General features: G+C 45.4%; 34 protein-coding genes, 1 tRNA gene and 2 riboswitches (1 of these 37 only partly in view). Of the genes, 17 read left to right on the top strand and 18 right to left on the bottom strand.

Annotation, left to right across the window (positions count from 1 at the left end):
- Positions 1–137 precede the first annotated feature (137 nt).
- From JHD45_RS17280 to tkt, 14 genes are all read right to left on the bottom strand, one after another.
- On the bottom strand, positions 138–935 hold the full coding sequence (locus tag JHD45_RS17280; protein ID WP_199477746.1) for an ABC transporter permease: 798 nt from the start codon (positions 933–935) through the stop codon (positions 138–140).
- Positions 932–1,819, bottom strand: a complete 888-nt coding sequence (locus JHD45_RS17275) for an ABC transporter permease (protein WP_199477745.1) — start codon at positions 1,817–1,819, stop codon at positions 932–934. Before JHD45_RS17275 ends, JHD45_RS17280 begins: the two co-directional genes overlap by 4 nt.
- On the bottom strand, positions 1,812–2,891 hold the full coding sequence (locus JHD45_RS17270) for an ABC transporter ATP-binding protein (RefSeq protein WP_199477744.1): 1,080 nt from the start codon (positions 2,889–2,891) through the stop codon (positions 1,812–1,814). Before JHD45_RS17270 ends, JHD45_RS17275 begins: the two co-directional genes overlap by 8 nt.
- A gap of 86 nt (positions 2,892–2,977) precedes the next feature.
- A complete protein-coding gene (locus tag JHD45_RS17265; RefSeq protein WP_199477743.1) occupies positions 2,978–4,087 on the bottom strand; it encodes an extracellular solute-binding protein in 1,110 nt (369 codons plus the stop codon).
- A gap of 265 nt (positions 4,088–4,352) precedes the next feature.
- Entirely contained in the window at positions 4,353–5,582 is a 1,230-nt protein-coding gene (serA, locus tag JHD45_RS17260; RefSeq protein ID WP_199477742.1) for a phosphoglycerate dehydrogenase, read from the bottom strand.
- Between the two features lie 216 nt (positions 5,583–5,798).
- Positions 5,799–6,896, bottom strand: coding sequence for a tRNA (uridine(54)-C5)-methyltransferase TrmA (gene trmA, locus JHD45_RS17255; protein ID WP_199477741.1), 1,098 nt, complete (start codon positions 6,894–6,896; stop codon positions 5,799–5,801).
- Between the two features lie 125 nt (positions 6,897–7,021).
- Complete coding sequence (gene mtnN, locus JHD45_RS17250) at positions 7,022–7,717, bottom strand: 5'-methylthioadenosine/S-adenosylhomocysteine nucleosidase (RefSeq protein WP_199477740.1); 696 nt, start codon at positions 7,715–7,717, stop codon at positions 7,022–7,024.
- On the bottom strand, positions 7,710–10,298 hold the full coding sequence (locus tag JHD45_RS17245; RefSeq protein ID WP_199477739.1) for a hypothetical protein: 2,589 nt from the start codon (positions 10,296–10,298) through the stop codon (positions 7,710–7,712). Before JHD45_RS17245 ends, mtnN begins: the two co-directional genes overlap by 8 nt.
- A complete protein-coding gene (locus tag JHD45_RS17240) occupies positions 10,292–11,443 on the bottom strand; it encodes a substrate-binding domain-containing protein (protein ID WP_199477738.1) in 1,152 nt (383 codons plus the stop codon). The genes JHD45_RS17245 and JHD45_RS17240 overlap by 7 nt, the downstream gene beginning before the upstream one ends.
- 225 nt (positions 11,444–11,668) lie before the next feature.
- Positions 11,669–11,753: transfer RNA gene (locus tag JHD45_RS17235), tRNA-Leu, on the bottom strand.
- A 121-nt stretch (positions 11,754–11,874) separates the two neighbouring features.
- A complete protein-coding gene (gene fba / locus JHD45_RS17230) occupies positions 11,875–12,942 on the bottom strand; it encodes a class II fructose-bisphosphate aldolase (RefSeq protein ID WP_199477737.1) in 1,068 nt (355 codons plus the stop codon).
- Between the two features lie 276 nt (positions 12,943–13,218).
- Positions 13,219–14,382: a phosphoglycerate kinase gene (locus JHD45_RS17225; protein ID WP_199477736.1), complete on the bottom strand. Its 1,164-nt coding sequence runs from the start codon at positions 14,380–14,382 to the stop codon at positions 13,219–13,221.
- 47 nt (positions 14,383–14,429) lie between these two features.
- Positions 14,430–15,449, bottom strand: a complete 1,020-nt coding sequence (locus JHD45_RS17220; protein ID WP_199477735.1) for a type I glyceraldehyde-3-phosphate dehydrogenase — start codon at positions 15,447–15,449, stop codon at positions 14,430–14,432.
- Between the two features lie 114 nt (positions 15,450–15,563).
- Positions 15,564–17,555: a transketolase gene (gene tkt, locus JHD45_RS17215; protein ID WP_199477734.1), complete on the bottom strand. Its 1,992-nt coding sequence runs from the start codon at positions 17,553–17,555 to the stop codon at positions 15,564–15,566.
- A gap of 218 nt (positions 17,556–17,773) precedes the next feature.
- A riboswitch (SAM riboswitch) is annotated at positions 17,774–17,849 on the top strand.
- A 77-nt stretch (positions 17,850–17,926) separates the two neighbouring features.
- Here tkt and metK point away from each other — a divergent pair.
- The 6 genes from metK (at position 17,927) to JHD45_RS17185 (ending at position 24,270) form a co-directional block, all read left to right on the top strand.
- Positions 17,927–19,090, top strand: coding sequence for a methionine adenosyltransferase (gene metK, locus JHD45_RS17210; protein ID WP_199477733.1), 1,164 nt, complete (start codon positions 17,927–17,929; stop codon positions 19,088–19,090).
- 98 nt (positions 19,091–19,188) lie between these two features.
- On the top strand, positions 19,189–19,920 hold the full coding sequence (locus JHD45_RS17205) for a 16S rRNA (uracil(1498)-N(3))-methyltransferase (protein ID WP_199477732.1): 732 nt from the start codon (positions 19,189–19,191) through the stop codon (positions 19,918–19,920).
- A gap of 128 nt (positions 19,921–20,048) precedes the next feature.
- Entirely contained in the window at positions 20,049–21,578 is a 1,530-nt protein-coding gene (locus JHD45_RS17200; RefSeq protein WP_199477731.1) for a TolC family outer membrane protein, read from the top strand.
- Entirely contained in the window at positions 21,569–22,183 is a 615-nt protein-coding gene (locus JHD45_RS17195) for an OmpA family protein (protein WP_233407899.1), read from the top strand. The genes JHD45_RS17200 and JHD45_RS17195 overlap by 10 nt, the downstream gene beginning before the upstream one ends.
- Positions 22,184–22,449: 266 nt before the next feature.
- Complete coding sequence (gene gshB / locus JHD45_RS17190) at positions 22,450–23,403, top strand: glutathione synthase (RefSeq protein WP_199477730.1); 954 nt, start codon at positions 22,450–22,452, stop codon at positions 23,401–23,403.
- Between the two features lie 6 nt (positions 23,404–23,409).
- Positions 23,410–24,270 (top strand): energy transducer TonB, encoded by an 861-nt coding sequence (locus tag JHD45_RS17185; RefSeq protein ID WP_199477729.1) that lies wholly within the window; start codon positions 23,410–23,412, stop codon positions 24,268–24,270.
- A gap of 105 nt (positions 24,271–24,375) precedes the next feature.
- Here the strand turns inward: JHD45_RS17185 and rpoH are convergent, their stop codons facing one another.
- The 4 genes from rpoH to ftsY form a co-directional block, all read right to left on the bottom strand.
- The gene (gene rpoH / locus JHD45_RS17180) at positions 24,376–25,242 is read right to left on the bottom strand and encodes an RNA polymerase sigma factor RpoH (RefSeq protein ID WP_199477728.1); all 867 of its coding nucleotides are present in this window, start codon (positions 25,240–25,242) and stop codon (positions 24,376–24,378) included.
- A gap of 131 nt (positions 25,243–25,373) precedes the next feature.
- Positions 25,374–26,378 carry a permease-like cell division protein FtsX gene (ftsX, locus tag JHD45_RS17175; RefSeq protein WP_199477727.1) on the bottom strand — a complete coding sequence of 335 codons (1,005 nt, stop codon included), beginning with the start codon at positions 26,376–26,378 and terminating at the stop codon, positions 25,374–25,376.
- Entirely contained in the window at positions 26,379–27,050 is a 672-nt protein-coding gene (gene ftsE / locus JHD45_RS17170) for a cell division ATP-binding protein FtsE (RefSeq protein WP_199477726.1), read from the bottom strand. It lies immediately after the preceding gene.
- A gap of 137 nt (positions 27,051–27,187) precedes the next feature.
- Entirely contained in the window at positions 27,188–28,477 is a 1,290-nt protein-coding gene (gene ftsY / locus JHD45_RS17165; RefSeq protein WP_199477725.1) for a signal recognition particle-docking protein FtsY, read from the bottom strand.
- 173 nt (positions 28,478–28,650) lie between these two features.
- Here ftsY and JHD45_RS17160 point away from each other — a divergent pair, with 173 nt between their 5' ends.
- The 11 genes from JHD45_RS17160 to JHD45_RS17110 all read left to right on the top strand — a co-directional run.
- Positions 28,651–29,967, top strand: coding sequence for an insulinase family protein (locus JHD45_RS17160; protein WP_199477724.1), 1,317 nt, complete (start codon positions 28,651–28,653; stop codon positions 29,965–29,967).
- Positions 29,964–30,569: a 16S rRNA (guanine(966)-N(2))-methyltransferase RsmD gene (gene rsmD, locus JHD45_RS17155; protein WP_199477723.1), complete on the top strand. Its 606-nt coding sequence runs from the start codon at positions 29,964–29,966 to the stop codon at positions 30,567–30,569. Before JHD45_RS17160 ends, rsmD begins: the two co-directional genes overlap by 4 nt.
- Before the next feature lie 317 nt (positions 30,570–30,886).
- Complete coding sequence (locus tag JHD45_RS17150; RefSeq protein WP_199477722.1) at positions 30,887–32,773, top strand: methyl-accepting chemotaxis protein; 1,887 nt, start codon at positions 30,887–30,889, stop codon at positions 32,771–32,773.
- 208 nt (positions 32,774–32,981) lie between these two features.
- Entirely contained in the window at positions 32,982–34,139 is a 1,158-nt protein-coding gene (gene metX, locus JHD45_RS17145; RefSeq protein WP_199477749.1) for a homoserine O-succinyltransferase MetX, read from the top strand.
- On the top strand, positions 34,140–34,730 hold the full coding sequence (gene metW, locus JHD45_RS17140; protein ID WP_199477721.1) for a methionine biosynthesis protein MetW: 591 nt from the start codon (positions 34,140–34,142) through the stop codon (positions 34,728–34,730).
- A gap of 115 nt (positions 34,731–34,845) precedes the next feature.
- On the top strand, positions 34,846–35,454 hold the full coding sequence (gene rdgB, locus JHD45_RS17135; protein ID WP_199477720.1) for an RdgB/HAM1 family non-canonical purine NTP pyrophosphatase: 609 nt from the start codon (positions 34,846–34,848) through the stop codon (positions 35,452–35,454).
- The gene (hemW, locus tag JHD45_RS17130) at positions 35,451–36,629 is read left to right on the top strand and encodes a radical SAM family heme chaperone HemW (protein WP_199477719.1); all 1,179 of its coding nucleotides are present in this window, start codon (positions 35,451–35,453) and stop codon (positions 36,627–36,629) included. The genes rdgB and hemW overlap by 4 nt, the downstream gene beginning before the upstream one ends.
- A 322-nt stretch (positions 36,630–36,951) precedes the next feature.
- Positions 36,952–38,541: a BCCT family transporter gene (locus JHD45_RS17125; protein WP_199477718.1), complete on the top strand. Its 1,590-nt coding sequence runs from the start codon at positions 36,952–36,954 to the stop codon at positions 38,539–38,541.
- A gap of 97 nt (positions 38,542–38,638) precedes the next feature.
- A riboswitch (yybP-ykoY riboswitch) is annotated at positions 38,639–38,746 on the top strand.
- Between the two features lie 81 nt (positions 38,747–38,827).
- Entirely contained in the window at positions 38,828–39,391 is a 564-nt protein-coding gene (locus JHD45_RS17120) for a TMEM165/GDT1 family protein (protein WP_199477717.1), read from the top strand.
- A 28-nt stretch (positions 39,392–39,419) separates the two neighbouring features.
- Positions 39,420–41,276, top strand: a complete 1,857-nt coding sequence (locus JHD45_RS17115; RefSeq protein ID WP_199477716.1) for a DUF294 nucleotidyltransferase-like domain-containing protein — start codon at positions 39,420–39,422, stop codon at positions 41,274–41,276.
- Positions 41,277–41,351, top strand: partial view of a 3'-5' exonuclease gene (locus tag JHD45_RS17110; protein ID WP_233407898.1) — the start only. Its footprint extends 663 nt past the window's final position; 75 of the gene's 738 nt are visible here — the first part of the coding sequence; the start codon lies at positions 41,277–41,279; its stop codon lies beyond the right edge, outside the window.

The raw sequence follows: 41,351 nt of genomic DNA, 5'->3' as shown, positions 1-41,351 counted from the left end.
GAAGTTTTTTATGATTTTGTCATATCCATATGTTTTAAACACAAAATCAGGTTGTTTTTTAGACAGACCAAATAAAAAAGCCTGTCTTTTGTACAAAAAACAGACTTTTTTATGTCACAAACTTTTTCAACGATTTCCTAAGAGCGTGCTGTTTGTTCTCGGCGGCGTTTAATTTCATACACGATGGCTAAGATCACGGTAATCGAGATCATCACCAATCCCAACGCATTCACCGCAGGCGTGAGCCCTGTACGTACTTTTGAAGCGATGTACACAGTTAAAGTCGTATCGTACCCCTTAACAAACAAGGTGGTATTGTAGTTCTCAAAGGACTGTAAGAAAGCGATACCCGCTGCCGAAATAATGGCCGGCTTCAAATAAGGTAACAATATACGATGAAACGCCTGCCACTGTGTCGCTCCCAGGCTCAAGGCCGCATTTTCCAAGGTACGGTCAAATCGCTGCAATCGAGCTAGTACCATTAACATGACATAAGCCGCAATAAAGGTCGTTTGAGCAATAACAGTCAATACAATCCCACCCGTTACATTAAAACGCTGCCAGAAAATCAACGTCGAAATACCAATAATCACCCCTGGAGTTAATAGTGGCGACATCATAATAGAATAAACGAGGGTTTTGCCTTTACCATGCACCGTAGAAAGAAATAAGGCACAACAGATACCTATAGGAACGGCAACAAGCAACACTCCCACAGCGACAATAAGACTGATCCACAAGGCATGCCACATATTATCGTCTTGTGCCAAGGCACTAAACCACTTCAAAGTGAACCCACTCCATGGGGAAACCGTTGGAAAGCGACTATTATTAAAGGTCGCTAAGCCCATGATAATCAGAGGAGTGAATAAATATAAAAAGAAGACACCTATGTAAAAACGCACCCCCAGTCGCATAATGGTTTCTGATTTCATTTTGCAATGTCCCCCAAGCCAACCTTAAAGACACGCATAACCAAAGCGATAAAACCGATGCAGATAACAAGCAACAAGAAAGCGTATGCTGCTCCCTGATTCCAGTCACCTCCTTCAAAAAACCAATTATAAATAATCTGCGTGAACCAGCGACTGCCTGGAGAGCCCAATATTGAAGGCACTGCGTAACTGCCTGCGGCCAACATAAAGGTCATAATACAGCCAGTGGCAATACCGGGTTTCGCATGAGGGATGACCACTCGCCAATGGGTACGAATCCAGCCAGCCCCCAAATTACGCGCTGCTTTAATCTGATTGGTGTCCAAACTCTCAATGGCGTTATAAATTGGAAAAATCATAAACAAAATATAAGCGTACACCATACCAATCAGCACCCCTCCATCACCGGATAAAAAGCGAATGGGGCGGTGGATAAAACCAAGCCAAAGAAGCAAGGCATTCAATGGTCCTTTGTAAGCTAAGATAATGTACCAAGCAAAAGTCCGTAGAATTTCATTGATCCAGAATGGAATGATCAACAAAACCAAGCATAATGCGGCTTTTTGGGGGGTAGCGACTTTTGCCAAATAAAACGCAATGGGATAACTGACGATTAATGTCAGTCCAGTCACCAACACACTCGACCAAATGGTCTTAAAGAAAATCTCCAAGTGGATCTTATTGGTGAACAAGGTCTGATAGTTGACCAAAGAGTACACATCTTTCGGCCCCCCAATCTCTGCAGGAAGCAAATTAGGACGAAAGGAATAATCCACCATTAACAGCTGAGGTAGCACCACCATAGCAATGATCCAAATGGCGATCATGCCAATGACACCGACCGCCAACCCACTACCAAATCGGGCTTTAAGTTGGTTAAACATACTCTGCGGCTCCTAAAATGATGGCATCCTCAACTTTATAGGACAAGGATATATCCGCTCCAGCCACCAGAGACTCGGAAAACTGATGGGCACCCAGCTGAATTGCCAATTTAGTCGCGGCTGTATTCGCGTTTAGCGTTAAATAAGCACCCTCGAAGTTCACCTCTTCGATCTTACTTGGAATAGTCAGCATATTGTCTTCCGCTTGCAGGCGAAAATGCTCTGGACGAATAAAAAGCGTTGCTTGATCTCCCGCCTTGACTGTGTTGTGTACTCGTCCTTGTAAACGCCCTAACTGACCACAGTCCATTTCCGCCATGCCGTTATTTAAACTCAGCACCTTACCTTCTATGCCATTATTCTCGCCGACAAAGGAAGCGACAAAGGAAGTATGAGGATCGCGGTATAAGGTAATAGGATCGGCCACTTGTTGCAGTCGCCCTGCTGACATAACACCAACACGATCCGACATGGTTAACGCTTCACCTTGATCATGGGTAATATATATAAAAGTGATGCCTGTCTTACGCTGAATGTCTTTCAGTTCTGCACGCATATGCTGACGTAGTTTTAAATCTAATGCTGATAGGGGCTCGTCAAGCAATAACACCCTAGGTTCAACTGCCAAAGCTCGCGCAATCGCAATACGTTGACGTTGACCACCAGACAATTCCGTCACTTTTTTAGAGCCACTGCCATCCAAAGCCACCAGCTCTAGCAGTCGGTCTGATGTTTTTTTACGCTCTGCTTTAGAAACACCGCGCACTTCTAAGCCAAACTCAATATTTTCCGCAACCGTCATCAATGGAAACAAAGCTAGGTTCTGGAAAATCATCGAGGTAGGACGTTTATTAGCTGGCACACCACGCATACTTTGGCCGCCAATCTTCACATCACCGTGGGTTGGCTCTAAAAAGCCACTAATCATGTTTAAGATGGTGGTTTTGCCACAACCAGACGGCCCAAGAAAACTGAAAAACTCCCCTGACTCAATCTGTAAATCTGTTTTTTGAATTGCAGTAAACTCACCAAACTGCATCACGACGTTATCTAGATGAACACTGCTGTCCATACTACCTCTCTCAATTTTTAATAATAATTCGTTTCATTAAAAAATCCCTCGAAGCTGAACGCCACGAGGGATTTTTTCGATAAGGATTAGGCAGATAAGTAACGGTCTTGATACTCGTTACGCAACGCCACGTACCAAGGCTCTTGAATTGGCCACCACCAAAGGTTTGCCAAATCTTCTTTGGTATAAGAGGTATTGAAGAAATCTTTCGTTGCTTGAGGCAGCAGCGCTTCGGCTCCCTTCGCAGTGGAGTTATAGCCTGTCGCTTTGACAAACATAGCTCCCGCTTCTGGTGTGTAATACCAGTTAATGAACTCATACACTGAGTCCACATTATTGGCATTTTTAGGAACAACAAAGCCTTCCATCCATGCCAGTGCTCCTTCTTTTGGTGCACGATAGACAATAGGCTCGCCTTCTGATTGCAATTTGAAGGCGGTGCTGTCCCAAGTTTGCCCAATGATGGCACCATTGGTCCGAAAGGCGCCCTGCGCCTCATTTTCAGTTGACCAGAATTGAGCAATAGAACCTTTGTATTTGACTGCGGTTTTCAAAATCACGTCAAAGTTAGCCCGCATGGCTTTCTCTGTTTTATAAGAGTCCAACAGAGGGAAAGGCAACTTACCTTGTTTTTCAAGCCACAACCCAATGCCAACCAATGCAGAATGGGCACGAACGGTAACACCACCTGCATTCTCAGGTAGCCATAAGTCGCCGTAGCTTAATTCTTTACTGACTGTTGCCTCTTTCTTATTGTAAGCAATCGCTTCTGTTCCCCAGTCAGAGGGAGCGAAATAGCGTTTGCCTTTGACGACCCCACCGACTTTGGAACCAGAAATGGCACTGTCCAAACAACCGTCCCATTTTATGCGAGTTGTATCTAACGGCTGAACAAGATCGTAAGCAACATAGCCAGGCACACGATCCACAGTCGGCATAATAATGTCGAAGCCCGTACCATCGGTTGCACGCAGTGAGTTCATCAACTCATCATTGGTACCATAGGGGGTAAAGGTCGCATTGATGCCTGTTTTTTCTTTAAAATCTTTTAGCATTTCATCCGTGATATACCCCGCCCAAGCATAGATCCGTAATTCTTTATTGGCGGCTACTGCGCGGTTGATCATGAAAGGGGAAGCGACAACGGCTCCGACAACGGAAGCGCCTTTTATAAATTGACGACGAGAGAGAGTCATTCTAAAACTCCTTTAAGATGGTTTATGTGGTCTCGTTAAACGGAGACACTTCAAACGCCTTTTTTGATCAAGAGACGCCAATAAAACACTTTTTTATTAAACGAGTGTTCAATAAACATACCATACTACAGAAAAATGACAAATTTATGTCAGTTTAAATTCACATTTCACCACCGCCTCACTTGAACCAGAGCATAACAACTGACAAAGGACGAAAAAAAACCAGCACGAGGCTGGTTTTTTTTAGATCGTTCTAACGCTCTGTTTAGAATAAAACACGCGCTTTAATGGTACCTTCAACGTCTTTCAACTTCTCAAGCGCTAATTCACCCGCCTCGGCAGACACGTCCATCACCATGTAGCCCAATGTTTCAGTGGTACGCAAGTACTGACCAGTAATGTTGATGTTATTATCAGAGAAAATAGCGTTAATCTTAGACAACACACCTGGACGGTTATGGTGAACGTGCAAAATGCGGTGATTATCCGCTTGTGATGGCAACGCCACTTCAGGGAAGTTAACGGATGCAATTGTTGTCCCGACATCAGAGTACTGGATCAACTTCTCAGCCACTTCAACGCCGATGTTTTCTTGCGCTTCCATAGTACTACCGCCAATATGAGGGGTTAGAATCACATTATCCAAGCCACGTAGAGGTGACACAAACTCTTCATCATTGCCCTTTGGCTCGACTGGGAAAACATCCACCGCCGCGCCACTTAGATCACCCGCTTTAAGCGCAGCAGCAACGGCATCCAAATCGGCTACTGTACCACGAGAGGCGTTGATGAAGATCGAGCCTTTTTTCATCTGTGATACTTCTTTAGCTCCGATCATCATCTTTGTGGAAGCGGTCTCAGGTACATGCAAACTAATAATGTCACTGGTAGACAACAACTCTTTCAGACTTTTAACTTGATGGGCATTCCCCAAAGGTAACTTGGTCACGATGTCATAAAAACACACGTCCATCCCCAAGGATTCGGCTAGCACACTCAGCTGAGTACCAATGCTTCCGTAACCAATAATCCCTAAGCGTTTGCCGCGAGTTTCGAAAGAGCCTACAGCAGATTTCATCCAGCCGCCGCGATGACAAGCCGCGTTTTTCGCAGGAATACCACGTAACAACAAAATCAACTGACCAATCACCAGTTCAGCCACACTGCGCGTATTGGAAAAGGGTGCGTTAAATACAACGATACCTTTTTCGCTTGCGGCGTCTAAGTTCACTTGGTTTGTACCAATACAAAAACAACCAATTGCCACCAGTTTATTGGCATGGGACAGTACTTTTTCTGTCAACTGAGTACGCGAACGCAAACCAATAAAGTGTGCTTCGGAAATTTTATCGATCAAGTCTTCTTCCGCCAACGCGGTTTTATGATACTCGATGTTGGTATAACCAGCGGCATGCAAGGTATCTAATGCAGATTGATGAATGCCTTCTAATAACAAGATTTTAATTTTGTCTTTGTCTAGTGAGGTGTTGCTCATGGCTCGTTCGACTTCTCTATTAGTGTGGGGGGAAAATTTCACGCCAATATGTTAACACAGAACATTATCTGTCGTATTCAAGATACTAGAATGTCTTTCATTATGTTAGGAGTGAAACTCATATAAAACTTATACGGCGTATTGAGACAGCAAAAATCACGGTCTTTATGTGTAAAAGAGACCAATAAAGGGAACCTATTGGCTCCCTTTTTACGGTTAGTCAATGCGCTCTAAAAACACACCAGTTTCCACATGATGGGTATAAGGAAACTGGTCAAACATGGCATAACGCACCACCTTATGCGTGGAGGATAGCGCTTCCAAGTTGGTTTTTAGGGTTTCTGGGTTGCAAGAAATATATAAGATGCGATCCACCTTCCGCACCAACTCTACTGTCGCATTGTCTAACCCAGCTCGAGGCGGATCCACCAGCACAACCGATGGATTTAACACCGCCATTCCAGCCTGCACTAACGCTTTTGGCAAAGCCACATCGCCATTGAGTGCGGCAGAAACATCTTCACTGGCCATTTTCACGACTTGAACGTTATTCAGCCCATTCATCGTGATGTTTAGCTGAGCGGAATGAACTGAGACTTTGGAAATTTCCGTCGCCACGACACGATCAAAGCGGCGTGCCAATGGGATCGAAAAGTTACCATTACCACAGTACATTTCAAGCAGATCGCCAGAGGCACCTTTGGTAACATCCAACGCCCAGGCAAGCATCTGTTCATTAATACCAGCATTTGGTTGAGTAAAGCTGTTTTCTACTTGCTGGTAATGGTACTTATGACCATTCACCGTCAAGGTTTCCATGACAAAATCACGGGTTAGAATATGCTTTTTCTTGCGGCTGCGACCGATAAAATGACAGGATGGAAAGGCCTCACTCATTAAGCGCGCCGCCGCATTCCACTCATCATCAATCGGTTTATGATACAAAAGACTGATCAATGCTTCACCAGTAGTGGTGGTTAGAAAATCCACTTGGAATAATTTATGACGCAAAATAGGCGCATCGCGCACTGCGTCAATCAGCTTGGGCATGAGCTCGTTGATCAAACGTGAAGCGGCAAGAAATTGATCCGTCCGAATCGGTGTTCTGGGATCGGCCGAATCAAACATGGCGTAAAACAAATCGTCTCCATCATGCCAAATACGAAACTCAGCGCGCATTCGGTAATAAGCAGGTTCACTGGAAAACACTTCTAACGCTGGCAACGATAAATCAGCCATTAAACGGGTCAATTCAGCTTGCTTGTCGCCTAGCTGTTGTTCATACAATTCTGGTTGGATTTGATCCGGTCTCATGACTCATACTCTTTAAACAAAGGAAACGCACCATATTAGGGGCGGCATTATACGAGTTCCAGTGCGACAAATCTAATCCGACGCAGACGATAACAGCTATATGCTACCCTGCGTCAGCAAACTCATTATGCTTTCAGCATTTGCTGAATCATCAAAGAGGAATTCTCCGCAGCTACTTTCAAATATTCATCAAAACTTTGTGGCGACTCCTTGCCAGCAATGTCAGATAAAGAACGTACCACCACAAACGGTGTCGAAAATTTAAAGCAAACTTGCGCCACTGCAGCCGCTTCCATCTCCGCGGCGATCATGGTCGGGAAAATCGCGCGTACAGCTTCCACTCGAATGGGATCGTTCATAAAACTATCCCCCGTACCGATTAAACCGACTTTGGCTTTGACTCGGTCAACCGCTCTCACTGCGGCACTGGCCCTTTCAATAAGAGCCGGATCAGAGGTATAGGTTGCTGGCATACTTGGCACTTGCCCCATAGCATAACCAAACGCCGTCACATCCACATCATGATGCACAACATGGTCAGAAATCACCACATCACCCACACTTAGTTCGGGATCAAATCCACCTGCAGAGCCGATATTGATCACATATTCTGGCGCGAACTTTGATAACAATAATGTCGTAGAGACCGCAGCATTGACCTTACCGATACCAGATTGAAGCAACACAACGTTCTGACCTTCAAACTGCCCAGTATAGAAATCACAACCCGCAATACTTTGCTTTTCAACTCCCGTCATCCACGCCTTAATAACGGAGACTTCTTCATCCATCGCACCAATTAGACCAATCACCTTACTCATTCTCTGCTCCTAAATCCGTTGTACTTTGCACATAGTCTCGCAACGCGCAAATTTGCTCCCCAGTATAGGGAAGATACATTTCATAACGTTGTACATTATCCATCATCTCGGGCCAGTTTTGTACGGCGTAAAAACGTATACTAGGGAAACGTTGCACAACAGACATTAACAAGTCCTTGGGCTGCGGTTCCAATAGCACCACAACTGCATCAGAATGATAGGGAAAAATCGCCTCAAACTCTTCCAGCCCTGACAACCACTGAGATGAAATAGACAAACGCTCAAGCTCAGTATACCAAATAGCTTTTGCGACACGGCTACCTCCCACCACAATCCAAGCTCGCTTGCGGCCGCTCAAGCGCATGGGAACAATACCCTCATACTGACGCGCTTTAGCAATTACCTTCTGTAAACGGTAATCAGATACACAACCAGACAACCCCAGTACCCCGTAATCAAAGTGCTCATTATGCTGTGTACTTAGCCATATAATCGGTAGTTCTTCTCGATCTTGTTGTCCCTTTAGGGCTTTAATCATATGACGGGGCGCTTGAACATCATGATCGCTCCCCATGATGACCACATCGAATTGAGATACAGCACTTGCCTGCATAAAAAAAGCATCCGTTGAGGAGTAGCTTTCTACCTGCCCACCCAGCCGTTCCAAGCTGTCTTTGATACGCTCAGCCTCAAGATAGTCATTCCACACCCAAGCCACTGTAAAACTTTCTTTTTCATTCCCAGGCTCAATGCCTTTTATCGTCAAGGGCAATTCCACTTTAAAAGCATTATTGCGTAATTGACGTTGACGACCCGTTAGCGGTTGCAGTAAAGCATTGATCATCCAATGCCAAAAGGGTCTTAACTCCGCTCCACTGATGATCGTCATTTCTAAATCAATACCGGATCGAAGCGTTAACTGACGCTGTGATACATCACTTGAAACCACCAGCATAAGCAAGACTCGCAACAAGTTTCTTAGATTAATGTCACATGTAACAATCATAGAACCAACATCCACGGGACAATCGACTTGCACATCGTAGGGCGCGACCCCCAAGCGCGAGGTCAGCCACTCACACTCACGGGCAAGCAATTCGCCAATAGGCAAGTCTTCAGTCTGAGTTTCTTCTGATTTAAGATCGTCAAGCAACGCCAACAAAATGGCTAACCAGCCACGGAAATATTGACTGGAGATATTATCGGGCCAACGAGGTAATAAACTTAACTCCTTTAACAAGACATCAATGTCTATGTGTCGATGCAATTGTAATGACGATGGTTTTAGCTGCTCAAGCTGCCAAGAAAGGCGTTTTTCATTCGTTATATCACGCCCTACAAGCAATAAACTTCGAAAGCCATTCTCATTGGTGAAGGAGTAAGCGCACCAGTGATAGATAACATTTAAATGCGACAACGTTAACTCAAAACTCACGCCCACCTCTCCTTTCAAAGCATCCTGAATCGCTTGGTGAACAGAAATGGGCGTAAAATCAAACACACTGCGAGCATGGTGATTATTGGGAAAAAGTCGCATAGCCTCTTTATTCATCGCATCGACGCATGCCACTTCATTACAAAACATCACCGCATTGTTGGTCGAGTCGAGTAATAATTGAAAGCGTCGCTCTTTCGCCTGCAAAAATTGACGATACTGATCGCCTTGTACCTGTAATGGCTGCAACTCCGAAAAAGGCAAAAACTCCTCACTCGTCCGCCCTACGACAAACGCTAGGGGAGAAAACACCAAACGCCGAATCAGCATCACCAATAAGACAAACAAAATCCCCAACCCCATAAAGAGCCAAAAAACGAACTGCCCCCAGTGATACAGAGAACCGGAAGATATGACAGACTTGCTTACCACCTCCAGTTCGAAATGGCTATCATAAACAGAAGAGGAAAACGCACTGGTGAATTGCACACTATTGCTAGAAGATTCCAACGAATTACGTTTTTCTTTGAGCAAAATAGCGCCAGTAGAGGCATCTTTTATCTGCACCATATCGACTTTCGCCGCATCCAATAGTTTGCTGGCTAACGTCAAGTTTTCATTTAATGATACAAAGCCGTACAGATAGCCGACATTAATTCCCTCTTTCCCCACCAACTTTTTCTTATAAAGCAAAAATATGGCGCCATCTTTAGAGGTCACTTTTACCCAACGATTGATTTTACCCTGACGTAACAAGGGCGCGATATCATCCTTGGTGTACAAACGTGCCCGTGGATCGATCGCCGGCGGACGATTCGCCCAATCAATATAAAAAAAATCCAACCCACCAAAGAATAATAAATCATGATGGCCAAACAGCATATCCAAAGCTTTCGAAGGCGCGTAATGTCCGAGTAACAAATCTTGGCTGATAAAGTTCATCTCGTGTTCAGCTCGATTTAAATACGCTTCAAAGGTTTCTTCCACTATCTGTTTTTTCAATACTAGACTGGACTGAAGTTCATTTTTTTCTCGTGCATCAAAAGCAATAAACGAGGCAGCCGATGCCACTGCAAACGCAAATAAAAATAGCGCCAGTATGCGATAAAAGGCACGACGCTCAAGACTCATTGTCGCGTTTACCATATTACCGCCGAGTATCGATAGGCCTGTTGAATCATCAAATGCAAACTCGTCGAGTCCTGCTCTGGCGACATGATCGTTGTTCTTCCAACATACAACATGGGTTCTGCTTTTCCTTCCATATCTCCTTTAATTCCTTCGGCAACCGCAATGGCCAGGTCATCCCACATAAACAGGCTACTCACCATCACTGGCCCATTAATCAGATGATCCACCTCATTCACCGATAACCCCCAGCTATTGGTCTGTGCCGAAGATAATCCATCCTCTTCAGTTTTACTCTCAGCCATTCCCTTCATTTGATGGGCATGGGTGTTATGGTAGGCCTTGATCGCCCTTACCACGCCATTAGAAATAGACTGCGTACAACTAAAAATAAAAGCATCTGGTGTTTTTCTCAAGATTCGCTGGGCAGCCACATAGGCGGCTTCCGCGTTATCCGCCACCGTTTGTACATCACCAATATGGCGATTACGACTTGCCATCGCATCCAAAAAGCCATTACAGCGTAAATCATTCATATAACCAGATGACAACACCAAAGCGGCAAGTTTTGTCTTCTTTGGCAACTGCCGATCCAAATAGCTCGCCAGTGTTTGCACGGCTTTCAACTGATCAAACCCTACATACATAAATGGCGGCTGGTATTTCCAGTTTTTCAGCGGCGTCGATAAATTAAAAAAAATCACCTTGGTCTTACCTTGTTGTAACACCCTTTCCACTACGTGACTTTGCATCACATCCAAATCCGTGGCGACTAGATAATTAGGCTTTTCTTTTTTAATCAAAGAAAAAGGACTCGTTGCCTGAAGGTTCTGCAGATTATCGTAGATAGTAATCTGATAGGCGATGCCAAGCTCTTGCATACGCCGCTTAAAACTTAGTAATAGGGATTTGTTTCTAATGGATGACGTCGTACCAGACAACAAAAATGCGACTCGTACCGGAGAAATCTGCATCATATTTATAGGGTCTGCGGGGGAGTTAACCACAGCGGAAAGTTGTTCACTTAATGGGCGCTGATCCGGCCAAGCACGATAAAAATCCTGGCTACTAATAACATAGGGCAGCACATTCATCGCCTGAGCGGACGAACACACACCTAAAAGAAAAAGAGCAAAAAGGTTAATACAAAACAGTCGTCGCATGATGATATCCGCTGGCACTTCGGACAGAAGCAATCTTTAGACGTCATTGCACGATTAAAAAGTCAGATAAACAAACGTGCAAACGCCTTTTTATAAAGTAAGCCAAAAAGATAAGCCGTATCACACAGCAACACAAGTAAATGGGAGAGAAAAGCGAACCACAATGGTCGAAGAACAAAATTCAGACATAAAAAAAGCTGACATGATGTCAGCTTTTTTTAAATTTGGTGCGGAAGGAGAGACTCGAACTCTCACGCCGTGAAGCACTGGAACCTAAATCCAGCGTGTCTACCAATTCCACCACTCCCGCAAGGAATGGCGAGCATTATAGGGAACTCATTTTTTTGGTCAACTGTTTTTTCGAGTTTTTCACAAAAAAATGAAAAAAAGTTTTTTCCACCCTACGCGCTCGCTCTTTCTTAGGTTTGTACTTAGAAAGTACGTCCACCTTTGTACTCACCGCGCTCATAACGAACGGCCATTTCCTCAAGGTCGATGGTATGGATACGTGATGCTTGACCAGCACTGCCAAACGCTTCATAGCGATCAATACACACCGCTTTCATCGCTTTGATACTTTCTGTTAAGTATTTACGCGGATCGAAGTTGCCTTTGTGTTCAGCAAGGCTACGGCGAATAGCCCCAGTCGCTGCCAAACGCAAATCAGTATCAATGTTCACTTTGCGAACACCATAACGAATGGCTTTGACAATCTCTTCAACAGGCACACCATACGTTTCAGGAATCTCACCACCAAATTCATTGATAATCGCTAACCAATCCTGTGGCACCGATGAAGAGCCGTGCAATACAATATGAGTGTTAGGCAGACGCTCCACAATGGTAGCGATTCGCTCGATGTCTAAGATATCACCAGTGGGTGGGCGAGTAAATTTGTATGCCCCATGACTGGTACCAATCGCAACAGCAAGGGCGTCAATGCCTGTTGCTTCCACAAATTCAAGCGCTTCATCGGGATCTGTCAGCATTTGAGAGTGGTCTAGGGTGCCTTCCGCTCCCACACCATCCTCTTCACCTGCTTGACCTGTCTCCAAAGAGCCTAAACAGCCTAGTTCCCCTTCAACCGAAACGCCACAGGCATGAGCAAATTCCACCGTACGACGCGTCACATCCACATTGTAATCGTAACTGGCGGGGGTTTTACCATCGGCCATTAAAGAGCCATCCATCATCACAGACGAAAAACCAAGTTGAATCGAGCGCTGACAAATAGCGGGGGATGTGCCGTGGTCCTGATGCATAACAACAGGAATATGTGGGTAATCTTCTATGGCGGCCGCGATTAGGTGACGTAAGAAATGGGATCCTGCATACTTACGCGCTCCCGCAGAAGCTTGCATGATAACAGGAGAATTAACTTCGTCCGCCGCTTCCATGATCGCTTTCACCTGTTCCATGTTATTCACATTAAAAGCAGGTAAGCCGTAGCTGTGCTCGGCAGCATGATCTAGCAGTTGACGCATACTAATTAAAGGCATAAAAGTTTCCTCTGACAATGGAGCCTTCTATGGTTTTCACAGAAGGCTGAGCTATGGTATTTCACTCTGGTTTATTTATTCATAGATGCTAAGCATCCATGTGGCTTACGCCTTATCATTTATTGTCATTCCTAGTGTAAAGCCTAATATAACCAACACCAATAGGTCACTCTCTAGTTTTATGTCCGCCGACTCATTATTGGTGTAGACCAACACGGTCGGCGTGATTGGCTTACGCCATTATAATATGAGGCGATCTAGTGTCGCCCTCTTATCTCAATTTTGCGCACGAGTTTCCAACATAGCAACAGCAGGAAGTACTTTTCCTTCAACAAATTCTAGAAAAGCACCGCCCCCAGTTGAAATATAAGAGACATGGTCTGTAATGTCATATTTATCGACAGCAGCCAGCGTATCACCACCACCGGCGATAGAGAACCCCTTGCTCTTAGCAATGGCCATTGCAAGCGCCTTGGTGCCACTACCGAACTGGTCAAACTCGAAAACACCGACAGGACCATTCCAAATGATGGTCTGGGAATTCTCAAGCAAAGCAGCAAACGCAGCCGAAGCTTTTGGCCCGATATCCAAAATCATATCATCAGGGCCCACCTCTTTGGCATCCTTGATGATGGCTTCCGCATTCGCAGAAAACTCCGTGGCCACTACAACGTCTTCTGGCAATGGAATATTCGTTTTTGCCATTAACGCTTTTGCTTGAGGAATCAAATCTTCTTCATATAACGACTTGCCCACAGGAAAGCCTGCAGCGGCTAGGAAGGTATTGGCAATGCCACCCCCTACAATCAATTGATCCACTTTGTCGGACAAAGACTCTAGCACGGTTAATTTCGTCGATACTTTAGAGCCACCAACAATCGCGGCCATTGGGTGTGCAGGCGTTGCCAAGGCTTTTTCTAAAGCCTCTAACTCTGCCGATAGCAAAGGACCAGCACAGGCGATAGGAGCAAATTTTGCCACGCCATGAGTCGAGGCTTGCGCGCGATGAGCGGTACCAAATGCGTCCATAACAAACACATCACATAAAGCGGCCATGCTTTGGGCTAACGTTTCGTCATCACTGCCTTCGCCTTTATTGAAACGCACATTCTCCAGCAAGACCAGCTGACCAGCTTCCACCTCAACACCACCCAACCAGTCTTTCACCAGCGGAACGTTCTGTCCTAGTAGAACGGATAAATGACTCGCCACTGGCTGCAAAGAATAATCCGCTTCGTATTCCCCCTCCGTTGGACGCCCCAAATGCGACATTACCATCACTTTTGCCCCAGCTTCCAACGCCAGCTTAAGCGTTGGCAAGGCCGCACGAATACGGGCATCGCTCGTCACTTTTCCACTCTTCACAGGCACATTGAGATCTTCACGAATCAGCACACGTTTGTTTGCCAGATCCAGCTCTTTCATCTTAATTACAGTCATGCACACTATCCTCGTCTTATAACGGTCCGATGTATCAATCCAATCGTCTAGTGACTGATTAAATCAGCCCAATGCTTAGCCACATCCAACATTCGGTTGGCATAGCCCCACTCATTATCAAACCAACAAAGTAACTTCACCATCCGGCCATCAATCACTTGGGTCTGTGTTCCATCGATAATGACAGAGCGTGGATCGTGATTAAAGTCGACAGATGCATGAGGCTCTTGAGTAAAGCCCATCAAACCTAAGTATTTTAAGGTCGCCGCCTCTTGCAAGGCTTGGTTAATTTCATTTTTTGTGACATTTCTTTGCGTACGAATGACCAAATCAATCACAGATACATTCAAAGTGGGAACCCGTACGGCGTTGCAACCAATTTTGCCTTCTAGCTCGGGCATTAAGCGAGAAATACCACGCGATAACCCTGTGTCCACAGGAATAATAGAACTCAATGCCGCACGAGTAAGGCGTAAATCTTTTGTATGATAGCTATCGATCACAGGCTGATCATTCATGGCGGAATGGATCGTTTGCGTTACACCATGTTCCACTCCAGCAAACGTCGTCAGTGTATCCAAAATGGGAATCAAGCAATTCGTTGTACAAGATGCCGCTGAGACAATCCTGTGATCGGAGCGGATGTCTCCTTGATTAAACCCATAAACAATGGTCGCATCCATGTCCGCTGCGGCGGGTTGCGACAACAACAGTCTGGGGATGCCTGCATCCAGATATGCTTGTGCCCGCTGACGCTCAGAAAAGCTGCCAGAGCATTCTAGCACCATATCCACATCCAACTCGGACCAATTCAAATCACCAGGTTCCGCACAGGAAAAGCACTGAATGCTGTCATCACCTATGAGCAAACAGTTCCCTTCAATATTGACAGGTCTAGGGAAACGGCCGTGGGTCGTATCATAACGAGTCAGATAACTCATCGTCTCAATATCAGACAATTCATTGATTGCCACGACTTGAAAATGATCACGATGACCGTTTTCATACAAAGCACGTAGCACAGAACGTCCAATTCTGCCGTAACCATTAATTGCGATTCGCAACATAGCCTTACTTCATCACCACGAAGAACGCAAAACGCATTCTTTATAAAAAAGAAGAGAAACTAAAAAGACAGGCAAATCATTTGCCTGTCTTTTTAGACGAATTACGCTAGTCAATTACAGTTTATCCGCCGTAGCAACGACATTTTCAACCGTAAAGCCAAAGTAGTTCAGGACATCCGCGCCAGGAGCCGATTCGCCAAAAGTGGTCATCGCCACCATGTCGCCCTCAAAACCAACATATTTGTACCAGAAGTCTTTGTGGGCCGCTTCAATGGCAATACGTTTCGTTACAGCACGAGGCAATACAGACTCTTTGTAAGCGGCATCTTGCTCATCAAATACCGTTGTCGATGGCATGGACACTACTCGCACTTTTTTGCCTTTTTCAGCCAACACTTTCGCCGCATCCATCGCTAAGCCCACTTCGGAACCGGTTGCGATTAGGATCAGATCTGGTGTGCCAGTGCTATCTAGCAGTACGTAACCGCCTTTCGCCACATTGGCTAATTGCTCATCGTTACGAGCTTGTGCTGGCAAACCTTGACGAGAGAAAACAAGAGAGGTTGGGCCATCACGACGTTCAATCGCCGCTTTCCAAGCAACGGCCGTTTCGGCCGCATCCGCTGGACGCCATACAGACATATTGGGTGTCGTACGCAGATTCGCTAATTGCTCAACCGCTTGGTGAGTTGGACCATCTTCCCCTTGGCCGATAGAGTCGTGGGTATAAACGAAGATATTCTGAATGCCCATTAAGGCCGACATACGCACCGCATTACGAGCGTACTCCATAAACATCAAGAAGGTCGCACCATAGTTGATAAAACCACCATGCAAAGACACGCCGTTCATGATGCCACTCATACCGAACTCACGGACACCGTAGTAAATGTAATTACCCGCAGGATCTTCTTGGATGCCCTTCGAGCCAGACCAAAGCGTTAGGTTAGACCCTGCCAAATCAGCAGACCCACCCAGCAACTCGGGCAAAATCGCACCGAAGGCGCCAATCGCATTTTGGGAAGCTTTTCGGCTCGCAATGTTTTCCGCTTTTTCTTGAGACGCTTTGATAAAAGCATCCGCTTTTTCGCTAAAGTCCGCTGGTAGTTCGCCTTTAACTACACGGCGTTCAAATTCTTCAGCCAATTCTGGGTAGGCCGCTTTGTAAGCGTTAAACTGTTTTGTCCAAGCTTCTTCACGTGCTGCACCCGCTTCTTTGGCATCCCAACCTTTATAAACATCGGCAGGGATTTCAAAAGGTGCGTATTTCCAACCCAGGAATTCTCTAGCCGCCGCAATTTCGTCATCCCCTAGAGGGGCACCATGACAATCGTGACTACCTGATTTGTTTGGTGAACCAAAGCCAATGATGGTTTTGCAGCAAATCAAAGTGGGTTTGCTGGTTTCAGCTTTGGCCGCTTCAATAGCCGCTTTGATGGCTTCAGGATTATGACCATCCACATCGGCAATAACATGCCAACCATAAGCTTCAAAGCGTTTTGGTGTATCGTCAGTAAACCAACCTTCGACTTCACCATCAATAGAAATACCATTGTTATCCCAAAACGCCACTAATTTACCCAAGCCTAAAGTACCGGCTAACGAGCACGCTTCATGAGAAATACCTTCCATCATACAACCATCGCCCATAAAGCAATAAGTATGATGATCAACGACCGTGTGGCCTTCACGGTTAAACTGAGCCGCGAGCGTTTTTTCTGCAATGGCCATACCGACAGCGTTACTAATACCAGCACCTAATGGGCCAGTTGTAGTTTCGACACCGTCTGTGTAGCCATATTCTGGGTGACCAGGGGTTTTTGAGTGGAGCTGACGGAACTGCTTCAGCTCTTCCATTGGCAGTTTATAGCCAGACAAATGGAGAAGAGAATAAATCAGCATAGAACCATGGCCATTAGAAAGCACAAAACGGTCACGATCTACCCATTTAGAATTATTTGGATTGTGCTTTAGAAAATCGTTCCATAGCACCTCCGCGATATCCGCCATACCCATTGGTGCTCCAGGATGACCTGATTTGGCTTTTTGTACAGCATCCATACTCAAAGCACGTATGGCGTTAGCAAGTTCTTTACGAGACGGCATTGTTATTCCACTCCTGATCACTGAACGAACGATAAAAATCTATTTTCCATGCTATGACTCAGCCTTGCAATCTTCTCACTGACATTGCGCACTAAGATTGAGCAAAGAAGATGAAACAGCACTAAGTTAAGACCATCCTAGCAAAAAAGAATGTCATTTACCCCTAAAACTAACCATCGTGACTTGATATTTCAACAAAGATGATCGATCATTTAACGCACTTAATAAGCGTCGATTTGTTTCGGCTTGCGGACGCTATATAAAATCAGCTAAACAGAAGCGATATGACCTGTTTAGCGACCTTACTTTGCTAAGCGGGTTTTTTTATGCCTGTTTGGCGCTTATCCATCATGATGATAGAGGCACTGAACATGTCAGAATATTCTTTATTTACTTCAGAATCCGTATCTGAAGGCCATCCAGACAAAATTGCGGATCAAGTATCCGACGCCATCCTTGATGCTATTTTAGCGGAAGATCCAGAAGCGCGCGTCGCTTGCGAAACCTTAGTCAAAACAGGCATGGTTCTCGTCGCGGGTGAAGTCCGTACCAATGCATGGGTCGACATTGAAGAAATCGCCCGTGGCGTTATTCGCGAAATCGGCTACAACAGTTCCGATATGGGATTCGATTGGGAATCGTGCGCCGTTATGAACGCCATCGGCAAACAATCGGTCGACATCGCCGTTGGTGTTGATGAAGCCAGCGAAAAAGAGCAAGGTGCGGGTGACCAAGGCTTGATGTTTGGCTTTGCCACCAACGAAACCGATGTATTAATGCCTGCCCCCATTACGTACGCTCACCGTCTGGTACAACGCCAAGCAGAGGTTCGTAAAAACGGCACATTAGACTTCTTACGCCCAGATGCCAAAAGCCAAGTTACCTTCCGTTATGATGAAAATGGCAAACCGTGTGCCATTGATGCCGTTGTCCTATCAACACAGCACAGTGCCAATGTTAAACAGGCCGACTTGCGTGAAGCGGTAATGGAAGAAATCATCAAACCAGTGCTTCCTGAAGAATGGCTCTCCAAAGATACCAAGTACTTCATCAACCCAACAGGCCAATTCATCATTGGTGGTCCAGTAGGCGATTGTGGTCTAACAGGTCGTAAAATCATTGTTGATACCTACGGCGGTATGGCACGTCATGGTGGTGGTGCCTTCTCTGGTAAAGATCCATCGAAAGTGGACCGTTCTGCGGCTTATGCGGGTCGTTATGTGGCGAAAAACATCGTCGCAGCGGGTCTTGCGGATCGCTGTGAAATTCAAATTTCTTACGCCATCGGCGTGGCGGAACCAACATCCATTAGTATCAATACCTTTGGAACAGGTAAGGTGAGCGACGATATGATTTCTCAACTCGTTCGCGAACACTTCGAGTTACGTCCAGCCGGCTTGATCAAAATGCTCGATCTAAAACGCCCTATTTATTTACCAACAGCGGCTTACGGCCACTTTGGCCGCGAAGGCGAGAACTTTACTTGGGAAAAAACCGATAAAGCAGACGCGTTACGTCGCGCAGCGGGTTTATAATCTCGGCCATTTCCTTTATAAAAGCCCTTCCGACTTCGTAGAGGTCGAGAAGGGCTTTTTTTGGCCATTTTATTAAAAACCTTAGCATAGGATAAGACATGCGTATTCCCAGAATTTTTGTCGATGTAGAACTGACCGAACACTCAACCATTAGGTTACCCGACACCTCTTTTCAACACGTTTGCAAGGTTCTACGCTTAAAGAATGGCCATCCTATGCGTCTTTTTAATGGTAAAGGCGGTCAGTACCACGGCACCTTATGCGATTTGGAGAAGCGCTCTGCCAATGTGGCCATTGGCGAATTCGAACCACTCAATAACGAATCCCCAATAAAAGTCACACTGGGGCAAACACTTTCCCGTGGTGAACGCATGGACTATGCTATTCAAAAAGCCGTCGAGAGTGGTGTGTATGAGATTCAGCCTTTGTTTAGCGAGCGCTGTGAAGTGAAACTGGATGATAGCAGAGCCGAAAAGCGACAAAATCATTGGCAACAAGTTGCCATCAGCGCAGCAGAGCAATGCGGCCGAGGCATCGTTCCAACCATCCACCCCCCTATAAAGCTCACTGACTGGATTGCGAATTGTAACGAAATGTTAAAATTAACATTACACCATTACAGTGCAAAACCCATAACCGAGTTTAAAAAGCCCAATAATAATGCCGTCGCTCTCTTAATTGGTCCCGAGGGAGGCCTCACTGAAGAGGAAGTAAAAGCATCAAAAAATCAAGGGTTTAGCGCGATATCTTTAGGCCCTCGAGTCCTACGAACCGAAACCGCTCCGATTGTTGCGCTCACTGCCATCAATCTACTTTGGGGCGATATCTAGGCTTAACGCTAAATAACAAAAAAACGCCAAATGTAATCATGCATGAATTGTTCATTACTGTACACAGTGTCAACATACTCTAGCGAAATTAATGCGTAGGATCATATAAGTCTTAAAGGAACACATTCATGTTTGTTCGTAACCTCATGCTCAAAGTCACGTACCTTAGTGCTTTTTTATTTTCAATGCAGGTATCTGCTATTACCTTGGAAGAGGCAACCTACCAAGCCATTGAAAATAGCCCCACTGTACGTCAAGCACTGGCTAAATATCGAGAAGATATACAAAACGCAGAGCAGGCTGATCGAACGGGGTTTTATCCAAGCATAGATCTAGATGCGGGCATTGGACGCCAAACATCCTATGCAGACAATACGCGCAACAGTGACATCAGTCTGACACGTCGAGAAACGGTGCTCTCATTAACACAGCCAATTTTTGATGGCTTTTCTACCACCTACGATGTGAAACGCCTAAATAGCGAGGCTCAGTCAGACCGCTGGCAGGCTTTAATCAAAGTTGAAGACACTGCTCTGAAAGTGTCAAAAGCTTATACTGACGTTCTACGCTATCGCGAGCTTTTGGAACTGGCTGATCAAAACTTAGCCTCACACGAACGTATCTACAAGCAAATCAAATTAAAAACCGATTCAGGTATAGGTCGTGAATCAGATTTAAGCCAAATCACTGCTCGTTTAGCAAAAGCTCGAGCGAATCGCTCTGCGGCGTTAAACAACCTTTCAGATGCCGAAACGAATTATCTAGAGGTGGTAGGGAAGCTGCCGCCTAAAGACATGATCTATCCAGTACCCGACCGCACGCTATTACCAAAAACCTTACAACAAGCCGTTGATCAATCATTAAAACAGAATCCAGCTATCATTGGCTCTAAGTGGGATGTCGATGCCACAGAAAACTTTATTAAGTCCGTTAACGGGGAAAATTATCCAAGCATCAATTTTACGCTAGAGCGTAAGTGGAACAACAATATCGATGGTACCCCTGGCCCTGACGCCGATTTTCAAGCTATGATACGCTTAAAATACAACCTATATAACGGTGGCAGTCATCAACGTAAAAAAGAGTCAGCGGTTCAACAAAACGTCCAAGCGTCTGAAATTCGTCGTAATACAATTCGCGAAACACAGCAAGCGGTACGTTTAGCTTGGGCGTCATATCAAGCCACTCAAGAGCAAAAGGGCTACCTCAAAGAATATGTTATTGCTACAAAAGAGTCACAAGTGGCGTACGCAAAGCAGTTCCGCTTAGGGCGCCGTACCCTGCTTGATGTGCTCGATAGTGAAAACGAATTATTTCAAGCGCGCCAAGACTATGTGAATACAGATTTTGATGAACTGTATTCTGAGTTCCGCCTCTTTAATGCAAAAGGTGAGTTATTAAAAGCCTTCAGAATTTATCGTCCTGAAGCACTGGGGTTCTCGGATAAATTTACCCAAGACAAAAAAGTACGTACTGCTGTCACGCCAATACAACAGTTACAACAGACAGAAAAGGCAGCAACGGATGCCAAACCTTCCACTAACAGCGACAACAATACACAAGTAGGTGGCCAAAATACGTTATCTACTCCAAACGAAAAGAGCTCAGACGATTCACTTTTCATAAACTCTGACGGAGACAATAGTCCTTGGCAGTAATTTTTTTAAGGTTAATATGTATTATCGTCATGGGCATGGGCATAGGCTCAGTTGCCTATGGCGATGATTTGTTTGGAAATCGCTTTAACCCTCAGACCCTCAATGATGACGACCATGATGGGGTTATCAACCAGCGCGATCTTTGCCCTAACACCCCTCCTGGGGTAAAGGTCGATAATAACGGCTGCCCTATCGTCACCACCTCCCTATTAAAGCTAGACCTAAAGGTCCTATTTGCTTCTGGCAAATACGACGTAGAGCCTCGTTTCTATAAACAGATTAAACGCCTTGCTGACTTTCTTAATAAACACCCCAAAAGTCAGGTGTTAATCAAAGGCTATACCGACAGCAACGGACTAGCACAAGACAACCTGACACTCTCTCAAAAACGAGCCTCTGCCATTGCCGATGTCTTAGTTAATGTCTTTAAAATTAATAGGAACAGAGTCACAGCTAAAGGCTATGGCGAAGCCGACCCCATTGCGCCGAATGATACCCCCGAAGGACAAGCTAAAAACCGCCGGGTCATTGCCGATGTCACCGCTGATAAAACTGAAGCTGAACTCAGGTGGACTATTTACAGTGTTGATAAAAGCATACAGTAAGAGGCTGCACCTTATAATGGCAAGTACAGGAAATGTTTGTAGAGCGCAAGCCTAGCAAAAATAGAAACAAAAGCAGACATCTGCCTCACAACCTGCCTTCGAGTGACACGGGGAACCAAGTGTTTATTAGGACGGACCCCGTATTCCGATTTATCTTCTTATTTAAGGGTGTTTTTTCTTCTCAGTACCCTTATATTTCTATAGCATCATCTTTATATTAATTCACACAAGATTTACCTTCGCGAGATCGCACTAGGAAAAACAACATGACCATCAAACTTGGCATTGTAATGGATCCGATTTCATCCATTAACTACAAAAAAGACACCTCCTTGGCTATGCTCTGGGCTGCCGCAGAGAAAGGCTGGGATCTGATTTACATGGAACAAAAAGACTTATTTATAGAAAATGGCAAAGCCTTTGCCATGATCCGCCCCTTACAAATATATAAAGATCCTCGGCATTTTTATGACCTAGGGGAAGAAACCAAAATGGCTCTTGGTGAATTGGATGTCATCTTGATGCGCAAGGATCCACCGTTCGACAGCGAGTTCGTCTATAGTACGATGATTTTAGAGCAAGCTGAACGGGATGGCGCCATGGTGGTCAATGACCCGAAAAGCCTTCGTGACTGCAACGAAAAACTGTTCGCTACGCAATTTCCACAATGCTGCCCAGAAGTCCTCGTCACACGCCGCAGCGACTTACTCAAAGCTTTCCATAAAAAACATGGTGATGTGATCTTCAAACCGCTGGATGGCATGGGCGGTTCTTCTATTTTCCGTCTCAAACCAGATGAATCAAATGTCAGTGTGATTATCGAAACACTTACTAACATGGGCACAGAGCAGATAATGGCGCAAAAATTTATCCCTGAAATCAAACAAGGTGATAAACGCATTCTTGTGGTCAATGGTGAACCTATTCCCTATGCTCTTGCTCGTATTCCCGCCTCTGGTGAAACCCGTGGCAATTTAGCCGCAGGCGGCCGCGGTGAAGGACGCCCCCTGACAGATCGTGACCGCTGGATATGCGATCAAGTCATTCCCTCCTTGAAAGAAAAGAATCTCCTGTTTGTCGGTTTGGATGTTATCGGTGATTACCTTACCGAAATCAATGTCACCAGCCCAACCTGCGTCCGCGAATTAGACACGCAGTTCGACCTTAATATCGCCATGGTATTAATGGACGCTATCGAAGCACGACTAGCCAATAACTGATTTATTGTGCGGGTTACTGATCGATTTCTAATTGCCTTATTCATCGCCATTAGCATTCATGTGCTTTTGGTGGTGGCTATTGGCTTTAATTTTTCATTGCCCAGTACCAAACCCAAAACATTAGAAGTCACCCTGGTTCGCCACACTTCAAAAGCCCCAAAAGAGGCAGACTTTATCGCCCAAGCCAACCAACAAGCTAGCGGCACTGAACTTCGCAAACATAAGTTAACCACCACGGAAACCGCTCAGTTTTTATCGGACAACATTCAAGATGTGACGCCCCCAGTGCAGCCCCAAATAGCCTCCCACGAACCGTCAAGCAAGCAGCAGCTAATCGCAACACAAGACAAAGACTCAGTCTTTAAGATCAAACCTCGCCCTGAAAAACGACAAAAAACACTCGAAGAACGCTTTCGGGGAGAAACACAAATACCCGACCATCTATCAAGCGATATTTCTACCCTAGAAGCCTTACTAGACCGACAACGCCAAGCCTATGCCAAACGCCCCCGTATTCGCCGTCTGACATCTGTCTCAGCTAAATCTGCCGTCGATGCCAAATATCTAGACGATTGGCGCCGAAAAATTGAACGTGTAGGGAATAGCCATTACCCAGTAGAAGCCAAACGTAATCACCTCTATGGACAATTACGCTTAGCGGTCATGATCAAGCCCAATGGCTATGTTGATAGCATAGAAGTACTGCATTCCTCAGGCATTCGTATCCTAGATGATGCCGCCATGCGCATTGTGCGCCTCGCCGAGCCATTTGAACCCTTTCCAAAGGCCCTTAAAAAAGAAGCCGATAAGTTAGAAATCATTCGTACTTGGCAATTTTTACCCGGTGACGAGCTACAAAGTCGCTAGCTTTCAGTATGCATCAGGCACAAAAAAACCTCCGAAGAGGTTTTAGAACACGGTTCAAGGATTAAAAAGTGATCAATCCATACCGATAGTCATTTCATTCAGCAGTCAGTCAAACTGACCATCACCCATCGCCTGACGAATCTTTTTCATTGCATTCTTTTCTAACTGACGAATACGTTCCGCTGACACGCCATATTCATCAGCTAACTCATGTAATGTCGACTTACCATCAGATAACCAACGCTGTACAAGGATATTACGGCTACGCTCATCCAAATCGGACATAGCAACCTCAAGACGGTGGTTTGAATCCGCCTCCCAATTTCCATTTTCCAGCATGGTCGCAGGATCATAGCGATGATCTTCCAGATACTGAGACGGCGCTTGGTAAGCCGCTTCATCATCGTCATCTGCAGAAGCATCAAAAGCCATATCCGATGAACTCAAGCGACCTTCCATTTGACGCACTACATCTGGCGTTACCCCTAAATCGCTGGCAACAGACTCCACTTCCGAGTTACTAAACCAAGATAAGCTCTTCTTAGCGCTGCGAAGATTAAAGAACATCTTACGCTGTGCTTTAGTGGTCGCCACTTTAACGATACGCCAGTTTTTTAAGATAAACTCATGGATCTCAGCTTTGATCCAATGTACGGCGAAAGACACCAAACGCACACCGACTTCTGGATTAAAGCGTTTCACCGCTTTCATCAAGCCAACGTTGCCTTCTTGAATTAAATCACCTTGCGCTAATCCATAGCCTGAATAACTTTTTGCGATATGAACAACAAATCGTAAATGAGACATGACCAGCGTACGGGCTGCTTCTAAGTCCTCTTTATAATAAAGACGTTCCGCCAGCGCCTTTTCTTCATCGGCTGACAAAATTGGAATTGTGCTAACTGCCTGTATGTACGACTCAAGGTTCTGACCTGGAATCATCATATCTATAGGCTGCAGAGCTTTACCCATCTCTATTTCCACCTCTGTAGATTCATGCTTAATGTAGATTGATACTAGCAAGTTAATCTTGCTTATGTGTGACAAAAATGTGGATAAATATACTTTTAAGTATAAATTTAAACCGACATTCCCTCAACTCTCTACAGCTCAATGTTGGCGATATGGCGATTCACCGCTATCCATGCGCCACTAACGCCAACGAATGCACTAATAGTTAAACACAAAACGATCTCATCTGCATTAAATGTCTGTAGTTTAAAATGCGAGCCATACAACTCAATCAAATGCTCGGCAGGTACACTGACCCACCAGCTTAATATGAGAATACACAGACTAGCAAAAAAGCCGCCCAATATACCAAACCACAATCCCATGTATAAAAAGGGTCGACGGATATAGCTGTCTGTGGCCCCAACTAACTTCATCACCAGCACTTCATCACGCCGGCTTTCTACGGCCATACGAATGGTATTACCAACAATCAGCAACACCGCCACAATCAGTAATATTGATAATGCATAGGCCAAACGCTGCCCAAAACTCAAAATATTAGCAAGACGCTCCAACCATTGAGCATCTAATACAGCATTTTGCACTTCACCTTGCGCGGCCAATTGCTCACGTAATGTTTCTAATGCTGGTAACGTTTGCTCAGACACCACCATTTTCGGGATGACTTTCAGCACAATCGGCAACGGGTTCCCCTGTAAAGAGGATAAAAGCTGCGTATAGCCACTCCATCGTTCAAAGTCCCTCAAACCTTCTTCTTTCGAAATATAGTCTACCGATGCCACATCTGGTCGCGACGACAGTCGATGCGACAAGGCTAACGCCTGTGTATCGTCAACCTGTGGAAATAAATACAGGGTAATTGCCGACTGCTTATCCCAATTATTGGTAATCGATTGCACGTTCTTGAGGAGCACATACAAACTGCCTGGGAGCGTCAACGCGATAGCAATCACCATCACCGTCATCACGCTTGCCAAAGGATAGTTCAACAAACGCATAAAGCTTTCTGTCAGTGTGCTTTGATGTTGACGTAAATAGTGCTTTAAACTAAACGATGATCGTTTCGACCAACGATGTTTCGTGGCTTTAACCGATTGACGAGTGGCACCACGGCGAGCGTTCTTCTGTGGCATTTAAGCAAACCCTCCATCGTTCACCATGCGTCCTTGGTTTAAGGTCAACACCCGATGACGCATTCGTGCCACCAAAGCCAGATCATGACTGGCCACTAACACCGTCACACCGACGTTATTAAACTCTTGGAAAAGGTTCATGATTTCCGCCGATAATTTGGGATCAAGGTTTCCTGTCGGTTCGTCTGCAAGCAGCAACTGTGGTTTATTAACGACCGCACGGGCAATGCCTATTCTTTGTTGCTCACCACCGGATAAAGCCATCGGATTGTATTTTTCTTTCCCCAACAACCCCACCTTATCCAGCGCCGCACGTACCCGCTTTGCCGTTTGTTCTGGATCTGTGCCACTTACCTGCAAAGGCAGCGCCACATTGTGAAATACGCTACGATCAAACAACAGCTGGTGATTTTGAAAGACCACACCGACACGGCGACGATGGTAAGGAATGGCCCGGCGACTCAAGGTCCGAAGATCCACGCCATCCACAAGAATCTGGCCCGATGTTTGACGCTCAATCATCATCATGAGTTTCATTAAGGTGCTTTTCCCTGCACCAGAATGACCAGTAAGAAACGCCATTTCACCCTGTCTTAAATGAAAACTCACTTGTGACAATGCTTCCTGCCCGCTGTCATACTTTTTGCCAACTCGCTGAAATTCGATTTCCACGCTGTCAATGTTTCCTTTTTCGCTGTTACACTATGACCGCATACGCTACACGATGATCACATACGCGACACCATGGCCACACAAGAGCCACCACCACATAGTAAAGAAGTTATTCATTCTTGCTATCGTTTTCTTTTTTACTCACTATCAAACAACGCATCAACAAATTCTTGGGCAACAAAAGGACGTAAATCATCCACTTGCTCCCCAACACCGATATAACGAATCGGTAAACCAAACTGTTTGGCAATAGCAAAGATAATTCCCCCTTTTGCCGTGCCGTCAAGCTTCGTCAAAGTGATACCAGAGACACCAACCGCCTCAGTAAAGAGCTTCGCTTGACTAAGCGCATTTTGCCCTGTGCCTGCATCCAATACCAACATCACTTCGTGGGGTGCCTCGACATCCAATTTTTTCATCACACGAACCACTTTTGATAATTCATTCATCAAATTGGCTTTGTTTTGCAAACGACCAGCAGTATCGGCGATGACAATATCAACCCCTTTGGCTTTCGCCGATTCAATGGCGTCATAAATAACCGACGCTGAATCCGCTCCAGTATGTTGAGCCACGACAGGCACATTATTGCGTTCGCCCCAAACTTGCAACTGTTCTACCGCCGCAGCGCGGAACGTATCACCAGCGGCCAACATCACACTTTTGCCTTCTGCTTGATATTTTTTTGTCAACTTACCGATGGTTGTGGTTTTACCAACCCCGTTCACGCCCACCATTAGAATAACAAAGGGGCCATCCTTTTTGGTTGGATCGAGCGCCTTTTGTGAACCACTCAGGATGTCGTTCATTTCGCCTTTTAAACTGTTTAATAGGGCATTCGAATCTTTGAGCTCTTTACGGCTGTGCTTTTCTGTTAGGCCATCAATCAGAGATCTCGTCGCATCAATCCCCACATCCGCGACTAATAACTGTGTTTCCAGCTCTTCTAACAGATCATCATCAACTTTTTTACTGCCTACCAAAATGGAAGATAAACCACCGCCTAACCCTTGTCGGGTACGGGATAACCCGGACTTGATCCGTTGTGACCAAGAAAGCGTGGAGGCTTTTTCCTCCTTTGGATGGGATTGCTGTTCAATCGTGTGCTCTTCTTCAACCGAAGCCACCTCACTCGTCTGTTCATTTGAAGAAGACAAGGCCGCCTCTATACTGGCTTCACTTACCTGTTCGTCACTAGCTGTTGTAGGTGTCGACGTTTCTGAGGTGGGTTCTGATACGGTTGCTGATTGCGTATCTGTACCCTGTTTTTGCTCAGATCGTTTTCTTGCTCTCATTTGTTTTAGAACACGGCGACGAATGACCACCGCAATAATCGCCAATATGGCGCCAATAGCCATCGGAGCATAACGAGCATACTCCCCAAAATACGGCGTTAAAAAAGCAATGAACTGATTAACAAATTCCATCAAATTAATCTCTTATATGTAGACTGATGCGGTTTGCACCAGTGAAGTGCTATTATTCATATAGAAGCCAGATAAGTTGGCCCTAGAAGCGGTGATTTTATCATCATTCCGATTAGCAAGCAGGTCTAGTTTTATGGAAAATTATCCAATGTCTGTCTTTCCTATGGTTCCTTATGTTTAACAGTCAAAAACCTCTTTTTAGTAAGCCTGTGCTGGCCGGCATTATGATTTTTTCCACCTTGGCCATTTGGGCACTCAACTCCACAGCTCCCAAGCCCATATCTTATCCAAAAATGACCATTGAAACGTGGCAGACGGATTCAGGCATTCCTGTTGTGTGGCTCACTCAAGACGATTGGAAAGGCAGCAACAAACTCAACATTAGTCTGTCTTTCAATGCACCTGAGCATAATCTTGCGTTAACCGATGCCACCTTATCCATGATGCTCGATGACCCTTTACCCTTAATTAGCTCGACCATCAACCAACGTTTATCCCCTCTGACTGCTAGTGTCAGCAGTGGCTACAATCATGAAGGCCAGACACTCTACATCACAGCGAATAGCACCGCGTCTTTTCTCAAACCAACCTTGGATATACTGACTCAGTGGCTAACACAACCCATATTTAAGGCCCGTTCTTTTTATCGCTGGCAAAATATTAAAGACCCCGACCTATCTGCCTTGTTCACGATGCAACAAGCACTGTTCATTCCAGTCAATCAATCTCCCGAAACACCATCCGAGAAAAACTACGCGCAATTAAAAATGCAGGTAACTCAGGAGCAGGTCGCCGATTATTATCAGCAGCTTACCCAGCATGTAAGTCGAATTACCCTTGTTGGAGATATGAGCCAAGCGACAAAGCAAGCGGTTACTGCGAGTTTGAACCACATAACAGAGCATTTTCGTCATCCCCCTTCTCTGTCGCCCCTGCCATTCAAGGTCAACCCGCATAGCCATCTATTAAGTAAAGAAGAAGCGCAGCAAGGCCTAACTCAACAAGGTATCGCCCTCAGACCACTCCGTTCAGTACAGGATTGGATTAGCTTACAATTATGGGGGGCAAATGTGATCGACACTCTAAATAAGCAGAGCACCACGCAATATGCTCAGCTCAATTTCATCTTGTCTCCACGACTCCCATGGGCTTGGTGGCGAGTACAGCACAGTCAAGAGTCGAAGCCTCTTCCCCTTGCCAGCATGAAAGACACCATTAATACGGATACGCTCCCCTCTGTCACCGAGAACAAGCATTTTAAAACCCTGTTCACATCTTTCCAGCAACAGCTTAACAAACAGTCTCACTCACCTGACTGGTGGATCAAAATGGCAACCGAAGTAACACCACCAAACAGTGCATTGACTCCTTCAGACTTTGCGAAACACTACCAAAATGCCATTGATACCTTCACGCAAAAAAACTATCAAGCAGCACTGAAATACCTATTTATCACCTCATCTTACCAAGAAAATCAGGTTACACCATGAACAAAAAGCCCGGTAAAACAACCACTAAGACCAGTCAAAAATCCACGGCAAAATTGCGCATTATTGCCGGTGAGTGGCGCTCTCGGCAGTTGCCCATTCCTGATATCGAAGGTTTACGCCCCACCCCAGATCGCGTGCGTGAAACCTTGTTTAATTGGATAAATCATTTCGTCCCTGGCGCGCAATGTGCGGACCTATTTTGTGGCTCTGGCGCCCTAGGTTTAGAAGCCCTGTCACGGGGTGCCAAAAGTGCACTGTTTGTCGACAACTCAAAAGTGGTAACGCGTCAAATGCAAATCAACCTAGATACTTTGAAAGCTCAGAATGCGACGGTCATTCAACAAAATACCAAAGACTTTTTAATGGCAGCGACTCCCATACCGATGGATTTGATCTTTCTAGACCCGCCTTTCCGAAAAGATTGGATGTCACAGATTGTGCCGCTATTGGACAGAGGTTGGCTGGCAGATCATGCGATGGTGTACATTGAAATGGAAAAAGAAGCCATGCTTCCGTCCTTACCCGAGCACTGGACGCTACTAAAAGAAAAAGCCGCTGGACAATTAGTTTACCGTTTATTCGAGATAAACAAGCACCATTAACAAGCACCATGGATCAACGATAACACACCGCATTCTTAATGGTTTTACCGAGCCTCAGGACATCATGACAGCCGATCATGAAGTACTGAGGTTATAATCAGGAAGTGTTCGCCCTTCCATTAATAGGTTTAATGGCCTTATTGTCTGTGCAATGCCCCCTATCAGTGCAATCTTACACCACCTCATCCACGATTCTTTTTATAAATAACACAACGTGCACAAAACTTGCATAAGCAAAGTATCGTTTCTTAACTAAACCGACGACACCGCTCAATCAAAGAGCGACCCGTCGATTCATTGCTATATGGAAGGGCTCTATGCTTAGCAATCTCATGTTCCGCACCAAATTAATTTTGCTGCTCATCACCGTTATTTCTGGCTTTGCCATTGTGACCTTTGTGGCCATGCAAGGGTCCGCATCCCAAAAAGCTGCCAACAACCATTTAAGAACCTTGTCAAAAATCCAAAACTCGAACGATGCTCTGAGCATCAATATGCTGGAAATCGCTGACCAACTTCGTGATTTAGACGATAAACGCTACCCAGGTTACCTCGCGACGCTGAATCAACAGATCGACAAAAATAATAAGGTCATCCAAACCAATATCGAACGCAGTCAATCTTCCGAGCTGAAAACCATTTTAAAAAGCACGCAGACAGACATCAATCACTACAGCAACGCCCTGCTCAACCTTGTTAAAAAGCGTCATATCATTGGCTTTGACGCAAACTCAGGCCTACGTGGTAAAATCGATCAAATGGGGAGTAAGATCGCGCAAGACATTCACTCCTTGAGCTTATTGCGCCGCGAGTTCACCAATGTACGTAGAGCGGAAGCCAGCTATTTATTCGGTCCTTCCCAAGAATATCTTGACCAGTTCAACACAAGTTATGATCGACTCAATACCCGTTTTAACAACTTTGGCTTTGAAGACACTTATGGAAAAGAGGCTCAGATTTATCACGATGCCGTTATTCAATACGGTAAAGAATACGTTGCTCTAGACGCCGCAGATAAAGCCTTCTCTAAGCAAAAAGCTCAATTTAATAAAAGCCAACTCGCAACCGCCAAACTCATTGAAAACATCGTTCTTAAAGCAGAAGAAAATGCCAAGCAACACTCACAGCAAGCCAACATCAGCTTATGGGTAGTCAGTATCGTGGTCACACTCATCGTGGCATTATTGATCATGAGCATAGGCCGCGACGTTCATAACACATTAAAACGTATTATGAGTGATTTAATTAAAGTAAAAGCAGGCGACATGACGGCCAAGTCGGTCGTCAACGAGCGTCGTAACGATGAGTTTGATTCACTCAGCCTCTCTTTAAATGAAATGACACAGGGCCTTGATCATGTGTTAAAAGAAGTGGTCAACACCACCGATACTGTCAACGACATGGCAACAGACATCAGTGGCACAATAGGGGAAATCGCCAACAGTAATCGAGCCATTAATAACAGAACCCAATCTCTCGCCAGCGCCACAGACGACATTTCCAAACGCATTACCCAACTTTCTACCACCACCGATACGCTACGCGCCCACTCTAGTGAGACCTATGAATCGGCAAAAATGGGCTCGCAAACCATACGAATGGTACTCGACAACTTGAAGACCACCATCAATGTGGTCAATTCCACAGGTGACCAACTGAACGAATTAGGACGTTTATCAAATAATATCGATAATGTTATCGGCATGATTAACGATCTTGCTAGCCAAACCAACTTATTAGCCCTAAATGCGGCAATCGAAGCGGCTCGTGCTGGTGAAGCAGGAAGAGGCTTTGCAGTGGTGTCGGATGAGGTTCGCTCCCTGGCGGAAAAAACCGTGGATGCGACCGCCAAGATCACCGATATTGTCAATGTGATACAGACCTCTACCCAAGGGGCCATTTCCACCATGGCAAGCGGTCAAGACAGCTTAAAAGTCATTGAGGAAAACGGCAGCAAGGCGGAAACGGCCATTCATACCATCGAATCCAAAGCTCTAACCAGCGCCCAATCTGCCGACTCAATGGCCTCAGACATTCAGGATGTCGCCAGCACAGCCGTTCAAATGAGTGCTGAGATGGATACCATCGCTCAGCAACTCAGCCATGATACAGGCTCCATTGAAACCCTCGCAGACAAAACACAAAGCATTAAAACGTCTGCTGCGGAATTATCCCAGAAAACGAAGGTCTTTACGTTGAGTTAAACAAGTACTTTAAGCAAAACCAATAGCGACCTAGAACACCACGTCTATGAGCAATAATCCCGCACCATTTGCCATAGACGTGGTTTTTCATCACTCTCTCTTGATGGGGCTGGCGGCAAACGCTAGACTGTTGCTCCATTATTCACAAGATGAATTCCCCTATTTTCACGGGACGTCGATTTATTTCACTAGGACAAATATAAAGCCTATGCCGGACACTCTTCCTACCAACTCCGTTGGTGTAGTTGTGCCACAAATCGCACAATTTGATACTCCGCTGACGCTTTCTTGCGGCCAAACCCTATCCAGCTATCAATTGGTTTATGAAACGTATGGTGAACTAAACCAACAGGCGTCTAATGCCATTTTGATCTGTCATGCATTAAGTGGCGATCATCACGCTGCAGGCTACCATGATATGTCAGACAAAAAACCTGGTTGGTGGGATTCTGCCATTGGCCCAGGCAAAGCCATTGATACCAACCTGTTTTTTGTTGTGAGCCTAAACAATCTTGGGGGCTGCTGTGGCAGTACGGGGCCCACTTCCATCAACCCTGAGACCAATCAGATATGGGGAGCGCATTTCCCCATTGTCACCGTAGAAGATTGGGTGGAAAGCCAAGCCCGTTTAGCCGATCAGCTAGGAATCCAAACCTTTGCCGCTATTGTGGGCGGCAGTTTAGGTGGGATGCAGGTATTAGAGTGGAGTATCCGTTTCCCGGATCGATTAAAAGCCGCCGCCATCATCGCGTCTGCTCCCAAACTCTCCACACAAAACATTGCTTTTAACGAAGTCGCCCGTCAATCCATTCGTCGTGATCCTGAGTTTCATGATGGCAACTACCTTGATCAAAAGACGGTTCCGACCAATGGGCTTGGATTGGCCCGCATGCTAGGTCACATTACCTATTTGTCCGATGATGCGATGGGCACCAAGTTTGGTCGGCAAATGCGTCATGATGCATACCAGTATAACTACGGCATTGAATTCGAAGTAGAAAGTTATCTACGCTACCAAGGCGAAGCCTTTACCAAGCGTTTCGATGCCAATACCTACATGTTAATGACAAAAGCCCTTGACTACTTTGACCCAGCCGCCCAAACCAATGGCGATTTAGCCGCCGTATTGAGTCGTGCCCAGTGCGAATTTTTACTCGTGTCCTTCACCACGGATTGGCGCTTTGCCCCAGAACGCAGTGAAGAAATTGTCAATGCCTTAGTCAAAGCAGGTAAACATGTTTCCTATGCCAAAATCGAAGCGGCTGAAGGACACGACGCGTTTTTATTCCCCATACCTCGATACATGAATGCGCTCAGTAGTTTTTTGACGCGAGTCGCCAAGCGCTTAACCACGGAGGTCAAATAGATGCGTTCTGATTTAGAGATGATCGATGAATGGATTCAACCCAATACCCGTGTACTGGATTTAGGTTGCGGCCCAGGTGAGTTATTACAGCATCTAATAGGCAACAAGCAGGTACACGGCTATGGTCTGGAGATTGATCCGGACAACCTGAATATCTGTATCGAAAAAGGGATTCCCGTATTGGAGCAAAATATCGACGAAGGACTGCACAACTTTGAGGATCAAAGTTTTGATCTCGTCGTCATGACCCATGCGTTGCAACAATTTCGTCGTCCTGATTTACTCTTAGACGAAATGTTACGCATTGGCAAAGAGTGTATTATTACCTTCCCAAATTTCGGCCATTGGCGCAACCGTATCCATCTTGGGCTCAAAGGGCGAATGCCAGTCTCTGATTTCTTACCCTATAATTGGTACGATACGCCCAACATCCACTTTTGTACGTTTCATGATTTTGAACGTCTCTGTCATGAAAAAAACATCAAAATTCTGCGCTGGGCAGCGGTGGATGGGCAACTAAAAGATCACTGGTGGATTCGCTCTATGCCCAATATTTTTAGCGAAACCGCCGTTTTTCATGTTAGCCGCTAAGGCACCAATGCATTAGGTTGAAGGCGGCCTTTAGGCCGCCTTTTTTATCCAAAACACCTCGACAAGCTTAGCCGTCAAGAAGCCTAAGCCGTCACTTTACCTAAGGAGAGCCAAGATGAGTCAAACCATCGTCTTAGCCAGCAATAACACGGGCAAAATCAAAGAATTTAATGATCTGCTTAGCCACGTCGGTTTCGACGTAAAACCACAAAGCGAATTTAATGTACAGGATGCTGATGAAACGGGTTTAAGCTTTATCGAAAATGCCATTTTAAAAGCACGACATGCGTGTGTTCATACTGGGCTGCCCGCCTTAGCGGACGACTCTGGTATTGAAGTAGATTATCTAAAGGGTGCACCAGGCATCTATTCTGCGCGCTTTGCAGGGGATCATGGCAACAGCGAAGCCAACAATGCGTTATTACTCAAAAAGCTTGAGGGAGTGCCCGACTTTGAGCGAACTGCACGCTTTCACTGCGTATTAGCCTACCTAAGACACAAGGATGATCCAACGCCGTTGGTGTTTCACGGTATTTGGGAAGGACGCATTGTCACCGATCCTGAAGGCCAAGAAGGTTTTGGCTACGATCCTTTATTCTATGTCCCTGAATGTGGCTGCAGTGCCGCTAGCCTTCCGAGAGACATTAAAAACCAAATCAGTCATCGAGCCAAAGCGCTGAAGCAGCTACTCTCGGCTTTTCAAGAGATGCCAACCCGCTTATGAGCCAACTCACGAACAATTTGCCACCACTTAGTCTCTACATTCACTTACCCTGGTGTGTCCTTAAATGTCCTTATTGTGATTTCAACTCACATCAGGCAGATCGTTTTACTCAAGACGGTAAGTTGCCGGAGCAAGCCTATCTAAAACAATTATTGGCCGATTTGGACGCCGATTTGCCCTACGTGGCAGGGCGCACCATTCAAACCGCCTTTATTGGTGGTGGCACCCCCAGTTTGATGAGTGCGGATTTTTACTACCACTTAATGGATGCCTTACGAGATAAGCTCTCTTGGGCAGACAATGCTGAAATAACCATGGAAGCGAACCCAGGCACTTTTGAGCAAGAAAAGTTTCGCCATTTTCGTCAAGCTGGTATTAATCGGTTATCCATTGGCATACAGAGTTTCCAACCAAACCTGTTGAAAACCCTAGGAAGAATCCACAACCGTGAAGAAGCCATTCAGGCTGTGGATAAATCCCGCCTTGCAGGATTCAATAATATTAACCTGGATTTGATGCACGGTTTACCTGATCAAAGTCTGGAAATGGCCATGGACGATCTCTCATTAGCCATACAGTTAAATCCCGAGCATCTTTCTTGGTATCAGCTCACCATCGAACCCAATACGGAATTTTATCGTCGTCCTCCCACGCTCCCCGAAGATAATACCCTTTGGGGAATTCAAGATGCAGGGCAAGCCAAATTAGACAAACATGGTTACAGCCAATATGAAGTATCAGCAAACGCCAAGGCCAACCAACAAGCTCGACACAATGTCAATTATTGGCGTTTTGGGGATTATTTGGGCATCGGCGCGGGCGCCCATGGCAAGCTCACATTAAGTAATGGTCAAATATTTCGTACACGAAAGACTCGACACCCAAATCACTACCTGAACACTTTACCAGAGGCCTTAGTCATTAAAGAGGCTATTGAACAAGAAGACCGACCTCTCGAATTTATGATGAACCGCCTACGCTTATTTGAAGCCTTTGATTTGCAGGAATATCAACGCTATTGCGATCAATCGCTACCTGAAAGCCTGATCAAAGCCTGTGAAACCGCCGTAAAAAAAGGTTTTTTACATGAAAAGGACTGGCAGCAACGCCGTATTCAGACCACCGAAAAAGGCAAACTTTTTCTCAATGAACTCCTCGAACTCTTCTTACCTTAAAGCTCCTTTTTCTTACATTGATTTGACATCTAAGTAAATTCATGTGAATCTTAATAGTGTATCTAGGTGGACAACAATTGATCCACCTAATTGTTGGGTAAAGAGCTTTCTATCGGCTCTTTATTCTTCTCTGTCGTATTAATCGAAAAACAAACTGCTATAGGCCTCTGCCGTCAAAGCAAAGGGGAAAATAGAACCGTTCTTGTCGCATAAAGAACAAATCATTCCGACTATTTGTCTAACATTAGAATGTTAAACATAAAAAAAGCTAGTGTGTTCGTTTAAGCAAGTTCGACGTGTCAATTTAATTCGGGAGAATTTTATGAGTAAGAATGTGCCGGACAATGGCCGGCTGGAATACAATACGTCCTACAAAGTGGGGCAAGACAATATTCGTTTTTTAGGGATGGATATCCTTAATCCGGTCTTTAGTACCAGTGCACTGATCATCCTCGCCTTTATCATTGGAACTATCATATTCCCTGAGGAAGCAAAGTCTGTTTTGCTGGGCGCAAAAGGTTGGTCTATTGCTAACTTTGACTGGTTTTTCATGATTGCAGGCAATGTTTTTGTTCTGTTTTGTCTTGGTTTAATCTTATCTCCTTTGGGTAAAATACGTTTAGGTGGCATAAACGCCAAACCTGAGCATTCCACCATTACCTGGTTTTCTATGCTATTCGCCGCAGGTATGGGGATTGGTTTGATGTTTTGGAGTGTGGCAGAGCCTGTTGGCTATTATACCGATTGGTATGGCACACCTCTAAACGTCGCGCCAAATACACCAGCTGCAGCTCATCTCGCCCTTGGGGCAACCATGTTCCATTGGGGTCTTCATCCATGGGCCATTTACGCTGTTGTTGCTCTATCACTTGCTTTCTTTGCCTACAATAAAGGTTTACCTCTTACCATTCGTTCAGCTTTTTACCCTCTTTTAGGTGAGCGTGTTTGGGGATCACTTGGCCACGGCATTGATGTTCTTGCGGTGATTGCCACCATATTTGGTTTGGCTACCTCCCTTGGCTTAGGTGCTCAACAAGCCTCCAGTGGTTTGAACTTTCTATTTAATATCCCTGATACACTGACTACCCAAATTGTTGTTATCTGTGGTGTCACCAGTGTTGCCATCTTCTCTGTGGCAAGGGGTCTTGAAGGCGGAGTTAAGCTACTCAGTAACATCAACATGCTGCTTGCTGCCGTCTTTGCCATATTCATTATCGTGGTAGGCAATACTGGCGCGATCTTTGGCTCCATCGGAACCATTTTCGTCAGTTACATGGAAAACATCATCCCATTAAGTAACTGGATTGATCGTACTGACCAAACTTTCTACCATGGTTGGACTGTGTTCTACTGGGCTTGGTGGATTTCTTGGTCTCCATTTGTTGGAATGTTTATCGCGCGTGTTTCCCGTGGACGCACCGTTCGCCAATTCTTAACGGCCGTACTGCTTGTTCCAACCCTTGTTTCCATGGTGTGGATGGCAACCTTCGGTGGTTCCGCTATTGCACAAATTAAAGAAGGCGTAGGTGCCTTAGCGGGCGGTTTGACAAGTGTCTCCCTAGCCATGTTTCAGATGTTACAGAACCTACCTCTGACTTCTATTACATCGTTCATTGGTATTATTCTTGTCTTGGTTTTCTTCGTAACGTCTTCCGACTCAGGATCATTGGTTATCGATGGTATTACCGCTGGCGGTAAAACCGATGCACCATTGGTACAACGTGTCTTCTGGGCAGTGTTAGAAGGTGTTATAGCGATTGCCTTACTAGTCGGTGGTGGTAAAGATGCACTCTCTGCCATTCAAGCCGCTGCGATTACCACAGGCCTTCCTTTTACCTTGCTTCTACTCATTATGTGTATTGGCTTGCTGAAGGGACTAAAAGGCGATCTTGTGTTGTACAAGCAGGCCTAGAAAAGTCACTATATCTAGTTCACTGAATCAATAGGAGTGGTATTAACCGCTCCTATTTTTTTGTGAATTGTTTTTCTCGCCTAAGTCTTTTAGAATACGAAGCCTCTTAGGGGAGTAATCGGCTTTGCCATTGTGCAAAGATTCTTTGTCAACATAATTGAGCCTCATGCTCATGGCAAAGAAGTTTGAACATCTTCGTTCGAATTGATGAGACTTAAGACAGTAACTTGGCTCAGGTGGGCACAGGTTGTTGTCTTTCGTTTGTCGCCCACCTAGGATTTGCATAATGGAAGCCATACTGACTTCAATATCAACCGTTGCTCTTGCTGAAATGGGCGACAAAACACAACTACTTGCCTTGTTTCTTGCCGCACGATTTCCGTCTAAAACCGCGATCATTCTTGGTATGTTATTCTCAACCATATTCAATCACGCCCTGTCGGCATGGTTTGGAGTGGAAGTTGCCAACTGGATCCCTGGCGAGTGGGTCAATTGGGTAATAGGGTTAAGTTTTATCGCGGTGGGTCTCTGGCTATTAGTGCCTGACAAAGACGACAGTGAAGAGGGAGGCTTGCTGAAATACGGTGCTTTTGTGGCCACCTTTGCACTCTTCTTTCTCGCAGAAATTGGTGATAAAACTCAAATCGCCACCGTCATATTGGCCGCACATTATGGCTCAGTACTTCCGGTATTAATCGGCTCAACCATTGGCATGATGCTTGCGAATGTACCAGTTGTATTTGCTGGCAATTGGATTATGGAGCGTATCAACCCCGTTCTAACCCGTCGATTGGCCTGCTTATTATTTATTATAATGGGCTTGCTGACCATAATATCGCCTATGCTTTAACGCTTAATCAAATAAAAAGGAACCACTTATGGACGTCGAATTAACGGAAATAGTCGAAGCGCTTTGCCAACATGCTCCGTTTAACGAAATTGCCGATGATCCTAGCCTTAAGGACATGGTCAAAGAGGTCGAGATACAGTACGTACGTACTGGGGAATGGATTATTGAAAGAGGCACCTTAAATAACACGCTCTTCTTTATTCGAAGTGGCGCGGTGGAAGTGCTCAATAAAAACGGTAAGTTAATTCGACGTATGAATGAAGGGGAGCTGTTCGGTTATGGCTCCCTGCTGCGGGGTGGGAAATCCTCCCAATCTATGCGCGCCATAGAAGATAGTCTGTTTTATCGCATCCCAGCTCGCTGGTTCCTAAAGTTGTATGAAGAAAGCGATACCTTCTCCGACTTTTTCGAGCTCGATAGAGAGACTCGACTGAAAGCGGCGATGAACTCCCAAACCTCCGATGTGTCCTTAATGACCTGTCCAATCAAAAGCTTACTGCGCCGGGATCCAATTGGCATCGATGTGGGAGAAAGCATACGTCAAGCCGCGCAAATGATGACGGAGCATCGCGTCTCTAGTTTATTGATCATGGAAAACGAGCAACTAGTGGGCATTGTCACCGATCGCGACTTACGCACCCGCGCCGTTGCCGAAGGGCTAGCCTACGACACACCGATCAAAGCCATCATGACCAAAAATCCAACTGTTATGGACAGTGGCGATTATGCGGCTGAAGCCGTATTAAAAATGATGGAGTTAAACATTCATCATATCCCCATCGTCAAGGACCACAAAACCATTGGCGTACTCAGTACAGGGGATATTATCCAAAAAGAAAGCCACGGCAGTATCTATTTAATCAGTGACATTTTAAAACAAACTGACGTTGACGGATTAAAAGCCATCAGTCGCAAAATGACGCATACCTTTACTCAGTTGGTCGTGGCCGACGCCAATACCCAGATGATTGGTAATGCGATGTCCCACATTGGTACGGCGTTTGTTAAACGCTTACTGCAACTGGGTGAAGAGCAGTTTGGCAAACCACCTGTCCCCTATTGCTTTATTGCCCTAGGATCCCAAGCGCGGGAAGAACAAACCATTAAGACCGACCAAGACAATGCCATCATTTTAAGTAATCGCTACGACCCGGAAAAACACGGCCAATATTTTGAGCAATTAAGCCACTGGGTCTGCCAAGGCTTGGATCAATGTGGCTACCCTCTGTGTACAGGCGATGTCATGGCATCGAATACGCTTTGGCGGCAACCATTAAGTGTCTGGAAAAACTACTTTAGTGAGTGGATTCAAGAGCCCAAAGCCGAGGCCTTATTACACTTGTCCATTTTTTTCGACCTACGTGGTATCTATGGCGACAAACTATTAGCCAATGAACTCAATAAACACATTCGTCAAGAAGCGAAGAATAATTCAGGCTTCCTGTCTTATATGGCACGTAACGCCAATCAGCGTAAACCCCCTTTAGGTTTTTTCCGTCAGTTTGTCCTCGATGGTGAAGGTAAACAATCACGTACTTTTAACCTAAAGGAGCGAGGTATAGCGCCCATTATCGACATTGTTCGAGTGCATGCCCTCGCCTGTGGCAGTGATAAACTCAATACAATTGAGCGTATTGCCGACATAGAAGCCGCCAAACTCTTGCCCGATGGACGAGCAAAAGACCTCGCCTTAGCCCTCGAAATGATCGGTATGGTGCGGATTAGTAGCCAAAAAGATCAGATCGAAAATGGCGAAGAGCCCACCAATCATGTGAACCCGGAGCGTTTATCTTCCTTTGAGAAGCGCCACTTACGGGATGCGTTTCACATTGTCTCTCGTCAACAAGAGTTCATTAAATTCCGTTATGCAGGGAAACGCAGTTAAATGCCCAAACAATTAATGCAATTCATGAAAACGAAGCCGGAGACGACCCTCCCTCAAGATTGGCAAGCCATGTTT

The organism is Marinomonas spartinae (assembly GCF_016461715.1).
Classification (GTDB): Bacteria; Pseudomonadota; Gammaproteobacteria; order Pseudomonadales; family Marinomonadaceae; genus Marinomonas; species Marinomonas spartinae_A.
The sequence above is the reverse complement of the archived record's forward strand: the minus strand, read 5'-3'. Positions and strand labels throughout refer to the sequence as shown.

What these genes read in the sequence shown, in the direction of transcription:
- JHD45_RS17275 (WP_199477745.1), bottom strand. Translation starts at nt 1,819, where the DNA reads ATGTTTAACCAACTTAAAGCCCGATTTGGTAGTGGGTTGGCGGTCGGT.
- rdgB (WP_199477720.1), top strand. Translation starts at nt 34,846, where the DNA reads ATGAGTCAAACCATCGTCTTAGCCAGCAATAACACGGGCAAAATCAAA.
- JHD45_RS17270 (WP_199477744.1), bottom strand. Translation starts at nt 2,891, where the DNA reads ATGGACAGCAGTGTTCATCTAGATAACGTCGTGATGCAGTTTGGTGAG.
- JHD45_RS17160 (WP_199477724.1), top strand. Translation starts at nt 28,651, where the DNA reads ATGTTTAACAGTCAAAAACCTCTTTTTAGTAAGCCTGTGCTGGCCGGC.
- metW (WP_199477721.1), top strand. Translation starts at nt 34,140, where the DNA reads ATGCGTTCTGATTTAGAGATGATCGATGAATGGATTCAACCCAATACC.
- JHD45_RS17220 (WP_199477735.1), bottom strand. Translation starts at nt 15,449, where the DNA reads ATGTTGCGAATCGCAATTAATGGTTACGGCAGAATTGGACGTTCTGTG.
- trmA (WP_199477741.1), bottom strand. Translation starts at nt 6,896, where the DNA reads ATGAGACCGGATCAAATCCAACCAGAATTGTATGAACAACAGCTAGGC.
- JHD45_RS17120 (WP_199477717.1), top strand. Translation starts at nt 38,828, where the DNA reads ATGGAAGCCATACTGACTTCAATATCAACCGTTGCTCTTGCTGAAATG.
- serA (WP_199477742.1), bottom strand. Translation starts at nt 5,582, where the DNA reads ATGAGCAACACCTCACTAGACAAAGACAAAATTAAAATCTTGTTATTA.
- rsmD (WP_199477723.1), top strand. Translation starts at nt 29,964, where the DNA reads ATGAACAAAAAGCCCGGTAAAACAACCACTAAGACCAGTCAAAAATCC.
- ftsX (WP_199477727.1), bottom strand. Translation starts at nt 26,378, where the DNA reads ATGCCACAGAAGAACGCTCGCCGTGGTGCCACTCGTCAATCGGTTAAA.
- JHD45_RS17240 (WP_199477738.1), bottom strand. Translation starts at nt 11,443, where the DNA reads ATGCGACGACTGTTTTGTATTAACCTTTTTGCTCTTTTTCTTTTAGGT.
- JHD45_RS17225 (WP_199477736.1), bottom strand. Translation starts at nt 14,382, where the DNA reads ATGACTGTAATTAAGATGAAAGAGCTGGATCTGGCAAACAAACGTGTG.
- ftsY (WP_199477725.1), bottom strand. Translation starts at nt 28,477, where the DNA reads ATGGAATTTGTTAATCAGTTCATTGCTTTTTTAACGCCGTATTTTGGG.
- JHD45_RS17280 (WP_199477746.1), bottom strand. Translation starts at nt 935, where the DNA reads ATGAAATCAGAAACCATTATGCGACTGGGGGTGCGTTTTTACATAGGT.
- JHD45_RS17265 (WP_199477743.1), bottom strand. Translation starts at nt 4,087, where the DNA reads ATGACTCTCTCTCGTCGTCAATTTATAAAAGGCGCTTCCGTTGTCGGA.
- tkt (WP_199477734.1), bottom strand. Translation starts at nt 17,555, where the DNA reads ATGCCGTCTCGTAAAGAACTTGCTAACGCCATACGTGCTTTGAGTATG.
- gshB (WP_199477730.1), top strand. Translation starts at nt 22,450, where the DNA reads ATGACCATCAAACTTGGCATTGTAATGGATCCGATTTCATCCATTAAC.
- JHD45_RS17115 (WP_199477716.1), top strand. Translation starts at nt 39,420, where the DNA reads ATGGACGTCGAATTAACGGAAATAGTCGAAGCGCTTTGCCAACATGCT.
- hemW (WP_199477719.1), top strand. Translation starts at nt 35,451, where the DNA reads ATGAGCCAACTCACGAACAATTTGCCACCACTTAGTCTCTACATTCAC.
- metK (WP_199477733.1), top strand. Translation starts at nt 17,927, where the DNA reads ATGTCAGAATATTCTTTATTTACTTCAGAATCCGTATCTGAAGGCCAT.
- JHD45_RS17125 (WP_199477718.1), top strand. Translation starts at nt 36,952, where the DNA reads ATGAGTAAGAATGTGCCGGACAATGGCCGGCTGGAATACAATACGTCC.
- JHD45_RS17200 (WP_199477731.1), top strand. Translation starts at nt 20,049, where the DNA reads ATGTTTGTTCGTAACCTCATGCTCAAAGTCACGTACCTTAGTGCTTTT.
- mtnN (WP_199477740.1), bottom strand. Translation starts at nt 7,717, where the DNA reads ATGAGTAAGGTGATTGGTCTAATTGGTGCGATGGATGAAGAAGTCTCC.
- JHD45_RS17150 (WP_199477722.1), top strand. Translation starts at nt 30,887, where the DNA reads ATGCTTAGCAATCTCATGTTCCGCACCAAATTAATTTTGCTGCTCATC.
- metX (WP_199477749.1), top strand. Translation starts at nt 32,982, where the DNA reads ATGCCGGACACTCTTCCTACCAACTCCGTTGGTGTAGTTGTGCCACAA.
- rpoH (WP_199477728.1), bottom strand. Translation starts at nt 25,242, where the DNA reads ATGGGTAAAGCTCTGCAGCCTATAGATATGATGATTCCAGGTCAGAAC.
- JHD45_RS17205 (WP_199477732.1), top strand. Translation starts at nt 19,189, where the DNA reads ATGCGTATTCCCAGAATTTTTGTCGATGTAGAACTGACCGAACACTCA.
- JHD45_RS17245 (WP_199477739.1), bottom strand. Translation starts at nt 10,298, where the DNA reads ATGGTAAACGCGACAATGAGTCTTGAGCGTCGTGCCTTTTATCGCATA.
- fba (WP_199477737.1), bottom strand. Translation starts at nt 12,942, where the DNA reads ATGCCTTTAATTAGTATGCGTCAACTGCTAGATCATGCTGCCGAGCAC.